Origin of the sequence: Diaphorobacter sp. MNS-0, from assembly GCF_019602835.1 — a bacterium.
Classification (GTDB): Bacteria; Pseudomonadota; Gammaproteobacteria; order Burkholderiales; family Burkholderiaceae_C; genus Diaphorobacter; species Diaphorobacter nitroreducens.
This window is the reverse complement of record NZ_CP080761.1, coordinates 1,172,607-1,228,073: the sequence shown is the minus strand read 5'-3', so window position 1 is coordinate 1,228,073 and position 55,467 is coordinate 1,172,607. Positions and strand designations below refer to the sequence as shown.

At 67.6% G+C, this 55,467-nt stretch carries 52 protein-coding genes, 1 tRNA gene, 4 pseudogenes and 1 riboswitch (2 of these 58 running past the window's edge); of the genes and pseudogenes, 27 read left to right on the top strand and 30 right to left on the bottom strand.

The window, feature by feature from the left end:
* The 3 genes and pseudogenes from K2L43_RS05880 to K2L43_RS05870 all read left to right on the top strand — a co-directional run.
* Positions 1-289 (top strand): annotated as a pseudogene (locus K2L43_RS05880) (sensor histidine kinase); it begins 818 nt to the left of the window's first position.
* Positions 286-984, top strand: coding sequence for a LytTR family DNA-binding domain-containing protein (locus K2L43_RS05875; RefSeq protein ID WP_220638695.1), 699 nt, complete (start codon positions 286-288; stop codon positions 982-984). Before K2L43_RS05880 ends, K2L43_RS05875 begins: the two are co-directional and overlap by 4 nt.
* A 59-nt stretch (positions 985-1,043) precedes the next feature.
* A complete protein-coding gene (locus tag K2L43_RS05870; protein WP_172206573.1) occupies positions 1,044-2,306 on the top strand; it encodes an MFS transporter in 1,263 nt (420 codons plus the stop codon).
* 87 nt (positions 2,307-2,393) lie between these two features.
* Here the strand turns inward: K2L43_RS05870 and K2L43_RS05865 are convergent, their stop codons facing one another.
* The 3 genes from K2L43_RS05865 to K2L43_RS05855 all read right to left on the bottom strand — a co-directional run bounded on the left by K2L43_RS05865 (position 2,394) and on the right by K2L43_RS05855 (position 7,375).
* A complete protein-coding gene (locus K2L43_RS05865) occupies positions 2,394-3,638 on the bottom strand; it encodes an FAD-dependent monooxygenase (protein ID WP_220638694.1) in 1,245 nt (414 codons plus the stop codon).
* Between the two features lie 126 nt (positions 3,639-3,764).
* The gene (locus K2L43_RS05860) at positions 3,765-6,689 is read right to left on the bottom strand and encodes an aconitate hydratase (protein ID WP_220638693.1); all 2,925 of its coding nucleotides are present in this window, start codon (positions 6,687-6,689) and stop codon (positions 3,765-3,767) included.
* Between the two features lie 389 nt (positions 6,690-7,078).
* Entirely contained in the window at positions 7,079-7,375 is a 297-nt protein-coding gene (locus tag K2L43_RS05855; protein WP_220638692.1) for an H-NS histone family protein, read from the bottom strand.
* Between the two features lie 339 nt (positions 7,376-7,714).
* Between K2L43_RS05855 and K2L43_RS05850 the strand changes: the two genes are divergently transcribed.
* From K2L43_RS05850 to K2L43_RS19190, 7 genes and pseudogenes are all read left to right on the top strand, one after another.
* Positions 7,715-8,560, top strand: a complete 846-nt coding sequence (locus K2L43_RS05850; RefSeq protein ID WP_220638691.1) for a symmetrical bis(5'-nucleosyl)-tetraphosphatase — start codon at positions 7,715-7,717, stop codon at positions 8,558-8,560.
* 13 nt (positions 8,561-8,573) lie between these two features.
* Positions 8,574-9,194 (top strand): annotated as a pseudogene (locus K2L43_RS05845) (NosD domain-containing protein); the annotation flags it as partial.
* Positions 9,169-10,101 carry an ABC transporter ATP-binding protein gene (locus K2L43_RS05840; protein ID WP_220638690.1) on the top strand — a complete coding sequence of 311 codons (933 nt, stop codon included), beginning with the start codon at positions 9,169-9,171 and terminating at the stop codon, positions 10,099-10,101. The pseudogene K2L43_RS05845 and the gene K2L43_RS05840, both read left to right, overlap by 26 nt.
* Positions 10,102-10,121: 20 nt before the next feature.
* Positions 10,122-10,937, top strand: a complete 816-nt coding sequence (locus K2L43_RS05835) for an ABC transporter permease (protein WP_011804568.1) — start codon at positions 10,122-10,124, stop codon at positions 10,935-10,937.
* Entirely contained in the window at positions 10,934-11,482 is a 549-nt protein-coding gene (locus K2L43_RS05830) for a nitrous oxide reductase accessory protein NosL (protein ID WP_135149101.1), read from the top strand. Before K2L43_RS05835 ends, K2L43_RS05830 begins: the two co-directional genes overlap by 4 nt.
* Positions 11,483-11,495: 13 nt before the next feature.
* A pseudogene (locus K2L43_RS19195) lies at positions 11,496-11,873 on the top strand (hypothetical protein); the annotation flags it as partial.
* A 113-nt stretch (positions 11,874-11,986) separates the two neighbouring features.
* On the top strand, positions 11,987-12,163 hold the full coding sequence (locus K2L43_RS19190) for a nitrous oxide reductase accessory protein NosL (protein WP_370633104.1): 177 nt from the start codon (positions 11,987-11,989) through the stop codon (positions 12,161-12,163).
* A 93-nt stretch (positions 12,164-12,256) separates the two neighbouring features.
* Here the strand turns inward: K2L43_RS19190 and K2L43_RS05820 are convergent, their stop codons facing one another.
* The 7 genes from K2L43_RS05820 to K2L43_RS05790 form a co-directional block, all read right to left on the bottom strand.
* Entirely contained in the window at positions 12,257-13,711 is a 1,455-nt protein-coding gene (locus K2L43_RS05820; RefSeq protein WP_047350813.1) for a DEAD/DEAH box helicase, read from the bottom strand.
* Between the two features lie 115 nt (positions 13,712-13,826).
* The gene (locus tag K2L43_RS05815; protein WP_047350812.1) at positions 13,827-14,690 is read right to left on the bottom strand and encodes a neutral zinc metallopeptidase; all 864 of its coding nucleotides are present in this window, start codon (positions 14,688-14,690) and stop codon (positions 13,827-13,829) included.
* A gap of 79 nt (positions 14,691-14,769) precedes the next feature.
* Entirely contained in the window at positions 14,770-15,018 is a 249-nt protein-coding gene (locus tag K2L43_RS05810) for a hypothetical protein (protein ID WP_220638689.1), read from the bottom strand.
* A 153-nt stretch (positions 15,019-15,171) separates the two neighbouring features.
* Positions 15,172-15,738 (bottom strand): dCTP deaminase, encoded by a 567-nt coding sequence (dcd, locus tag K2L43_RS05805; RefSeq protein WP_011804563.1) that lies wholly within the window; start codon positions 15,736-15,738, stop codon positions 15,172-15,174.
* A 90-nt stretch (positions 15,739-15,828) separates the two neighbouring features.
* Positions 15,829-17,112, bottom strand: a complete 1,284-nt coding sequence (gene guaD / locus K2L43_RS05800) for a guanine deaminase (protein WP_220638688.1) — start codon at positions 17,110-17,112, stop codon at positions 15,829-15,831.
* Between the two features lie 33 nt (positions 17,113-17,145).
* Positions 17,146-18,351 (bottom strand): urate hydroxylase PuuD, encoded by a 1,206-nt coding sequence (locus K2L43_RS05795; protein ID WP_135149572.1) that lies wholly within the window; start codon positions 18,349-18,351, stop codon positions 17,146-17,148.
* Positions 18,352-18,539: 188 nt separating this feature from the next.
* The gene (locus K2L43_RS05790) at positions 18,540-19,232 is read right to left on the bottom strand and encodes a GntR family transcriptional regulator (protein ID WP_220638687.1); all 693 of its coding nucleotides are present in this window, start codon (positions 19,230-19,232) and stop codon (positions 18,540-18,542) included.
* Positions 19,233-19,349: 117 nt separating this feature from the next.
* On the opposite strand from K2L43_RS05790, the gene K2L43_RS05785 reads away from it, so the two are divergent.
* Positions 19,350-20,807, top strand: coding sequence for an aldehyde dehydrogenase family protein (locus K2L43_RS05785; RefSeq protein ID WP_220638686.1), 1,458 nt, complete (start codon positions 19,350-19,352; stop codon positions 20,805-20,807).
* A gap of 73 nt (positions 20,808-20,880) precedes the next feature.
* Here the strand turns inward: K2L43_RS05785 and xdhC are convergent, their stop codons facing one another.
* On the bottom strand, positions 20,881-21,705 hold the full coding sequence (gene xdhC, locus K2L43_RS05780) for a xanthine dehydrogenase accessory protein XdhC (protein ID WP_220638685.1): 825 nt from the start codon (positions 21,703-21,705) through the stop codon (positions 20,881-20,883).
* Between the two features lie 161 nt (positions 21,706-21,866).
* Here xdhC and K2L43_RS05775 point away from each other — a divergent pair, with 161 nt between their 5' ends.
* The gene (locus tag K2L43_RS05775; RefSeq protein WP_220638684.1) at positions 21,867-22,340 is read left to right on the top strand and encodes a hypothetical protein; all 474 of its coding nucleotides are present in this window, start codon (positions 21,867-21,869) and stop codon (positions 22,338-22,340) included.
* 185 nt (positions 22,341-22,525) lie between these two features.
* Here the strand turns inward: K2L43_RS05775 and uraH are convergent, their stop codons facing one another.
* The 4 genes from uraH to K2L43_RS05755 all read right to left on the bottom strand — a co-directional run bounded on the left by uraH (position 22,526) and on the right by K2L43_RS05755 (position 26,712).
* Complete coding sequence (uraH, locus tag K2L43_RS05770; protein ID WP_011804556.1) at positions 22,526-22,876, bottom strand: hydroxyisourate hydrolase; 351 nt, start codon at positions 22,874-22,876, stop codon at positions 22,526-22,528.
* 321 nt (positions 22,877-23,197) lie between these two features.
* Positions 23,198-24,520, bottom strand: coding sequence for a glycerate kinase (locus K2L43_RS05765; RefSeq protein WP_220638683.1), 1,323 nt, complete (start codon positions 24,518-24,520; stop codon positions 23,198-23,200).
* A gap of 57 nt (positions 24,521-24,577) precedes the next feature.
* Entirely contained in the window at positions 24,578-25,555 is a 978-nt protein-coding gene (locus tag K2L43_RS05760) for a tripartite tricarboxylate transporter substrate binding protein (protein ID WP_220638682.1), read from the bottom strand.
* Between the two features lie 59 nt (positions 25,556-25,614).
* A complete protein-coding gene (locus K2L43_RS05755; protein ID WP_220638681.1) occupies positions 25,615-26,712 on the bottom strand; it encodes a tartrate dehydrogenase in 1,098 nt (365 codons plus the stop codon).
* 122 nt (positions 26,713-26,834) lie between these two features.
* Between K2L43_RS05755 and K2L43_RS05750 the strand changes: the two genes are divergently transcribed.
* The 9 genes from K2L43_RS05750 to K2L43_RS05710 all read left to right on the top strand — a co-directional run bounded on the left by K2L43_RS05750 (position 26,835) and on the right by K2L43_RS05710 (position 38,577).
* Positions 26,835-27,749 carry a LysR family transcriptional regulator gene (locus K2L43_RS05750; RefSeq protein WP_196995117.1) on the top strand — a complete coding sequence of 305 codons (915 nt, stop codon included), beginning with the start codon at positions 26,835-26,837 and terminating at the stop codon, positions 27,747-27,749.
* 52 nt (positions 27,750-27,801) lie between these two features.
* The gene (locus K2L43_RS05745; protein ID WP_220638680.1) at positions 27,802-28,479 is read left to right on the top strand and encodes a GntR family transcriptional regulator; all 678 of its coding nucleotides are present in this window, start codon (positions 27,802-27,804) and stop codon (positions 28,477-28,479) included.
* The gene (gene puuE, locus K2L43_RS05740) at positions 28,476-29,435 is read left to right on the top strand and encodes an allantoinase PuuE (protein ID WP_220638679.1); all 960 of its coding nucleotides are present in this window, start codon (positions 28,476-28,478) and stop codon (positions 29,433-29,435) included. The genes K2L43_RS05745 and puuE overlap by 4 nt, the downstream gene beginning before the upstream one ends.
* A 70-nt stretch (positions 29,436-29,505) precedes the next feature.
* Positions 29,506-31,275 carry a 2-oxo-4-hydroxy-4-carboxy-5-ureidoimidazoline decarboxylase gene (uraD, locus tag K2L43_RS05735; RefSeq protein WP_220638678.1) on the top strand — a complete coding sequence of 590 codons (1,770 nt, stop codon included), beginning with the start codon at positions 29,506-29,508 and terminating at the stop codon, positions 31,273-31,275.
* A 7-nt stretch (positions 31,276-31,282) separates the two neighbouring features.
* Complete coding sequence (locus tag K2L43_RS05730) at positions 31,283-32,572, top strand: M20/M25/M40 family metallo-hydrolase (protein WP_255580539.1); 1,290 nt, start codon at positions 31,283-31,285, stop codon at positions 32,570-32,572.
* A gap of 301 nt (positions 32,573-32,873) precedes the next feature.
* Positions 32,874-34,361 carry a nucleobase:cation symporter-2 family protein gene (locus K2L43_RS05725; RefSeq protein ID WP_015912744.1) on the top strand — a complete coding sequence of 496 codons (1,488 nt, stop codon included), beginning with the start codon at positions 32,874-32,876 and terminating at the stop codon, positions 34,359-34,361.
* 189 nt (positions 34,362-34,550) lie between these two features.
* Positions 34,551-36,860, top strand: a complete 2,310-nt coding sequence (locus K2L43_RS05720; RefSeq protein ID WP_220638677.1) for an NADP-dependent malic enzyme — start codon at positions 34,551-34,553, stop codon at positions 36,858-36,860.
* A 96-nt stretch (positions 36,861-36,956) separates the two neighbouring features.
* Complete coding sequence (locus K2L43_RS05715; protein WP_220638676.1) at positions 36,957-37,433, top strand: MarR family winged helix-turn-helix transcriptional regulator; 477 nt, start codon at positions 36,957-36,959, stop codon at positions 37,431-37,433.
* A gap of 4 nt (positions 37,434-37,437) precedes the next feature.
* Entirely contained in the window at positions 37,438-38,577 is a 1,140-nt protein-coding gene (locus K2L43_RS05710; protein WP_220638675.1) for an FUSC family protein, read from the top strand.
* A gap of 74 nt (positions 38,578-38,651) precedes the next feature.
* Here K2L43_RS05710 and K2L43_RS05705 read toward each other — a convergent pair whose 3' ends face one another.
* The gene (locus K2L43_RS05705; protein ID WP_220638674.1) at positions 38,652-39,887 is read right to left on the bottom strand and encodes an MFS transporter; all 1,236 of its coding nucleotides are present in this window, start codon (positions 39,885-39,887) and stop codon (positions 38,652-38,654) included.
* Between the two features lie 143 nt (positions 39,888-40,030).
* On the opposite strand from K2L43_RS05705, the gene K2L43_RS05700 reads away from it, so the two are divergent.
* Positions 40,031-40,756: a haloacid dehalogenase type II gene (locus K2L43_RS05700; protein ID WP_220638673.1), complete on the top strand. Its 726-nt coding sequence runs from the start codon at positions 40,031-40,033 to the stop codon at positions 40,754-40,756.
* Between the two features lie 103 nt (positions 40,757-40,859).
* Here the strand turns inward: K2L43_RS05700 and K2L43_RS05695 are convergent, their stop codons facing one another.
* The 3 genes from K2L43_RS05695 to K2L43_RS05685 are packed head-to-tail and all read right to left on the bottom strand — an operon-like array spanning position 40,860 to position 42,673.
* On the bottom strand, positions 40,860-41,435 hold the full coding sequence (locus K2L43_RS05695; protein WP_088887402.1) for a YceI family protein: 576 nt from the start codon (positions 41,433-41,435) through the stop codon (positions 40,860-40,862).
* Positions 41,436-41,480: 45 nt separating this feature from the next.
* Positions 41,481-42,059, bottom strand: a complete 579-nt coding sequence (locus K2L43_RS05690; protein ID WP_041838970.1) for a YceI family protein — start codon at positions 42,057-42,059, stop codon at positions 41,481-41,483.
* A gap of 47 nt (positions 42,060-42,106) precedes the next feature.
* Positions 42,107-42,673, bottom strand: coding sequence for a cytochrome b (locus K2L43_RS05685; protein WP_220638672.1), 567 nt, complete (start codon positions 42,671-42,673; stop codon positions 42,107-42,109).
* A gap of 277 nt (positions 42,674-42,950) precedes the next feature.
* Here K2L43_RS05685 and K2L43_RS05680 point away from each other — a divergent pair, with 277 nt between their 5' ends.
* From K2L43_RS05680 to K2L43_RS05670, 3 genes are all read left to right on the top strand, one after another.
* On the top strand, positions 42,951-43,637 hold the full coding sequence (locus tag K2L43_RS05680; protein ID WP_011804539.1) for a DUF3334 family protein: 687 nt from the start codon (positions 42,951-42,953) through the stop codon (positions 43,635-43,637).
* Positions 43,638-43,804: 167 nt separating this feature from the next.
* Positions 43,805-44,131: a plasmid stabilization protein gene (locus K2L43_RS05675; RefSeq protein ID WP_103737269.1), complete on the top strand. Its 327-nt coding sequence runs from the start codon at positions 43,805-43,807 to the stop codon at positions 44,129-44,131.
* Between the two features lie 72 nt (positions 44,132-44,203).
* Positions 44,204-44,291: transfer RNA gene (locus K2L43_RS05670), tRNA-Ser, on the top strand.
* Positions 44,292-44,575: 284 nt separating this feature from the next.
* On the opposite strand, the gene K2L43_RS05665 is transcribed toward K2L43_RS05670, so the two are convergent.
* The 10 genes and pseudogenes from K2L43_RS05665 to K2L43_RS05620 form a co-directional block, all read right to left on the bottom strand.
* Positions 44,576-44,977: an MAPEG family protein gene (locus K2L43_RS05665; protein ID WP_103737270.1), complete on the bottom strand. Its 402-nt coding sequence runs from the start codon at positions 44,975-44,977 to the stop codon at positions 44,576-44,578.
* Positions 44,978-45,377: 400 nt separating this feature from the next.
* Positions 45,378-45,890 (bottom strand): methylated-DNA--[protein]-cysteine S-methyltransferase, encoded by a 513-nt coding sequence (locus tag K2L43_RS05660; protein ID WP_255580538.1) that lies wholly within the window; start codon positions 45,888-45,890, stop codon positions 45,378-45,380.
* 32 nt (positions 45,891-45,922) lie between these two features.
* Complete coding sequence (gene cobO, locus K2L43_RS05655; RefSeq protein WP_220638671.1) at positions 45,923-46,492, bottom strand: cob(I)yrinic acid a,c-diamide adenosyltransferase; 570 nt, start codon at positions 46,490-46,492, stop codon at positions 45,923-45,925.
* Positions 46,493-46,529: 37 nt separating this feature from the next.
* Positions 46,530-46,781: a hypothetical protein gene (locus K2L43_RS05650; protein ID WP_157497435.1), complete on the bottom strand. Its 252-nt coding sequence runs from the start codon at positions 46,779-46,781 to the stop codon at positions 46,530-46,532.
* A gap of 72 nt (positions 46,782-46,853) precedes the next feature.
* A complete protein-coding gene (locus tag K2L43_RS05645; protein ID WP_220638670.1) occupies positions 46,854-47,636 on the bottom strand; it encodes an ABC transporter ATP-binding protein in 783 nt (260 codons plus the stop codon).
* Positions 47,633-48,667 carry an iron ABC transporter permease gene (locus K2L43_RS05640; protein ID WP_187148609.1) on the bottom strand — a complete coding sequence of 345 codons (1,035 nt, stop codon included), beginning with the start codon at positions 48,665-48,667 and terminating at the stop codon, positions 47,633-47,635. The genes K2L43_RS05645 and K2L43_RS05640 overlap by 4 nt, the downstream gene beginning before the upstream one ends.
* A 44-nt stretch (positions 48,668-48,711) precedes the next feature.
* A pseudogene (locus tag K2L43_RS05635) lies at positions 48,712-49,602 on the bottom strand (ABC transporter substrate-binding protein).
* The gene (locus K2L43_RS05630; RefSeq protein WP_172206545.1) at positions 49,599-50,198 is read right to left on the bottom strand and encodes a bifunctional adenosylcobinamide kinase/adenosylcobinamide-phosphate guanylyltransferase; all 600 of its coding nucleotides are present in this window, start codon (positions 50,196-50,198) and stop codon (positions 49,599-49,601) included. Before K2L43_RS05630 ends, K2L43_RS05635 begins: the two are co-directional and overlap by 4 nt.
* Positions 50,195-51,553 carry a cobyrinate a,c-diamide synthase gene (locus tag K2L43_RS05625; protein WP_220638669.1) on the bottom strand — a complete coding sequence of 453 codons (1,359 nt, stop codon included), beginning with the start codon at positions 51,551-51,553 and terminating at the stop codon, positions 50,195-50,197. The genes K2L43_RS05630 and K2L43_RS05625 overlap by 4 nt, the downstream gene beginning before the upstream one ends.
* Positions 51,554-51,575: 22 nt before the next feature.
* Positions 51,576-53,456, bottom strand: coding sequence for a TonB-dependent receptor domain-containing protein (locus K2L43_RS05620; RefSeq protein ID WP_220638668.1), 1,881 nt, complete (start codon positions 53,454-53,456; stop codon positions 51,576-51,578).
* Positions 53,457-53,535: 79 nt separating this feature from the next.
* Positions 53,536-53,780: riboswitch (cobalamin riboswitch) on the bottom strand.
* Positions 53,781-53,814: 34 nt separating this feature from the next.
* Between K2L43_RS05620 and K2L43_RS05615 the strand changes: the two genes are divergently transcribed.
* Both K2L43_RS05615 and K2L43_RS05610 read left to right on the top strand, forming a co-directional pair.
* Entirely contained in the window at positions 53,815-54,054 is a 240-nt protein-coding gene (locus K2L43_RS05615) for a hypothetical protein (protein ID WP_015912724.1), read from the top strand.
* Positions 54,051-54,395, top strand: a complete 345-nt coding sequence (locus K2L43_RS05610) for a cell division protein ZapA (protein ID WP_011804529.1) — start codon at positions 54,051-54,053, stop codon at positions 54,393-54,395. Before K2L43_RS05615 ends, K2L43_RS05610 begins: the two co-directional genes overlap by 4 nt.
* A gap of 640 nt (positions 54,396-55,035) precedes the next feature.
* On the opposite strand, the gene K2L43_RS05605 is transcribed toward K2L43_RS05610, so the two are convergent.
* Positions 55,036-55,467, bottom strand: the 3' portion of a protein-coding gene (locus K2L43_RS05605) for a sulfite exporter TauE/SafE family protein (RefSeq protein WP_220638667.1). Its footprint extends 288 nt past the window's final position; the window shows 432 of its 720 coding nt (coding positions 289-720); its start codon lies beyond the right edge, outside the window — the gene reads right to left on this strand; its stop codon occupies positions 55,036-55,038.

The following is a 55,467-nucleotide window of genomic DNA, read 5'->3' as shown; positions in this document are numbered from 1 at the left end:
CCACGTACAGGCCGCGCTGCTGCAGGGCGGCACCCCGGCGGCGCGCGTGCAGCTGGCCGTGCGTGACACCGGCGCGGGCCTGCGCGACACACCACCCGCGGGCACCGCGGGCACGACCACCGCGCGCTTTGGCCTGCAGTAGGTGCGCGAGCGCCTCGCCACCCTGTACGGCGACGCTGGCACTCTCGAATTGATAGCTGCTAGCGCACAGGGCACGGCCTGCATCATCACTTTTCCCTTGAAGCACCATGCACTCGACATTCCCCCGAGCCCTGATTGCCGAGGATGAGCCGCTGCTGGCCGCTGCGCCCCGACGTGCTGCTGCTGGACATCCGCATGCCCGGCCAGAGCGGCCTGGAGGCGGCAGCAGAGCTGGCCGATGCCTGGCCCGATACCGCAGCCTTTCCCGCGCTGGTCTTCGTCACCGCCTACGACCAATACGCCGTACAGGCCTTTGAAGCCCAGGCGGTGGGCTACCTCCTCAAACCCGTGCAGCCCGCGCGGCTGCGCCAGACGGTGCAGCGGCTGCAGCAACTGCTGGCACAGCGCGCCGCCCCTGGCGCGCTGCCGGCGCTGGAGCAAGCGCTGACCCAGTTGCGCGCTTTGGCGCAGGCCCCAGGGCTGGGCGGATCGGTGCGGCCCCCAGCGGGCGGCGGCGCGCCACTGCGCATGATCCAGGCCAGCAGCGGCACGCAGATCCACCTCGTGCCTGTGCAGGAGGTCGTGTACTTTGAGGCGGCCGACAAGTACGTGCGTGTGCTCACCGCCGAGCGTGAATACCTGATCCGCACGCCACTCAAGGAACTGGCCGGGCAGCTCGATCCGGCCGACTTCTGGCAGGTGCACCGGGGCACGCTGGTGCGTGCCGCCGCCATCGCCAGTGCCGTGCGCGACGAAGCGGGCCGGATGCATCTGCAGTTGCGGGGCCGGCCTGAGCGGCTGGCGGTGAGCCGACTGTATGCGCCGCTGTTCAAGGCCATGTAAGCGCGGGCCGGTGCGCACGCGCCTGCACGCGCGCCGCGTCCGGTGTAGCCTCGGGCCCCATGCCCAACGCCCCCTCCGCCGCGCCGCTTCCACCCGCCCCCATCGCCATGGCGCCGCGCGCCGCCCTGCTGATGCTGGTGGCGCTGACCTCGGGCTTCGCATTGAGCTCGGCCTTTCGCACCGTGGCCGCCATCATGGCCGCGCCGCTGCAGGCGGACTTCGGGCTGTCGCCGCAAGCGCTGGGGGTATTCGCGGGCGCCTTCCATTTCGCCTTTGGCGCCATGCAGCTCTTCATGGGCATCGGCATCGACCTGTATGGCGTGCGCCGCACGATCCTGGCGGCGTTTCCGCTGTGTATCGCGGGGGCGCTGCTGTCGGCGCTGGCGCCGGGCTACGGCGCGCTGCTGCTGGGCCAGGCGCTGATCGGCGTGGGCTGCGCGCCGGCCTTCCTGGTGTGCACGGTGTTCATTGCACGGCATTTCGCGCCGCAGCGCTTCGCGGCGATGTCGGGCATGGCGATGGCGCTGGGTACGCTGGGCATGCTGTTCACCGGCACGCCGCTGGCCTGGCTGGTGCAGCAGTGGTCCTGGCGCGCGGGCTTCGTGGTGCTGGCGGCGCTGGCGCTGGCGGCTTGGCTGTGGATCTGGCGCAGCGTGCATGAGCCCGTCGCCGCGCCGGCGCAGCAGGAGGCCCCGCGCGAGTCCGTGCGCGAGGCGGTGCTGCGCTTCGCCGCGCTGTTCGCCGTGCCGCACACCTGGGGCATCGTGGTGCTGGGCGCGGTGACCTATGCGGCGCTCATCTCCCTGCGCGGCCTGTGGCTGGGGCCCATGCTGATCGAGCGCCACGGTTTCTCGCTGGTGCAAAGCGGCAACGTGGCGTTGGCCCTGTCGGTGGTGGCGCTGTGCGGGCCGATGCTGTTCGGCCGCATCGACCCCGGCCCCGCCCGGCGCCGCCGCTGGATCGTGACCTGCACCCTGGCCATGGCGGTCCTGTTCGCGGCCATGGTACTGCCGCACTCCGCCCTGCTGGACGTCGCCTGCATGCTGGCCGTGGGGCTGCTGTCGGGCTTCATCGTGCTGCAGTACGCGGACGTGCGCGCGGCCTACCCGGCGGCGCTCACCGGGCGGGCCATGGCGGTGTTCACCATGGCCATGTTCCTGGGTGTGGCGGCCATGCAGTGGCTCACGGGGCTGGTCGCGTCCCTTGCCAAGCGCGGGGGGACGGACCCTTACCTGGCAGTGATGGCCAGCATCGCCGTGCTGCTCGCGTTGGCGGCGCTGGCGTTTCGGCTGCTGCCGCATCCGCCGCAGGGTGAAAGATAGCAGTCAAATCTGCCGTTATCGCTTACAGGATAAGCGCAAACAGCTATCAATTAAATAGCGTCACATGCCAACTGCCCCAGCGCACGTTCACAGCGAGCTGGCGCTGGAGCCGTCGCCCCGGTAGAGCCAGGGCACGTCCAGCAGCCGCTCTCCCAGCAGCCGCAACGCCGTGTCGCGCCCCCAGCGCACGAGGCCCGTGGCATGGAAGATGCGCCCGTTGCGCCGCGAGCGCTCCTGCACGCGCGCGTTGCGCTGCCAGCGGTTGAGCGCGTAACGGCGCAGGCGCAGCGGCACTTCCAGGTCGTGCATGGCCAGGGCGCGCTGCAGCTCGGCTGCGTCCTCGATGGCCATGCCGGCGCCTTGCGCCAGGTAGGGCCGCATGGGGTGCGCCGCGTCGCCCAGCAACGCCACCACCCCCTGCACCATCTCTTGCGGGCCGGCGACGGGCGGGCGGTCCAGCAGCGGCCACAGGCGCCAGCCACTGCCCGCCTGGGGCACGGCGCGAATCAAGTCCTGCAGCGGCGTGCAGGTGCGGGCCAGCGCGGCCTCCAGATCGGCCGCGTTGGCGCCATGGTCCCAGGAATCGAGGTCGGCCGGCGGCTGCCCGTGGCGGATGGCCACCACGTTCAGCAATTCGCCACGGCGCAGCGGGTACTGCACCACGTGCAGGCGCGGCCCCAGCCAGGCGGTCACCTGCTGGCTGCGCAGCGCCTGGGGCAGCGCGTCCTGGCGCACCACGGCGCGGTAGGCCAGGTGGCCGGAGACTCGCGTGGGCGTCTCACCCAGCAAACGCATGCGCGTGCCGCTGCGCAGGCCGTCGGCGCCGATGAGCGCATCGCCTTCGATCAGCAGATCTTGCGCACCGCCCTCGCTGGCGCTTGCCGGGCCGTGGCGCGTTACGCGCACGGTGACCACGCCACCGTCTTGCGCATGGTGCACGATGGAATGGCCCAGGTTCAGGTGCACACCAGTGCGCTCGCGCAATGCATCGAGCAGCAGGCCGTGCAGGTCCGCACGGTGGATGGTGGCGTAGGCGGCGCCGTAGCGCTCGATGGCGGTGTTGCCCAGGCGCAGCGCCGCCAACTCAGCGCCGGTGAGCGCACTGCGCACCTGCAGACGCTCGGGGAAGGCGGCCACGGCCTGCAGCGCGCTCTGCAGGCCGCAGGCCTGCAGCCGGCGCACCACGTTCGGGCCGATCTGCACGCCGGCGCCCACCTCGGTGAACTCCGCGGCACGCTCGAAGAGGCGCACTTCCCACCCGGCACGCGAGCTACCCAGGGCGGCAGCCAATCCTCCGATGCCACCGCCTGCGATCAAGACTTGTTTCTGCATGGACCGATTGTCCGCCCACCGGCAGCCACCCTGCTATCAGCGGTGCACCAGGCATGGCGCAATCCCACGGCGCGCAGACCAGATCGCACCGCCTGGGACCGCAGCACCGCGTCCTAAGAGATGGGATCACGCGCTCAGCAACTGCCGCAGTACATACGGCAGGATGCCGCCCGCACGGTAATAGTCCACCTCGATGGGTGTATCGATGCGCAGGGTGACGGCCACTTCCTGGCAGGAACCATCCGCACGGCGGATGACCAGGCGCGCCTCGCTTTGCGGTGTGAGCGCGGGGTCTGGAATCACGTCGATCACCTCGTCGCCTTGCAGGCCCAGGCTCTGCCACGAGTCGTTGCCGCGCAGCTGCAGCGGCAGCACCCCCATGCCCACGAGGTTGGAGCGGTGGATGCGCTCGAAGCTGCGCGCCACCACCGCCTTGATGCCCAGCAACTGGGTGCCCTTGGCCGCCCAGTCCCGGCTGGAGCCGGTACCGTATTCCTCCCCCGCGAAGATCACCGTGGGCGTCTTGTTGGCGATGTAGTGCATCGCGGCGTCGAAGATGAACATCTTCTGGCCCTGCATCGGTCCCTCGCCCTGAAAGATGGTGACGCCCCCCTCCTCGCGCGAGCCGTCGGCCAGCGGCGGGATCATGAGGTTCTTGATGCGCACGTTGGCAAAGGTGCCGCGCATCATCACTTCGTGGTTGCCGCGGCGCGCGCCGTAGCTGTTGAAGTCGGGCTTGGCCACCCCGTGCTGCAGCAGCCACTGGCCGGCGGGAGAGGTTTCCGGGATGGAGCCTGCGGGAGAGATGTGGTCCGTGGTGATGGAGTCACCGAACAGCGCCATGATGCGGGCACCCATCACGGATTCCGAGGTTTTTTGGCCTGCAGCGCCCTGTTTACCATCGCTGGCAGCTACTGAATCGAGAGCAAAATCCGCAAAGAATGGCGGCTCCGCGATGTAGGTGCTGCCGGGCCACACATAGACGTCTCCGTCCACCCCGCGGATCTTGTTCCACAGGGCTCCGGGGTCGGTCTTGACCTTGGCGTAGTTCTCCTTGAAGGCCTTGCCGTTCATGGCGTACTTCATGAGCGCATGGATCTCGTCGCTGCTGGGCCAGATGTCGCCCAAGTACACGTCGCGCCCGCCCTTGCCCTTGCCGACCGGTTCGGTCATGAGGTCCTTGAGCACCGTGCCCGCGATCGCATAGGCCACCACCAGCGGCGGGCTGGCCAGGAAGTTGGCTTTGAGGTTGGGGTGGATGCGCGCCTCGAAATTGCGGTTGCCCGAGAGCACGGCCGCGCAGACCAGGTCGTTGGCGGTGATGGCCTCGTTGAGCTCGGGCGTGAGGTCGCCCGCGTTGCCGATGCAGGTCGTGCAGCCATAGCCCGCCACGGCAAAGCCCAGCTTTTCGAGGTAGGGCAGCAGGCCGGTCTCGCTGAGGTACTCGGTCACGATGCGCGAGCCCGGCGCCAGCGAGGTCTTGATGTGCGGCTGCACCTTGAGCCCGGCCTGCACCGCCTTCTGGGCCAGCAGGCCCGCGGCAAGCAGCACGCTGGGGTTGGAGGTGTTGGTGCAGCTCGTGATGGCGGCGATCAGCACGTCGCCGTGGCCCACGGTGAGCGCCTGTGCAGCGTCTTCGGGCACGGCGCACACCTGCGGGGCCGGGTGCGGCGCCTGCGCGGCGGCGCGCGCGGGGCGGTTGCCTACCATCTCGACCACATTGCGCGCCGCGCCGGGCTGGGGCTGCTGCGCCTCGGCGGCCGCATCGCCCACGCCGCAGCCCACGCGGTAGCGCTGGCCCAGGCGCTCGGCCGGCTGGTTGAAGCCGTTGGCGGCCACGGGCTGGCTGAACAGGGTGGTGAACTGCTGCTTGACCTGCCCCAGCTCGATGCGGTCCTGCGGGCGCTTGGGGCCGGCCAGGCTGGGCGTGACGGTGGACAGGTCCAGCGTGACAACCTCGGAGTAATCGATCTCGCCCGCCCGGGGCACGCCGAACATGTTCTGCGCCTTGAAGTAGGCCTCGAAGGCCTCGATCTCGGCCGCCGTGCGGCCCGTGCCGCGCAGGTAATCGACGGTCTTCTCGTCGACCGGGAAAAAGCCCATGGTCGCGCCGTACTCGGGCGCCATATTGCCGATGGTGGCGCGGTCGGGCACGGAGAGCGTGCGCGTGCCCTCGCCGAAGAACTCCACGAACTTGCCCACCACCTTGTGGCGGCGCAGCAGCTCGGTCACGGTGAGCACCAGGTCGGTGGCCGTGACGCCCTCGCGCAGCCGCCCGGTGAGCTCCATGCCCACCACGTCGGGCGTGAGGAAGTACAGCGGCTGGCCCAGCATGGCGGCTTCGGCCTCGATGCCGCCCACGCCCCAGCCCACGACGCCGATGCCGTTGATCATGGTGGTGTGGCTGTCGGTGCCGACCAGGGTGTCGGGGTAGTACACGCCGTCGGCCGTGCGGTGCACGCCGCGCGCCAGGTATTCCAGGTTCACCTGGTGCACGATGCCAAAGCCCGGAGGCACCACACCAAAAGTGCTGAAGGCCTGCATGCCCCACTTCATGAACTCATAGCGCTCGCGGTTGCGCTGGAATTCCAGCTTCATGTTCAGGTCGAGGGCCTTCTTCGTGCCGTAGTAGTCCACCATGATGGAGTGGTCCACTACCAGGTCCACAGGCACCAGCGGCTCGATCTTGCGGGGGTTGTGGCCCAGGCGCTGGGCCACGCTGCGCATCGCGGCCAAATCGGCCAGCAGCGGCACGCCCGTGAAATCCTGCAGCACGACGCGCGACACCACGAACGGAATCTCGTCCTTGCGCGGCGCATTGGGCGCCCAGCGAGCCAACTGCTCCACATGCTCTGCAGTGATGCGGCGGCCATCGCAATTGCGCAGTACGGATTCCAGCACGATGCGCAGGGACACCGGCAGCCGGTTCACTCCCGGAAACTGGCGCGCCAGCGCAGGCAGCGAAAAGAACTTGCCGCTCTTTCCCGCTGCCGTGGCAAACGTAGCGAGCGTGGAAGCAAAAGCGTGACCGGGGTTGCGGGAGGCTGCCATACAAGAACTCCTGTGGGTAACGACAGAGCCCATTTTGGCAGCGCCGCACTGCAGAGCCAACGCATCGCGAAATACCTTGACCCCACGCTGGGGCAATCGGGTTTAAATGAATACGCGTCCTGCGGTCGCCGCGCGGCCAGGAAGCACCGGTACACCGCTCCTGCACCGTATCCGTTAATCGGTGCGTGGGCCACTTTGCCGAGTGTCTGTCATCAGCGGGGCCCTTTGACGCGCCCACCATATTGCCGCGCACCGCGCCACGAATACTGCACCCTTCATAAGCGACAAAACCCGCCAAGGCCACGCCCCAGCGGGTTCTTCAAATCACACGCAAAACAGCGGTTAGGTCGGCCCGGAGAATTGCGCCGAGCCGCGCCGCCACGTGGTGTTCAAATAGCGAACTTCTCGCGGTCTTCGTTTTGAATCCATTTCGGCGCCTTGCCGCGGCCCGTCCAGGTCTGGCCCGTGGCGGGGTCGCGGTATTTGGGCGCGACCTTGGTTCCACTGGTTGCAGAAACGCGGCCCGTGCGGCCTGCAGGGAACACATCCTGCTGCGCCAGGCCATATTCCGCCACCAGTTCGCGCACCTGCGAGATAGCAGCCGTCAATTCACGGCGTCGCGCCTCGGTGATTTGCTGCTCAAGGGCTTCACGCTGTTTCAACAGTTCTTTGTAGCTGACGGTCATGGAGGTATGGAGCGTTAAGGATTAATGGGCACGCGGATTATAAAGTCCTAAACCCAATCCCGTTACAAGTTCATGGCAATTGGCCGCATAAAAAAGCAACAAACAACCCCAGCCCAGATCACTACCTCCCATGGACACACTCAAGGAACCTTTTCTCGCGCAGGTACACCAATGCACCCGTATCATTGCTTGCACCAAAATGGTGATTTGATTCAACTAGTTACCAACGTTTCTGGTTTGCGCAGCACTTTGCCAGCGTCGCATAGCCCTTCAAATAACCACCGATTCCACCCAGTTGGCGAGCACAATCGCCGCTTCTCCTGACTCTGTTCTAAGAATATGGCTCTATATTGTGTGGGCGACATCCAGGGTTGCGACGACGCCTTTGAACGCCTGCTCGCCACCATTGGTTTCTCGCCCAGCCGGGACACGTTGTACGTGCTGGGTGATCTGGTGAACCGCGGCCCGGACTCCGCCGCGGTGCTGCGCCGATGCATCACCCTCGGGGACAGCGTGCGGCCCCTACTGGGCAACCATGATTTGCACCTGCTCGCTGCCGCCTACGGCACGCGCCGACCGTCGCGGCGTGACACGCTGCAGGGCATCCTGCTGGCGCCGGATCGGGACGAGATGCTCGAATGGCTGAGGCACCAGCCGCTGGCGCGGCGTGTGCACCATGGCGGCGGCGACCTGCTGATGGTGCATGCCGGCGTGTTGCCACAATGGACGGCAGAGGAGACGTTGGCATATGCCGGCGAAGTCGAAGCCGTCCTGCAAAGCCGGGAGTTCGCCGGTTTTCTGCAGCAGATGTACGGGAATTCTCCCGACCTGTGGAGCCCGGAGCTTCAGGGAACGGACCGCCTGCGCGTGATCGTGAATGCGCTCACGCGCATGCGCTTTTGCTCACCCGAGGGCCGTATGGATTTCGAGAGCACCGAAAGCGCCTCCGAGGCGCCTCCAGGGCTGGTGCCGTGGTTTGACGCACCCGGACGTCGCACGCTGAACACACTGATCGCCTTTGGCCACTGGTCCACGTTGGGCTGGCTGGACCGGGCTGACGTCCTCGGGCTGGACACCGGGTGCGTGTGGGGCGGCTGCCTGAGCGCGGTGCGTTTCGGCACGACACTGGCCGACCGCGAGCGCTGCCACGTGGAATGCCCGCAGGCGCAAATGCCCGGTGCCTAGGCACGCTATCAACAAGGACAACGACACCTACTACAACCGTGGCGGCTTGGCCCTGATGGAAGTGCGCGAGCAGACCGTGCGCAACAACCGCGCCTGGGGCAACTCCGACCACGGCATCATGCTGCGCACGCTGCAGGATTCGGTGATCGAAGGCAACGTCGTGGCCGGCAACAGCCGGGGCTTCTTCATCTACGACGTGGAGTACATCAAGCTCAACAACAACCTGGTGGTGGACAACACCGTCGGCGTGCACCTGGCCGCGGGCTCGAAGAACAACGAAGTCGAAGGCAACGACTTCATCTCCAACCGCGAGCAGGTACGCTACGTGGGTGCGCGCGACGAGCGCTGGGGCGCCAAGAGCGGCAACCACTGGAGCAACTACCTGGGCTGGGACCGCGATGGCGACGGTGTCGGCGATGTGCCCTACGAGGCCAACGACATGGTGGACCGCCTGACCTGGCGCCACCCTAGCGTCAAGCTGCTGCTGGCCAGCCCGGCCGTGCAGGCCCTGCGCCTGGTGGGCCGGCAGTTCCCTGTGCTGCGCGTGCCATCGGTCGTGGACCCGAAGCCGCGCATGCAGCCCAGCAATCAACAATGGAGTGAATGGCGTGGCAAGCATTTCCCCGGCCAGTGACAACGTGGCCATCTCGCTGCGCGGCGTCGGCAAGCACTACGGCGCGCTGCACGCCGTGGACGGCGTGGACCTGGACATCCCCAAGGGCGAGATCTTCGGCCTGATCGGGCACAACGGCGCAGGCAAGAGCACGCTGTTCAAGATGATGCTGGGCCTGGTGAAACCCACGCAGGGCACGCTTTTGATCGCAGGCGCCCAGGTGGGTGGGCGGGGGTTCCGCGCCGCCCGCCGCCAACTGGGCTACCTGCCTGAAAACGTGGTGCTCTACGACAACCTGGACGGGTTGGAGACGCTGCGCTTTTTCGCGCGGCTGAAATCCGCCCCGCTGGCGCAGTGCGCGGACATTCTGGAGCGCGTGGGCCTGGCACACGCCGGCAAGCGCCCGGTGCGCGAGTATTCCAAGGGCATGCGCCAGCGCCTGGGCTTCGCGCAGGCATTGCTGGGCAGCCCGCGCGTGTTGTTCCTGGACGAACCCACCAACGGCCTGGACCCGCAGGCGATCCGCGACTTCTACGCCACGCTGCGGGGCCTGCAGGCCGAGGGCGTGACCATGGTCATCACCTCGCACATCCTCGCCGAACTGCAAGAACGCGTGGACCGGCTCGCCATTCTCTCGGCCGGCCGCATCCAGGCGCTGGGCAGCGTGCAGCAGCTGCGCGAGCAAACCCGCATGCCGCTGTCGTTCGAACTGGACATCGCACCCGCCGACCGGCCCGCCGCCGCACAGGCGCTGGAGCAAGCGACGGGCATCGTCCCCGAGCACACGCCCGAAGGCTTGCGCCTGCACTGCCCGCGCGAGCAGAAGATGGCCGTGCTGGCCGCCCTCGCGCCACTGGGCGCGCGCGTGCGCGACCTCAAGCTGCTGGAGCCCTCGCTCGAAGACGTGTTCTTCGGCTTCGCCGACTGACACACTGCCTACGACGTCCCATGGAACTGACCCAGATCTTCACCATCGCCGCCAAGGAATTCCGCGATCGCATGCGCAATCGCTGGGTGCTTGCGGTGGCCCTCGTCTTCACCGTGTTCTCACTCGTCATCGCCTACTTCGGCGGCGCGCAGCAGGGCACGGTGGGCTTTCGCTCCATCGAGTTCACCATCGCCAGCCTCGTCAGCCTGGTCATCTACCTCATCCCGCTGATTGCGCTGTTGCTGGGGTTCGATGCCATCGTGGGCGAGCGCGAGCGCGGCTCGCTTGATCTGCTGCTGGCCCTGCCCATTACCCGGCTGGAATTGCTGCTGGGCAAATACCTGGGCTTGGCGGCTGCGCTGGCGCTCTCCACCCTGGCGGGCTTCGGGCTGGTGGCGGTGCTGCTGTGGCGCCACATGAGCGCCAATGCCCTGTTCCACTACGGCGGCTTCATGATCAGCTCGGTATTGCTGGGCCTCGCATTCCTGAGCCTGGCAGTGATGCTATCGGTGCTGGCACGCGACCGCACGCGCGCCTCGGGTCTGGCCATCGCTACCTGGTTCTTCTTCGTGCTGGTGTTCGATTTGCTGCTGCTGGGCCTGCTGGTGGCCACGGGCGGGCAGTTCGCGGGCGATGCGTTCGCCTGGCTGCTGCTGCTGAACCCGGCCGACGTGTTCCGCATCCTCAACGTGTTCTCGCTCGAAGACGTGCGCACGCTCTACGGGCTCGCCAGCGTCGTTCCCTCGTCGCTGGGTAGCCCCGCAATCATGGGTGGCGTGATGCTGGCGTGGATCGCCCTGCCGCTCGCCATCGCCAACTGGAGATTCAAGCCATGACCTGTTCCTGCATCACCCGTCGCCGTGCACTGGGCATGGCAGCCTTCACGGCGCTGGCCACCAGCAGCCTGCTGGCTGGCTGCGGCGACAAGGCAACCGAACAGCAGTCCCTTGCGCCCGTGGAGATCGACCGTTCCACAAGTTGCGAGCTCGACGGCATGCTGCTTGCAGACTACCCCGGCCCCAAGGCGCAGATCCACTACGCGGGCCAGGAAAAGCCCTCCTTCTTCTGCGACACCATCGAACTGTTCAACACCCTGCTCGCCGGCGAACAAGTGCGTGCAGTGCGCGCCGTGTACGTGCAGGACATGGGCAAGGCCGACTGGAACGAACCCAAGGGCCACTGGATCGACGCCAAGACCGCCGTCTACGTGCTGGGCAGCAAGCGGCATGGCTCCATGGGCCCCACCATCGCCAGCTTCGCGCAGGAGGCCGATGCAGCCAAGTTCGCCGGTGAACATGGCGGCAAGGTGCTGCGCTTTGCGGACATCAAGCTCGACATGGTGGACCTGAGCGGCGGTGCGCTGCACGACACCCGCATGTAACAGTCCTTGCACCATGTCTGCATCCACCCTGAGTCCTCCGCCGCACCAGCCACGCCGCAGGCGCATGCTGGTTGCGGGCACGCTGGCGTTTGCAGCCGCGGCGGGCGGGCTCTGGGGCGTGCCGAGCCTGCGCAGCGCGCTGCGGCCCCAGCCGGCTCCCGCCCTGGAGCCGGACGTGTGCATCGTCGCACCCCCAACGCCGTACGACCCCGCGTCGGGCCTGCCGCCCACGGCAGCGCGCCCCATTCCGGTGGATGCGCGCTGTCCCGTGTGCGGCATGTTCCCCGCCCGTTCGCCCGACTGGGCGGCGCAGGTCATCTTTCGCAATGGCGACGCACAGTTTTTCGACTCGCCCCTGTCGCTGTTCATGTACCTGCAGGACGTGGCCCGCTACAGCCCCGGCCGCAGTGCACGGGACATCATGGCGCACTACGTCACCGACACCACGCGGCCAGAGCGGCCGCGGGCGGTGCCCGCTGGACGGACGCGCTGTCTGCCTATTACGTGCACGGCTCGTCGGCGCGGGGGCCGATGCGCGCCGGCAATCTGCCCGCGTTCTCGACACGGGAGGCCGCACAGGCCTTTGCCGCACAGCGCGGCGGCACAGTGCTCGCCTTTGGCGCCGTGGACGCCCCCCTGATCGCGCAGTTGGCGGGCCCTGGCGGGCACCATCATCCCTAGCATTCGCTATTAAAAATATAGCTATTAGCGCTTATTCCGCAAGCGCTAGGGGCATTTTTTATCGAAAAGGCCGCTGAACGGCGGCCTGTGTTTTCAGTGGGTTGATGGCTCGGCCGTAGAGGCCTGCGGTGCCTTGAACAAGGCGGGTAATTTGCGCTTGGGCTTGATGTTGGCGGAGATGCCGCCACGCGCGGGCGATGCCTTGGGGGCCACCTCCCAGCTCGCCGACGCACCGGCCGAGGTGCCGGCCTCGTAGGGCTTGTCGAAGAACGGATCGCGAGACGCTGCAGGCGCAGAGCGGTACGCGCTGCGCTCGCGGCTGCGGGGGGCGGCTGGAGCGCCCTCGCCCGAATCGTCACCGCCCCAGGCGCGGCGGCCGTCGTTGTAGCGGCCCCGCTGACGATCTTCCTGCAATTCCAGCGGTTCCAGCTCGATCTTCTTCTTGATGAGCTTCTCGATATCCGCCACCAGGCGGGTATCGCTGCTGGCCACCAGCGTGACGGCCAGACCCGATGCGCCGGCGCGGCCCGTACGGCCGATACGGTGCACATAGTCCTCTGCATTGAAGGGCACGTCGTAGTTGAACACCGCGGGCACGTCTTTGATATCCAAGCCCCGCGCCGCCACGTCGGTGCAGACCAGCAGGTCCACCTCGCCGCTCTTGAAGGCTTCCAGCGCCTTCAGTCGCTCGTCCTGGCTCTTGTCGCCATGCAACGCGGCGGTCTTGAGACCGTCGCGCTCCAGGCTGCGGGCCAGGCGCGCGCAGCCCAGCTTGCTGTTCACGAAGATGAAGGCCTGCTTGAGGCCGCGCTCGTTCAGCACATGGCGGATGGCGCGGCGCTTGTCGTCGCCGTCTACCGCGAAGAAGCGCTGCTCCACGGTGGAGGCGGTCTCGTTGGGGCGCGCGACCTCGATGGTGATCGGGTCCTGCAGATAGCTGCCGGCCAGGCGCTTGATCTCGGGCGAGAAGGTGGCGGAGAACAGCAGCGTGGTGCGCTGCTTGGGCAGGTAGGAGAGGATGCGCTGCAGGTCGGGCAGGAAGCCAATGTCCAGCATGCGGTCGGCCTCGTCCAGCACCACGTACTCGACCTGATTGAGCACTGCGTTCTTGGCCTCGATATGGTCCAGCAGACGGCCGGGCGTGGCCACCAGCACCTCGACGCCCTTTTTCAGCTCGATGGTCTGCGGCTTCATGTCCATGCCGCCAAACACCACCGTGCTGCGCAGCTTGGTGTACTTGGCGTACAGCGCGATCTGCTGCGCCACCTGGTCCGCCAGCTCGCGCGTGGGCAGCAGCACGAGCGCGCGCACAGGGTGGCGCGCGGGAGAGGCTGAACTGTTCTCGTGCTTGAGCAGGCGCTGCAGCAACGGCAGCGAAAAAGCCGCCGTCTTGCCGGTGCCGGTTTGCGCCGCACCCATCACGTCCTTGCCGGTCAGCACGACAGGGATCGCCTGCGCCTGGATCGGCGTCATGTTCTCGTAGCCCATCTCGGCTACGGCGCGCTTGAGCGGCTCGGCCAGCGCAAGAGTGGAATAGGGTTGTGTCATGAAGCCGCTATTGTCGCATTGCAGCAGCGGCGAAGGCCAACAAGGCCGTTAACGGCCTGTACCGGGGCGTCTCCTGCTTGGCGCGAAAACGACGGCTTAGCGCGCGTTCACGGTGTCAAAGCGACTGTGCATTGAAAGTGTTGCAGCCTTGCACACTGCCGGTCTTGAACCCCTGCGTGAACCACCGCACGCGCTGCGCGCTGGAGCCGTGGGTGAAGGCATCGGGCCGCACGGTGCCGGTCTGCTGGCGCTGCAGCGCGTCGTCACCGATCTGCTCGGCGGCGTTCACCGCGGATTCGATGTCGCCCTGCTCCAGCCAGTTCTTGGCCTGTTGCGAATGGTGGGCCCAAATGCCGGCGTAACAGTCGGCCTGCAGTTCCAGCCGAACCGACAGCGCGTTCTGCTCGCGCTGGCTCACGCGCCCGCGCATGCCGTCCACCTTGCCGGTGGTGCCCAGCAGGGTCTGCACATGGTGGCCGACCTCGTGCGCGATCACGTAGGCGCGGGCAAATTCGCCTGGCGCACCCAACTGGCGACTCATGGTGTCGAAGAAATCCATGTCCAGGTACACCTTTTGGTCCCCAGGGCAGTAAAACGGCCCCATCGCGCTCTGCCCCGTGCCACAGGCCGTGGGCGTGGCGCCGCGGTAGAGCACCAACTTGGGCTGGCGGTACTGCGCCCCACCTTGCTGGAACACCTGCGTCCACACATCCTCCGTGGACGCCAGGACGGTGGAGACGAAGGCGGCCTCACGGTCGCCCTGCGGCGGACGCTGGGCCGGCCCCTGTTGGACCTGCGGCGCGCCCCCGCCCGACAGTACGCCGATGGTGGTCAGCGGGTTGATGCCAAACACACCCCAGCCGATGAGCGCCACAACGATGGTGCCAATGCCGATCGAGCGTCCGCCGATGAAGCCGCCCCCGCCGCCGCTGCGCCGGTCTTCCACGTTGTCCGATTCGCGATTGCCTTCCCATCTCATGGGTGATCTCCTGCGTGTACGACGCACCAGCCGCCGATGTTACGCCCGCGGCGGCACCCTCGGGATTTCGCGCCGCGCACTACTGCGCGGCCAGCAACATGTCCGGCGACGGGCGCGGCTGCAGCGTGTGGTTGACGTACTTCGCCATCCGTTCGTGGGCTTGGTGCGTGTGGCGTTCCACCACCGCCTGCAGCACCCACAACTGCGCAAGGATGACGATGGCGGCACCCAGCCACATCCAGAGGCTGGGCGTGGGCGCAGATTTCAAGGGCGGATCCCATGGCCGTGGCGCAGCGGGGGAGGCGGGATCATGGATGGTGTGGGACATGCAGTACTCCTGAAACACTGCAGCCATCCTAGGCAGCGCCACGCAGCCGTACCACCGGCGCAGGGCCAGCCTGCGTGTAGGACGGCGGCAAGCGCCGGCGCAGGAGTCGGCGCGCACCCCACGGTCCAGGCCGCGGTCCTTCAGACAGGTCCTTCAGGCCTTGGGCAGCGTCACCCCGTGCTGGCCCTGGTATTTGCCGTTGCGGTCCTTGTAGCTCACGGCACATTCCTCGTCACCCTGGAAGAAAAGCACCTGCGCGCAGCCCTCACCCGCGTAGATCTTGGCGGGCAGCGGCGTGGTGTTGGAGAACTCCAGCGTCACGTAGCCTTCCCACTCGGGCTCGAACGGCGTGACGTTGACGATGATGCCGCAGCGCGCATAGGTGCTCTTGCCCAGGCAGACGGTGAGCACATCGCGCGGGATGCGGAAGTACTCCACGGTGCGCGCGAGCGCGAAGCTGTTGGGCGGGATGATGCAGTAGTCGCCCTCGAAGTCCACGAAGCTCTTTTCGTCGAAGTTCTTCGGGTCCACCACGGTGCTGTGAATGTTGGTAAAGACCTTGAATTCACGCGCGCAGCGGATGTCGTAGCCGTAGCTGCTGGTGCCGTAGCTGATGATCTTGCGCCCGTCCTGCTGCCGGATCTGGCCGGGCTCGAACGGCTCGATCATGCCGTGCTGCTCGGCCATGCGGCGGATCCATTTGTCGCTCTTGATGCTCATGGGGTACTCCTGGCGCGTATTCTAGGCGAATGAAAGCTACTTAAATGATAGCTGCTGGCGCTTGATACATAAGCGTCAGAGGCAAATATTTCATGCAATGACTGTGCGCTCGATCAAACGGTCGTCGCCGAGCACGATCATCGCGAACAGCAGTTCGTCCAGGTGGGCGGCGCCCGCCGTGCGCCGCGCCAGCAGCGGGGTCGCTGCAGGATTCAGCACCACGAAGTCGGCTTCGCAACCCGGCTGCAGGTTGCCCACCACGCCATCCAGCCCCAACGCCCGCGCGGCACCGGCGGTATGCAGCCACCACAGCCGTTGCGGCGCCAGGCTCAGTCCCGTCTTGGTCTGCCCCTCCCGGCCTACGTAGTACGCGGCCAGCATCGTGTGAAAAGGGCTGAAGCTGGTGCCGCCGCCCACGTCGCTGGCCAAGCCGTAGCCGAAGCCCATGCGGTCCGCGCCCGCAAAGTCAAACTGGCCACTGCCCAGGAACAGGTTGCTCGTGGGGCATACGGCAGCCACCGCGCCGCTCTCGCGCATGGCGGCGCGGTCCTCGTCGTCGAAATGGATGCAATGCGCGTACACCGCGCGCTCACGCAGCAGGCCGGCACGGGCATACACATCCAGGTAGCTGCGCGTGCCGGGGAACAGCTCCTGCGCCCAGCGGATCTCCTGCTGGTTCTCCGCCACATGGGACTGCACCCATACGTCGGGGTAGCGCGCGGCCAGAGCACCCGCGCCGCTCAGCTGCTGCGGCGTGCTGGTGGGGGCAAAACGCGGCGTGATCGCATAGCCCAGCCGGCCCTGGCCGTGCCAGCGCTGGATCAGCGCCTCGGTGTCGATCAGCGACTGCTCGGTCGCGTCGCGCACGCCGTCGGGCGAGTGGCGGTCTTGCAGCACCTTGCCGGCAATCAGGCGCAGCCGCCGCGCATGTGCCTGCGCCATCAGCGCATCCACCGAGCCCGGATGCGAGGTGGCGAAGGTGAGCGCCGTGGTCACGCCGTTGCGCTGCAGCTCATCCAGGAAGAAGCCCGCCACCCCCGCGGCGTAGTCCGCATCGACAAAGCGCGACTCGTGCGGGAAGGTGTAGTTCTCCAGCCAGGGCAGCAGGCCTTCGGCGGGTGATCCGATCACGTCCAGCTGCGGGTAGTGCACATGCATGTCCACGAAGCCCGGTGCAATGATGCGGCCGGGCCAGTGGGTCACCGGCTGCGAGGCCTGAGGAAGATAGAGGGGCGCCAGCGCGCGCCACGCGCCGGCGGCGTGCACGCGCTGCACGCCCCGGTCATCGGGCGCGGTGGCCAACAGGCCGTCTTCTTCGTACAGGGCCGTGCCGTCGTCGGCAAAGCGCAGGAGCGCAGATCGGTAAAGGTGCATGGCCCCGGATGATGCCCGCAATACCGGGGGGCGTCAGGGCGCGATGCTGGCGCCGTTTTCGTACCAGCGTTTGAAGGTTTCGCGCTCTTCGTCGGACAGTGCGCCCGGGTTGCCAAACGGCATCTTGCGCAGCTGCACCACCTGTTGGTAGATCTGCTGCGCGTGGCTCTTCACGTCCTGCGGGGTGTCGAACTTCACGTTCTTCTGCGCGACGGTATTGGCGCTGTGGCACACCACGCAGTGTTTTTGTATGACGGCGTGCAGTTGTTCGTAGCCTGCGGCGGCCGGCGCGGCGGCGGACACGGCTGGCGCAGCCGGCTTGAGCCATACCACCACGCCCAGCAGCACCACCACGCCGACGGCCGCATAAGGCCAGGGATGGCCGTTGCGGCCCAGCTTGTAGCCGTGGCGCATCACGAAGAACTGGCGAATGGCCGCGCCTGCGAACATCATGAGGATCAGTACCAGCCAGTTCTGCCCATGGTTGTAGAGCCAGCCGTAGTGGTTGGAGAGCATGGCGAACAGCACCGGCAGCGTGAAGTACGTGTTGTGCACGCTGCGCTGCTTGCCGCGCTTGCCATGCACCGGGTCCACCGGCTGGCCGGCCTTCAGTGCCGCCACCACCTTGCGCTGGCCGGGAATGATCCAGAAGAACACGTTGGCGCTCATCGAGGTGGCGAGCATTGCGCCCATCAGCAGGAAAGCCGCCTGGCCGGGGAAGATGCGGCAGGCCAGCCACGCGGCGATGCACACCAGGACCAGCACCAGCGCCCCCACGATGGCATCGCCGTTGGTCTTCTGGCCGAACACGCGGCAGATGCCGTCGTACAGCAGCCAGAACACCACTAGGAAGGCCAGTGCCGCCGCGATGGCCATGGCGGGCGACATGAGCGGGTCGGCCGGATGCACCAGGTAGATGCCCGCGTTCCACAGATACGAAACCGTAAGCAGCGCAAAGCCGCTGAGCCAGGTGGTGTAGCTCTCCCAGAAGAACCAGTGCAGATGGTCCGGCAGCTTCGGGGGCGCCACGTTGAACTTGACCGGGTGGTAGAAGCCCCCGCCGTGCACAGCCCAAAGCTCGCCGTTCACGCCCTGGCGCTTCAGGTCCTCGTCTACCGGCGGCGTGAGGCTGCTGTCCAGAAAGACGAAGTAGAACGAGGAGCCCACCCAGGCGATGGCAGTGATGACGTGCAGCCAGCGCAGCAGCAGATTGGCCCAGTCGAGGAAGTAGCTTTCCATCGTGTTTCAACCTTGGCGGCCCGGCGGGCCGCCTGCAAGCTGCTCACCACTGCGGGCGCTCTGAGCAGAAAAAGAGGGGCCGCGCACCGTGGCAGGAAGCTGCCGGGGCACCGCTGCGACCCGTTTTGTGAACAGGAAGTGTATGCACTTTTCTGGCAACGGCCGCTGGAATGGCCCAGGGATTGTCCCTAACCCTGCAGGATGTAATCCGGATGCTGGGCGCATACGTCATCCACCGCGCTGAGCGTGCCCGACAGGTGCTCGCGCAACGCCTCCTGGGCCGCGGGAGCGTTCTGCCGGTCAATGGCATCGAGGATGGCCCGGTGCTGGCGCATGATGACGCCCGTCTTGCCTGCGGTGGGCAGGTGCAGGCGGCGCAGGCGATCCACATGGCCGGAGTAGCGGCGCACCAGCGCCCACAGGCCCATGACGCCGGCCGCCTCATACATCAGGCGGTGAAAGCCGTGGTCCGCTCCCAGAAAGTCGTCATAGCGCTGCGCGGCCGCCAGCGATTCCTGCAGTGCGCACTGCGCCTGCAATTGCACTACCAGGCCGGGGGGCGGCTGCAGCGCCAGCGTGCGCACGATCTCCAGCTCGATGGAGCGGCGCAGGAAGTGCGCTTCACGCGCGGCCGCCACGTCGATGCGGCTGACCAGCGTGGCGTGCTGGGGAAAGACTTCCACCAGGCCCTCCTCTTCCAGGCGCAGCAGCGCCTCGCGGATGGGCGTCTGGCTCACGCCAAATTGCCCGGCCAGCTCGCTGCGCACCAGCATCGCGCCGGGCACCAGCTCCAGCGTCAGAATGGCCTCGCGCAGGCTTTCGAAGACCTGCGGGGCGGCCAGGCGCGCACGGTCAAGGCGGAACTTGGTCAGTATGGGCATACGTGGATTCTCGCATTCGTGCACTAATATATTAGTGTTCCAATATTTCAAATGGCACGCCTTCACGGCCGTGCCCGCCTCTCCTTTTCTCTGTCCACACACTTCCCAAGGATTCCCATGTCTGCTTCCTCCCCCCACGGCCTGCTCATCAACGGCGAATGGGTTTCCACGTCCCAGGCCGCGCCCAACACCAATCCCAGCAACCTGGCCGATGTGGTGGGCGAATACGCCCAGGGCGACGCCTCGCACGTGGACGCCGCCGTAGCGGCCGCCACCGCTGCCTTCCCCGCATGGAGCACGTCGGGCATCCAGGCGCGCCACGATGCGCTGGACAAGATCGGCAATGAAACCCTCGCGCGGCGCGAGGAGCTGGGCGCGCTGCTGGCGCGCGAGGAAGGCAAGACCCGCGCAGAAGGCATCGGCGAAGTCGCCCGCGCCGGGCAGATCTTCAAGTTCTTCGCCGGCGAATGCCTGCGCCTGGCGGGCGAGACCGTGCCCTCGGTGCGCCCCGGCATCGGCGTGGAGGTCACGCGCGAGCCCATCGGCGTCGTGGGTCTGATCACGCCGTGGAACTTCCCCATGGCCATCCCCGCCTGGAAGATCGCGCCAGCCCTGGCGTTCGGCAACTGCGTGGTGTTGAAGCCCGCCGACCTGGTGCCCGGCAGTGCGTGGGCGCTGGCCGAGATCATCCACCGCTCGGGCATCCCCGCCGGCGTGTTCAACCTGGTGATGGGCCGCGGGCGCGTGATCGGCGAGGCGCTGGTGCAGCACCCCGGCGTGGCCGCCATCAGCTTCACCGGATCGGTCGGCGTGGGCCGCGGCATCGCCCAGGCGTGCGTGCAGAACGGCAAGAAGGTGCAGTTGGAGATGGGCGGCAAGAATCCGCAGGTGGTGCTGGACGATGCCGACCTCGCGCAGGCGGTGGAGCTGTCCGCACAGAGCGCGTTCTATTCCACGGGCCAGCGCTGCACGGCGTCCAGCCGCCTGATCGTCACCCAGGGCATCTACCCGAAGTTCATCGAGGCGCTGCAGGCACGCATGGCGAAAATCAAAGTGGGCGATGCGCTGGCCACGGGCACCGACGTGGGCCCTGTGGTGAGCCAGGCGCAGCTGGAGCAAGACCTGTCGTACGTAGAGATCGCCAAGGCCGAGGGCGGCGTGCTGGCGGCCGGCGGCCTGCGCGTGGCCTGCCACACGGGCAGCGGCAACGAAGGCTTCTTCATGGCGCCCGCGCTGTTCGTGGACACGGCGCCGGCGATGCGCATCAACCGCGAAGAGGTGTTCGGCCCCGTGGCCAGCGTGATCCGCGTGCGCGGCTACGACGAAGCCCTGGCCGTGGCGAATGACACCGAATTCGGCCTGTCCGCCGGCATTGCCACCACCAGCCTGAAATACGCCACGCACTTCAAACGCCATGCACAGGCGGGCATGGTGATGGTGAACCTGCCCACGGCCGGGGTGGACTACCACGTGCCCTTCGGCGGGCGCAAGGGCTCCAGCTACGGCCCGCGGGAACAAGGCCGTTACGCGCAGGAGTTCTTCACGACGGTGAAGACGGCCTATACGCTGGCGTGACCCACGCAACTCCTGTATTAATAGCTGCTGGCGCTCGCTCCATAAGCGCCAGCGGCCATTTTTATACGCAATCTCAGGCCAGCCGCTGCAGCAACTGCGCGGCCACGGCCACGGCGATCACCTCGGGCTGCTTGCCGGCGATTCCGGGCACGCCGATCGGGCAGGTCACCTGCGCCAGCTCGGTATCCGAGAACCCCCGCGCCGTCAGCCGGTGGCGGAAGGTGGCCCACTTGGTGCGGCTGCCGATCAGGCCGATGAACGGCAGATCGCCGCGCGCACGCTGCCGTGCGAGGCACGCCGCCACGATGTCCAGATCCTCCGCGTGGCTGAAGCTCATGATGAGCACGAAGGACTGCGGCGCCAGGCCCGGCACGGCCGCCTGTACCGGGTCGGACTGCTCACAGACCACGGACGCGCCGTCCCCCTGCGGCGGGAACACGCCATCGCGGCTGTCGATCCAGTGCAGCGCAAACGGCAGCGGCGCCAGCACCCGCGCCAGCGCATGCCCCACATGGCCGCCGCCGAACAGCGCCACCGGCCGCAGCCGCGGTGCCAGGCGCTCGCGCAAGGCCGGCGCGTCAGCAGCCCCCACGCATTCAAACCGCAGCTGCACCACGCCGCCGCAGCACTGCCCCAGGCTGGGGCCCAGCGCATGTCGCACGAGCGGCATGCGCGAAGGGTTGCCAGCCAGGTGCTCCGCCAGGCGTTCACGCGCTTCGCGCAGCGCCTGCAGTTCCAGGTGGCCGCCGCCGATGGTGCCGACGAAGTCGTCGCCCGCCGCGAACACCGCGAGCCATGCCCCGGCTTCCCGCGGCGCCGAGCCTTGGGTAGACTCCACCGTCACCAGGCAGGCGGGTGCGGTCTTGATACGCTCCAGCAGGCAGTCCAATGCCTTCACTCGCTGATTCCTCCAGCTTGATTCATGCGCGCCACCGCCTTGGTCGTGGCCCGCGGTACAGCATAGCGACAAACACCATGCCACAGCTGCCTTCCGCCCCGCCCTCTTCGGCCCAGCGTGCATCCCGTGCGCGGCGAACGTGGTGGCTGCCCGCCGGGGTGATGGCATTGGTCGCGGCGATCGTCTCGGCCTGCAAGTCGGGGCCCGAGGGGCCCTCCGCCCAGGACTCGCGCCTACCGGGCAGCGACGCGCGCGTCACCGGCCCGGTGCCGGCCGCCCAGGGCTCGGCACGCGCGTCCTCCGCGGCCACCCCGCGCGCCTACCGGCAGGATGCCGCCAGCCACATTTATGGCCTGAATGCAGCGCGCATCTACAAGGGCAAGCTGCCGCCGCTGCTGCACGCCATTGGCGTGCTGGAGGTGGACATCGACCGCGCGGGCCGCGTGACTTCGCTGCGCTGGATGCGTGCGCCCCGCCATGCGCCCGACGTGGTGGCCGAGATCGAACGCACGGTGCGCGCGGCAGCGCCCTTCCCCGTGCCCACGCGCATGGCGCGCGTGACCTACACCGACACCTGGCTGTGGGACAAGTCCGGGAATTTTCAGCTCGACACGCTGACCGAGGGCCAGCTCTAAGACGCCGCCGCACAGGCCTCCGCGATGGCGCGCGCCCTGGTTTGCAAGGCGCGAATCACAGCAATAGCCGTAGCGACTGCGGGCATCTGCACCGCCGCAGCCCGCCCAAAGCAGGCATGCGCGACTCGCAAGAATTGGATCCGCGTTGCCCTGCGCCGCGCGGCACACGGCGCGGGCTTGCAGCATCAGGACCCGCGGTAGGTGGAATAGCTCCAGGGGCTGACCAGCAACGGCACGTGGTAATGCTGGTCGGCGTGGGCGATGCCGAAGTCCAGGCTCACGCGGTCCAGGAATGAGGGCTCGGGCAGCATCACGCCCTTCGCCTTGAAATACGCCCCCACATCAAACGTCAGCCGGTAGGTGCCGGTGCGCAGGCTGGCGTTGTCGAACAGCGGCGCATCGGTGCGCCCATCGGGGTTGAGTACCAGGCGCTTGACCAGCGTGGCCTGGTCACCCTGCGTGGCATACAGCGCCACTACCATGCCCGCCGCGGGGCAACCGTGCATGGTGTCAAGAACGTGGGTGCTGAGGCCCATGGTGAAGTCTCCTGATGGCAAGCCGCGGCCCGCCGATGGTGATGAGGAATGCGCTGGCGAATGGGCAGGCAAGTGATACGCTTCCCGTCCCCACGAACAAAGTGTATACAACTTTTGTACGCGATAAACACCACGTCCTGTGGTGCGCCATCCAGGACAGTTCCCGCGCGGATCGCCTGATGGGGAACAGCCGGCAGGCCGCGCGTACTCAGACAGGGCGCGTCCGCGCCAGCAGATCAAAAAAGTGAGCTGCCAGCGCTGGCTAGAAGCCACGTTCAGATGAATTCGTATCTGAAGTCCAGCAACAGCAGGCGCGGCAAGCTACAAAACAAGTAGCGCGCGGAAGTCGTTCACATTGGTGTGCGTGGGCCCGGTGACGACCAGATCGCCCAGCCGCTCGAAGTAGCCGTAGGCGTCGTTGCGGTCCAGATGGTCGCCGATGCGTACGCCCCGCGCCGCCGCGCGCGCCAGCGTGTCGGGTGCCACGCGTGCGCCGGCGTTGTCTTCCACGCCGTCGATGCCGTCGGTATCGGCCGCCAGCGCCCACACCCCTTCCTGCCCCTGCAGCGCCTGCGCCAGGCCCATGCAGAACTCGCCAGCGCGGCCGCCGCGCCCCTTCGGCGCGCCCGGGGCGCGCGGGCGCACGGTGACAGTGGTCTCGCCGCCCGAAAGGATCACGCACGGCCGCGCAAACGGCTGGCCGTGGCGCGCCACCGCACGCGCCAGCGCGGCGTGCACCTTGCCCACCTCGCGGGACTCGCCCTCCATCTCGTCGGACAGGATGTACGCCGCCACCCCCGCCGCGCGCGCCGCATCCGCCGCTGCCTGCAGCGACTGCTGGGGTGTCGCGATCATGTGCACCGCATGGCCGGCAAAGCGGACATCGCCGGGCTTGGGGGTTTCCAGTGCACCGGCCTGCAGCGCTGTGTGCACGGCGGCGGGAATGTCGATGCGGTAGCGCGCCAGGATGTCCAGCGCGTCAGCGCAGGTGCTGGCGTCGGGGACCGTGGGGCCGCTGGCGATCACGGAGGGGTCGTCCCCCGGCACATCGCTGATGGTCAGCGTGACGACGCGCGCCGGCGCGCAGGCTGCCGCCAGGCGACCGCCCTTGATGCGCGAGAGGTGCTTGCGCACGCAGTTCATCTCGCCGATGGCGGCGCCGCTTTCCAGCAGTGCGCGGTTGATGCGTTGCTTCTCCTCCAGCGTGATGCCTTCGGCCGGCAGCGTGAGCAGCGCCGAGCCACCGCCCGAGATGAGACACAGCACCAGGTCGTCTTCGGTCAGCCCGCGGGTCAGCGCCAGGATGCGCTCGGCCGCAGCCAGGCCCGCCGCGTCGGGCACGGGGTGCGCGGCCTCGACGACTTCCAGGCGCTGCGCCAGCCCCTCGGGCCGCGGCGGTATGTGGCCGTAGCGCGTGACCACCAGCCCCGACAGCGGCGCATCCTGCGGCCACAGCGCCTCCAGCGCCTGCGCCATGGAGGCACCCGCCTTGCCCGCGCCCAGCACCACGGTGCGCCCCTTGGGTGGCGGCGGCAGATGCTGCGCCATGCTGTGCAAGGGCTGGGCGCGCTGCACCGCCACGCGGTAGAGGTGCAGCAGGAAGGCCTGAGGGTCGCGCAAGGGGTCTGGGGCAGTCATGGTCATGGGTCGTTGTCTCCGCCGCGCATTATCCAAAGCACGCGGCCGGCACAAGCCCTACCGTCAATCCAGCGAAACCTTGGCTTCCTTGACCAGTCGCGCAAAGCGCGCCGTATCGTCCTTGATCTGACGCGCCATCTGCTCGGGCGTGTTGGCGATGGGATCTGCGCCGATGTCGTCCATCTTCTTACGGAACTCGGGCGACTGGATGATCTTCACCATGTCGGCGTTCGGCCGCGCCACGATGTCCTTGGGCGTGCCCGCTGGCGCCAGCATGCCGAACCACGTCCCCATGTCGAAGCCCGGGAGGCCCGCCTCCTCCAGCGTGGGCACGTCGGGCAGTGCCACCGAGCGCTTGGCCGTGGTCACGGCCAGCGCGCGCAGCTTGCCGGCCTTGATGTGCGGCAGCACCGGCGTGACGGTGTCGAACGACATGCTGATCTGCCCGCCCAGCAGGTCGGTGGTCAGCGGGCCGCTGCCCTTGTAGGGCACGTGCAGCAGCTGCACGCCGCCCATGCCTTCGAATTGCGCGCCGATCAGGTGTTGTCCCGTGCCCGTGCCGTTAGAGCCGTGGGTGAGCTTGCCGGGCTGCGCCTTGGCCTGTGCCAGCAGTTCCTGCACCGTCTTGGCAGGTACCTGCGGATTCACCACCAGCACATTGGGCACCAGGGCCACGGTAGTGATGGGAGCGAAGTCCTTTTCAAAGTCGTAGCCCAGCTTGCGGTACACGCTGGTGGCGATGGTGTGGTGCACAGCACCCATGAGCAGCGTGTAGCCGTCCGCCTTGGCCTTGGCCACATAGTCAGCGCCCAGCGTGGCGCCGGCGCCGGGCTTGTTCTCCACCACCACGGGCTGGCCTAGGGTTTTGGAGAGCTCCTGCCCCAGCGCCCGTGCCAGCACGTCGGTAGTTCCGCCCGCGGGGAACGGCACGATGATGCTCACGCTGCGGCTGGGCCAGGTCTGGGCCCAGGCGCCGGGCAACGCGAGCGCCGCGGCGGCGGCCAAAGCACCCAGCAGGGCGCGTTTGCGAAGGTTCCTCATCTCTTGTCTCCTGTGTTGTCGTGATGAAAACGCATGGGCGGTGCGTGCCGCCCACCGGCTCAGGCCAGCGCTGCCTGCTGTCCCACCGGCTGCGCCAGTTGGGCGCACACCGCATCGGTGACCTGCTGCGTGGTGGCCTGGCCGCCCAGGTCGCCCGTGTGCAGCGCAGGGTTGGCGGTGACATGCTCCACGGCACGCATCAGGCGCTGCGCGGCGGCGTGTTCGCCCAGGTGCTCCAGCAGCATCACGCAGCTCCAGAACGTGCCCACCGGGTTGGCCAGGCCCTTGCCCATGATGTCGAAGGCCGAGCCGTGGATGGGCTCAAACATACTGGGGTAGCGGCGCTCGGGATCGATGTTGCCGGTGGGCGCTATCCCCAGGCTGCCCGCCAGCGCGGCGGCCAGGTCGCTCAGGATGTCGGCATGCAGGTTGGTGGCGACGATGGTGTCCAGCGATGCGGGGCGGTTCACCATGCGCGCGGTGGCCGCGTCCACCAGTTCCTTATCCCACCGCACATCGGGAAATTCGCGGCTGATCTGCACCGCGATTTCGTCCCACATCACCATGGCGTGGCGCTGGGCGTTGCTCTTGGTGACCACCGTGAGCAGCTTACGCGGACGCGACTGCGCCAGTTTGAACGCAAAGCGCATGATGCGCTCCACACCGGCGCGGGTCATCATGCTCACGTCGGTCGCGGCCTCCAGCGGATGGCCCTGGTGCACACGGCCGCCCACGCCGGCGTATTCGCCTTCGGAGTTTTCACGCACGATGACCCAGTCCAGGTCCTGGGGCGCGCAACGCTTGAGCGGCGCATCGATGCCCGGCAGGATGCGGGTGGGGCGCACGTTGGCGTACTGGTCGAACCCCTGGCAGATCTTCAGGCGCAAGCCCCACAGCGTGATGTGATCGGGGATATGCGGGTCGCCGGCCGAGCCGAACAGGATGGCGTCCTTGTCCCTGAGCGCCTGCAGGCCGTCGGCCGGCATCATCTCGCCGTGCGCGCGATACCAGTCTCCGCCCCACCCATAGCTGGTGAACGCAAAGCTCAGGCCCGGCTGGGATGCCGCTAATGCCTCCAGCACGGCCTGGCCGGCGGGGATCACCTCCTTGCCGATGCCGTCGCCGGGGATGCAGGCAATGCGATAGGTCTTGCTCATGGAAATGCTCGCTCCTCAAATCAGAAGGCCGCGCAACATGCGTGGCATGGCCCTGAATCTAGCGATGCCATGCCCACATATCACCGCGTTAAAGTGATGCCATTGTTTACTTTCATTCAACAATGAGCACCCCCTCCACCGCCCCGTCAGAGATGGCTTTCTTCAGCCTGCTGGCGCGCTGGGCCAGCCTGTCGGCCACCGCGCGAGAGCTGGGCATCAGCACGGCGGCGGCCAGCAAGCGCCTGGCGCAGATGGAATCGCGCCTGGGCGTGCAGCTGGTCAGCCGCACCACGCGGCGACTGCACCTGACGGCCGAGGGCAATACCTACCTGCAGCACGCGCGCCGCATCCTGGCGGAGATCGACGCCATGGAGCAACTGGTGAGCGACATGCAGGCCGAGCCCCAGGGCCTGCTGCGTGTGAACGCCACCCTGGGCTTCGGGCGCAGCCACATCGCGCCACTGGTGCCTGCCTTCGTGCGCCGCCATCCGCAGATCCAACTGCAGCTGCAGTTGTCGGTGCAGCCACCGCCGCTGGCGGACGATGGGTTCGACGTGTGCATCCGCTTCGGCGAGCCGCCCGATGCGCGCGTGATTGCGCGGCGCCTCGCCCCAAATCGGCGGCTGCTGTGCGCCGCACCCGCCTACCTGGCGCGCCGCGGAACGCCCACGCGGCCGGCCGAGCTGACGCAACACGACTGCATCGACATCCGCCAGGGCGACGACGCCCACGGCGTGTGGCGCTTCAACGGCCACCGCAAGCAGGAGACGGTGCGGCTGCGCAACCACCTGAGCACCAACGACGGCGAGATTGCTGTGAACTGGGCACTGGCGGGCATGGGCATCGTCATGCGCGCGGAATGGGACATCGCTCGCTACCTGCGCAGCGGGAGGCTGGTGCAGGTGCTGCGGGACTACGACACGCCGCCGGCGGATATCCACGCCGTGTACCCGCAGCGGCATGCAGCCACCGCGCGGGTCAAGGCCTTCGTTGATTTCGTGGCACAGCACTTCAACGGCAGCGCACCAGGCATTTAACAGTCCACAGAAACTGTATACAAAAATTGTCTTTCACGACTATGATGGCCGCATGGAAACCTCCACCACCGGCTTCATCGTCGAAAGCCTCACGCGCGCCATCGTCGAGCACCGCCTGCTGCCCGGCACCAAGCTGGCCGAGCAGAAGCTGGCCGACCATTTCGGCGTGTCGCGCACGCTGGTGCGCCAGGCGCTGTTCCAGCTGTCGCAGAACCGCCTGATCCGTCTGGAGCCCGCGCGCGGCGCCTTCGTGGCCGCGCCCTCGGTCCAGGAAGCGCGCCAGGTGTTCGCCGTGCGCCGCATGCTGGAGGCCGAGATGGTACGTGCCTTCCTGGCGCAGAGCACGCCCGCGAAAATCCGCGCGCTGAAGGCCCATGTGGCGGCCGAGAAGAAGGCCATGGAGGGCAACGACGTGGGCCAGCGCACCGAACTGCTGGGCGACTTCCACGTGCGCATGGCCGAGCTCATGGGCAACGACGTGCTGGCCCAGCTGCTGGGCGAGCTGATCTCGCGCTGCGCCCTCATCACGCTGATGTACCAGTCCACCACCGCCGCCGAGCATTCGCACGAGGAGCACGCCGCCATCGTCGCGGCGCTGGCCGCGGGCGACGCGGCGCTGGCCGTGCGGCTGATGCAGCAGCACCTGGACAACGTGGAGGCGGGCCTGACCTTCGACCGCGACCTGCCGACCAACGACCTTTCGATGGCCCTTTCCTCCGTATCGCCATGACCTACGACACGACGGCGCCCTACCCCCGCGACCTGATCGGCTACGGCCGCACGCCCCCGCACCCGCACTGGCCGGGCAACGCCCGCGTGGCCGTGCAGTTCGTGCTGAACTACGAGGAGGGCGGCGAGAACTGCGTGCTCCACGGCGACCCCGCCAGCGAGCAGTTCCTGTCCGAGATGTTCAACCCGGCCGCCTACCCCGAGCGCCACATGAGCATGGAAGGCATCTACGAATACGGCTCGCGCGCCGGCGTGTGGCGCATCCTGCGCGAATTCGAAAGGCGCGGCCTGCCGCTCACGGTGTTCGGCGTGGCCACTGCGCTGCAGCGCCACCGCGAGCTGGCCCAGGCCTTCGCCGAGCTGGGCCACGAGGTGGCCTGCCACGGCCTGAAGTGGATCCACTACCAGAACGTGCCCGAGGAGGTGGAGCGCGCCCACATGGCGCAGTGCCTGGAGATCTTCGACACGCTCTACGGCCGGGACGGCGACCACGGCCAGGGCTGGTACACCGGGCGCGACAGCCCCCGCACCCACCGCCTGGTGGCCGACGACGGGCGCTTTGCCTATGACAGCGACTACTACGGCGACGATCTGCCGTTCTGGATGAAGATGGCCAAGAGCGACGGCAGCGCGCACCACCAGCTCGTCGTGCCCTATACGCTGGATTGCAACGACATGCGCTTTGCGCTGCCGCAGGGCTACTCGCACGCCGACCCATTCTTTCAGTACCTGAAGGACACGTTCGATGCGCTCTACGCCGAGGGCGACCCGGCCGGCGACAACGCGCCCAAGATGATGAGCATCGGCATGCACTGCCGCCTGCTCGGCCGTCCCGGCCGCATCAGGGCGCTGCAGCGCTTCCTGGACCACATCCAGCACCACGACCAGGTCTGGGTGTGCCGCCGCATCGACCTCGCGCGCCACTGGGCGCAGCGCTTTCCCGTACCCGCCATTTAAGCCAAATCGGGCTGCAACGCTTATCCAATAAGCGCGAGCAGCTCTTTTTTTGATAGCTATAGGAACCGCCATGGCCTGGACCCTGGAACAACTCAACGCCGCCTCCCCCGCCGAGGCCCTGCAGATGCTCGACGGCCTGTACGAGCATTCGCCCTGGATCGCCGAGGCGGCGCTGCAGCAGCGCCCCTTCCGCTCGCTGGCGCAGCTCAAGTACGCCATGGTGCAGGTACTGAACGGCGCCGGCGTGGAAAGGCAGTTGGAGCTGATCCGCGCCCACCCCGAGCTGGCGGGCAAGGCCATGGTGGCGCAGGCGCTCACGGCCGAGTCCACGAACGAGCAAAGCCAGGCGGGACTGACCCACTGCACGCCCGAGGAGTTCGCGCGCATCCAGCAACTGAATGCCGACTACAACGCCCGCTTCGGCTTTCCCTTCATCCTGGCGGTGCGCGGGCCGCGCGGCACGGGACTGTCGAGGCAGGAGATCATCGCCACCTTCGCACGTCGCCTGTCCAACCACCCCGACTTCGAGCGCGCCGAGGCACTGCGCAACATCCACCGCATTGCCGAGATCCGCCTGAACGACAAGTTCGGCGCTGAGCCGGTGCTGGGCAACGACGTCTGGGACTGGCACGAGCGCCTGGCCCAGCACAGCGACCCGGGCTATGCCGAGAAAGGCCAGCTCACCGTCACCTACCTCACCGATGCGCACCGCGCCTGCGCCCAGCGCATCAGCCATTGGATGCGCGACTGCGGCTTTGACGAGGTCGAGATCGACGCCGTGGGCAACGTGGTCGGCCGCTACAAGCCGGCCACACCCGACGGCAAGTATTTGATGACCGGCAGCCACTACGACACCGTGCGCAACGGCGGCAAGTACGACGGGCGTCTGGGCATCTTCGTGCCCATGGCCTGCGTGCGCGAGCTGCACCGCCAAGCCAGGCGCCTGCCGTTCGGCATCGAGGTGGTGGCGTTTGCCGAGGAGGAAGGCCAGCGCTACAAGGCCACCTTCCTGGGCTCGGGCGCGCTCATCGGCGACTTCCGCAACGAATGGCTGGACCAGAAGGACGCCGACGGCATCACCATGCGCGAGGCCATGCAGCACGCCGGTCTGTGCATTGGCGACATCCCCAAGCTGCGGCGCGATGCCGCCCGCTACCTGGGCTTCATCGAGGTGCACATCGAGCAGGGCCCGGTGCTCAACGAGCTGGACATCCCGCTGGGCGTGGTCACGTCCATCAACGGCGGCGTGCGCTACGTCTGCGAGATGCTGGGCATGGCCAGCCACGCGGGCACCACGCCCATGGACCGCCGCCGCGACGCCGCCCTGGGCGTGGCCGAGCTGGCGCTGTACATGGAGCAGCGCGCCGCGCGCGATGGCGACAGCGTGGCCACCATCGGCATGCTGCAGGTGCCAGGCGGCTCCATCAACGTGGTGCCGGGCAAGTGCAGTTTCAGCATGGACATGCGCGCGCCCACCGATGCGCAGCGCGATGCCATGGTGGCCGACGTGCTGGCCCAGCTGGAGGAAATCGCCCAACGCCGCGGCCTGCAGTACAAGGCCGAGCTGGCCATGAAGGTCGCCGCAGCCCCTAGCGCCCCGGCCTGGCAGCACCGCTGGGAGAAGGCCGTCGACGCCCTGGGCGTCCCCGTCTACCGCATGCCCAGCGGCGCCGGCCATGACGCCATGAAACTGCACGAAATCATGCCGCAGGCCATGCTGTTCGTGCGCGGCCTGCACGGCGGCATCAGCCACAACCCGCTGGAATCCAGCACGGCCGACGACATCCAGTTGGCGGTGGATGCCTTCAGCCATGTGCTGCAGCAGTTGGCCGCCGAATAACCCCTCCATGGAACGCTCCGCCATGAACCAAGACCGCCAAGCCACCTACGCCGCACTGGATGCGTGGATCGACCAGCACTTCGACGAGCAGGTGCGCTTTCTGCAAGCACTGGTGCAGGTGCCCACCGACACGCCGCCCGGCAACAATGCACCGCATGCCGAGCGCACCGCGGAACTGATCCAGGCCTTCGGCTTCGAGGCCGAGAAGCACGCCGTTCCCGCGCAGGAGGTCAAGGATTACGGCATGGAGTCCATCACCAACCTGATCGTGCGCCGGCCCTATGGGCCCGCGGGTTCTGGCCGCACCATCGCCCTCAACGCCCACGGCGACGTGGTGCCGCCGGGCGAAGGCTGGACCAGGGACCCGTACGGCGCCCAGATCGAGGGCGGCGCCATGTATGGCCGCGCCACTGCGGTGAGCAAGAGCGACTTCTCCACCTTCACCTTCGCCGTGCGCGCGCTGGAGGCGGTGGCCAAGCCCACGCAGGGCGCGGTCGAGCTGCACTTCACCTACGACGAGGAGTTCGGCGGCCTGCTCGGCCCCGGCTGGCTGCTGGCGCAGGGGCTGACCCGGCCCGACCTGATGATCGCCGCGGGCTTCAGCTACGAGGTGGTCACCGCCCACAACGGCTGCCTGCAAATGGAGGTCACCGTGCAGGGCAAGATGGCCCATGCCGCCGTGCCGCACACGGGCGTGGACGCACTGCAGGGCGCGGTGGCCATCATGAACGCGCTGTATGCCGAGAATGTGCAGTACAGGCAGGTGACGTCGAAGGTGCCGGGCATCCGGCACCCGTACCTGAACATCGGCCGCATCGAGGGTGGCACCAACACCAACGTGGTGCCCGGCAAGGTGGTGCTGAAGCTCGACCGCCGCATGATCCCGGAGGAGAACCCCGCCGAGGTCGAGGCGCGCATCCGCGCCGTGATCACCCAGGCGGTGGAAGGCTTCAATACCGAGCGCGGCTACGGGAGCGCAGACGCCCTACGCGTGGACATCAAACGCCTGCTACTGGCCAACGCCATGACGCCGCTGCCCGGCAATCAGCCGCTGGTGGAGGCCATCCAGCAACACGGCGAGGCAGTCTTTGGCGAGAGGCCTCCCGCCGTGGGCACGCCGCTGTACACCGATGTGCGCCTCTATGTGGAGCGCGGCATCCCCGGCGTGATTTACGGCGCGGGCCCGCGCACGGTGCTTGAATCGCACGCCAAACGCGCCGACGAGCGCGTGGTGCTGCAAGACCTGCGCCGCGCCACCAAGGTCATAGCGCGCAGCCTGGCAGACCTGATGGCCTGACGCAGCCGCACCAATGCTCCAGCCCGGCCCATGCCGGGCTTTTTTACGCCCTGCGCCGATCCCATCGCGCCGACTTTGGCGAGCCCCCCAGGCGCAGCTGCGCCGTTGGCTGCCGACACCGCCGCTTGGCAAGCAGCAAGGGCAAACCCCTAGCAATTCGACCTTGATCGGGGTCGCCTTACGACAGGCAATTCCGCATATTTTGTATACAGTTTTTGTATGGATTGCTGTGCGCAATGGCAGCCCTGTCCGGCACGGCAGAAGCCCCTTGAACAGCAAGCCAGGATTCCAAGGAACACCCATGTCCACGAACGTTCATCCGGTTGACGAAAAGCTGCCCTGGGGCCGCGCAGCCACGCTGGGTCTGCAACATGTGCTGGTGATGTACGCAGGCGCGGTGGCGGTGCCGCTCATCGTGGGGCGCGCGCTCAACCTGCCGCCCGAGCAGGTAGCGCACCTGATCTCTGCCGACCTCTTCGTCTGCGGGCTGGTCACGCTCATCCAGGCCTGGGGTGCCACGCAGTGGTTTGGCATCAAGCTGCCGGTGATGATGGGCGTGACCTTCGCGGCCGTGGCGCCCATGGTGTCCATGGCGCAAGCCACGGGCGGTCAGGCGGGCGCGGGGCTGATCTTTGGCGCGGTGATCGGGGCGGGCGTGGTCTCGATGCTCATCGCGCCGGTCATCAGCGGCCTGCTGCGGTTCTTTCCGCCGGTGGTCACGGGCACCATCATCGCGGTGATCGGCATCAGCCTGATGCGCGTGGGCATCAACTGGATCTTCGGCAACCCCGTGGGGCCCACGGCCCCGGCCGTTCCCAACCCGGAGCACCTCAAGTGGCTGGCCGAGGCCCAGGCCGCCGCCGGCGCGCCCGGCTCCTCGCTGCCGCCAGTGCCCAAGGGCTTCGCCGTGGTGCCCACGCTGCCCAACCCTCGCTATGCCGACCTGACAGGCGTGGGCATCTCGGGCGTCGTGCTGCTCACCATCTTGCTGGTGGCGCGCTTTGGCAAGGGCTTCTGGGCCAACATCTCGGTGCTGCTGGGCATCATCGTGGGCGGGGTGGTCACTGCGTCCATGGGGCTGATGGACTTTCACAAGGTGGCCCAGGCCCAGTGGTTCGACATGGTGCTGCCATTCGAGATCGCGCTGCCGGTGTTCGACCCCATCCTGATCCTGACCATGACGCTGGTGATGATCGTCGTGATGATCGAGTCCACCGGCATGTTCCTGGCCCTGGGCGAGATGACGGGGCGCGAGATCTCGCGCGACGACCTCACGCGCGGCCTGCGCACCGACGGCCTGGGCACGCTGATCGGCGGCCTCTTCAACACCTTCCCCTACACCAGCTTCTCGCAGAACGTGGGGCTGGTGGCCGTCACCGGCGTCAAGAGCCGCTGGGTGTGCGTGGCCGGCGGCATGATCCTGATCGTGCTGGGCGTGCTGCCCAAGATGGCGGCGCTGATCGAGTCGCTGCCCACCGTGGTGCTGGGCGGCGCGGGGCTGGTGATGTTCGGCATGGTGGCGGCCACGGGCATCCGCATCCTGTCGAACGTGGACTTTCAGAAGAACCGCAACAACGCGATGATCGTGGCGGTGTCCATCGGGGTGGGCATGATCCCGCTGATCGCACCCAACTTCCGCCAGTGGATGCCCCATGCCATCCATCCGCTGATCGAATCCGGTATTCTGCTGGCCTCGATCACTGCCGTGGTCCTGAACATCTTCTTCAATGGAGCCAGCCGCGACACCTCTGCGGCCGTGCTCGCCGCCCGGCAGGCCGACGCCCACTGAACGTCGCCCTGCCCCGCGCCTTCCACCCGAAGGATCGCGCCCCGCGTGCCGTATGGCGCACGGGGCGCGGAAGGTTTGTTGACGTCCACGCAGGCTGCCGTGCAGGCCCTCTGTTTGCGTCAGCATGCAGTAAGCTTGTCCGGCCCGTGTTGGCCTGTTTTTTCGTGCACCGCACCATTCGTATTTCGTATGACCCAGCCCCTGTCTGCCGCTGAAGCGGCACTGCGCGAAGCCGCGCTCGAATACCACCGCAACATGACGCGCGGCAAGATCGCCGTCACGCCCACCAAGCCCCTGTCCAACCAGCGCGACCTGTCGCTGGCCTACTCGCCTGGCGTGGCCTATCCCTGCCTGGACATCCAGGCCGACCCGACCAAGGCGTTCGACTACACCTCGCGCGGCAACCTGGTCGGTGTGATCACCAACGGCACGGCCGTGCTGGGCCTGGGTGACATTGGCCCGCTGGCCGGCAAGCCGGTGATGGAGGGCAAAGGGTGCCTGTTCAAGAAGTTCGCCGGCGTGGACGTGTTCGACATCGAACTGGACGCACGCGACCCCGACAAGATCATCGAGATCGTGGCAGCACTCGAGCCCACCTTGGGCGGCATCAACCTCGAAGACATCCAGGCGCCCGAGTGCTTCTACATCGAGCGCGAGCTGTCCAAGCGCATGAACATTCCGGTGTTCCACGACGATCAGCACGGCACGGCCATCATCTCCAGCGCCGCGCTGCTCAATGGCCTGGAACTGGTGGGCAAGCAGATCGACCAGGTCAAGGTCGCCGTCTCGGGCGCGGGTGCCGCCGCCATTGCCTGCGTGGGCGTGATGGTGGGCCTGGGCGTGAAGGTGGAGAACATCTTCATGTGCGACTCCAAGGGCGTGATCTACGAAGGCCGGCCCGGCGGCTTCGATGAATCCAAGGCACGCTATGCGCAGAAGACCGACGCGCGCACGCTGGCCGACGCGGTCAACGGCGCCGACGTATTCCTGGGCTGCTCGGCACCCGGCGTGCTCACGGCCGAGATGGTCAAGACCATGGCGGACAAGCCCATCATCCTGGCGCTGGCCAACCCCGAGCCCGAGATCCGCCCCGAACTGGCCAAGGCCGTGCGCCCGGACTGCATCATCGCCACCGGCCGCTCGGACTACCCCAACCAGGTCAACAACGTCCTGTGCTTCCCCTACATCTTCCGCGGCGCGCTGGACTGCGGCGCGACCAAGATCACCGAGGCCATGAAGCTGGCCTGCGTGCGCCAGATCGCCGCGCTGGCCAAGGAAAACATCAGCGAGGAAGTGGCTGCCGCCTATGCCGGCCAGGAGCTGACCTTCGGCCCCGATTACCTGATCCCCACGCCGTTCGATTCGCGCCTGATCCTCAAGATCGCCCCCGCCGTGGCGCAGGCCGCGCTGGAGTCGGGCGTGGCCAGCCGTCCCATCGAGGACATGGAGGCGTACAAGGAGAGCCTGTCGCGCTTCGTGTACCAGACCGGCATCCTGATGCGCCCGGTGATCAACGCCGCCAAGACGCTGCCCAACGCGCAAAAACGCGTGGCCTATGCCGACGGCGAGGACGAGCGTGCGCTGCGCGCCGCGCAGTTTGCGATCGACGACCGTATCGCCCACCCGATCCTCATCGGACGCCCGGCGGTGATTGCCGCACGCATCGCCAAGGCCGGCCTGCGCATGCAGCCGGGCAAGGACGTGGAGATCTGCGACCCCTCGGACGACCCGCGGTTCCGCCAGTACTGGGAGGCCTACCACCAGCTCATGAAGCGTGACGGCGCCACGCCCGAGGTGGCCAAGGCAGCCGTGCGCCGCTCCAACACCATCATCGCCGCGCTGATGGTGAAGCTGGGCGATGCCGACGCAATGATCTGCGGCCTGGTGGGCACCTACGAGACGCACCTGGAACGCATCCACAGCATCCTGGGCCATGCACCCGGCGTGCAGCAATACGCGGCGCTGAACGCGCTGATGACGACCAACAACGGCACGCTGTTCATCGCCGACACCTACGTCAACGAAGACCCCACGGCAGAGCAACTGGCCGACATCGCCTGGTCCTCGGTGCAGGAAGTGCAGCGCTTTGGCATTCCGCCGAAGGTGGCGTTCCTGTCGCACTCCAGCTTCGGCTCGTCCAAGCGCGCCTCGGCGCGCAAGATGCGCGCAGCACGCGACCTGTTCGTGGCCCGCCATCCCGAGATCGAATGCGATGGCGAGCTGCATGGCGACGCCGCGCTGGAGCCCAAGATCCGCAACAACTACCTGCCGGACTCCACGCTCACCGGCTCGGCCAACCTGCTGATCTGCCCGAACATCGACTCGGCCAACATCCTCTACAACGTGCTCAAGACCACGACCAGCGGCGGTGTCACCGTGGGCCCGATCCTCATGGGTACCTCGGCCACGGCGTACATCCTCACGCCCGCAGCCACCGTACGCCGGGTGTTGAACATGACCGCACTGGCCGTCGCCAGCAGCGCCGCGCGCCGCAAGTAAGCGCAGCGCACAGCAGGGCCGCCCGCCAGGCCATGGTGCGCGGCCCTTATTTTTTGACAAATCATTTGAATTCAAATGATTTTTTAGAATAACAAAATGTCTGCTGCCTCATCGTCCGATGCCGCCCGCCCCGCCAACCCCAAGCGCCTGCTGGGCGTGCGGCTCGTGGGCCTGGGCCGGCGTTGGCGCAAGACGCTGGACGCACAACTGGCCGCCGAAGGCCTGAGCGACGCCGTCTGGACACCGCTGGTGCACCTGCACCGCCTGGGCGACGGCATCTCGCAGACCGAGCTGGCAGCCGCCGTGGGGCTGGACGGCTCCAGCCTGGTACGGCTACTGGACGCATTGGCTGCACAGGGACTGGTCGAGCGCCAGGCGCACGCGAGCGACCGCCGCATCAAGCTCGTGCATCTCACTGCCGCTGGCAAGCGCACGGCCAACGACATCCGCAAGCGCCTTGCCGCCATCGAGGATGAGTTGCTGGCCGATCTGGACGAGGCCACCGCCCGCACCCTGCTGCAGGCCTTCGAGCAGATCGAGGCGCGCATTGCCAGCGCCCAGCACGAGGACTGATGCGATGGCGTTGCAAACCCGCCCTCTTCTTCCAAGCTCCCACGGCCACGCTCTGCGCCAGGCGTTGGCATCCGCACGGCTGCGGGAGAGCCTGTCGCTGCAGCGCCCTGCCTCGGTGCGCAACGCCACGATCGCCGGTGTGCAGGTGGCGTTGGCGGTGATCCTGGTTGCCGGGCTGCTGCATGTCTCGCCCTGGGCCCAGGTGGCGGGCTTCGGCGGCCTGGGCGCTCTGGCGGCACTGTTCGGGCGCTTCGCGCCGCTGGCCCGCCGCCGCGGCGTCGTCCTCAAGGCCGGGGCGCTGCTGGTCATGCCCGTGGCGCTGCTGTCGCTGCTGGCCTGGTCGGGGCTGGGACCGGTAGCCATGCTGCTGGCCCTGTCGGCCATGGCAGGGCTGCTGGCATCACTGGCCCACCGCATGCAGATGGGCGCGCCGGGAGCGGTGATTTTCATCTTCGCGGCCAGCGCCGCGATCAGTCCGGTTGACAGCGCGCTGGCACTGGCCGGGCGCGCCGGCGCCACCGCCCTGGGCGTGGCCGCCGCCTGGCTGTTGTGCCTGCTGACCGACCGCCTGCGCGACCTGGAAGTAGCACCGCCTGCCGCAACACCCGTCCAGGCAGCGGAGGGGGCACGCGCCCCGAAGCCCCTCACGCCGGGTTACGCACCCGTGCAGTCGGCACGCGTGGCGCTGTGCGCCGCGCTGGCCGCCCTGCTGGCACACGCCGCGGGCTGGGCGCACCCGGCCTGGGCGTCGATTGGCGCGGTGGCCGTGCTGCAAGGTGCGCACCTGCCGGGCACGGTGCACCGCGGCTGGCAGCGCACGCTGGGCACTGTGGTGGGCGCCGGCATCGCCTGGGCGATCCTCTCGTCCGAGCCATCGTTCTGGACGCTGCTGCTGGCCGTGGCCGTGCTGCAGGTGCTGACCGAGGCGGTGATCGGGTTCAACTACGCACTGGGCCAGATTTTCGTGACGCCGATGGCTCTGCTGATGACGAACATGGCGCACCATGGCGAAGCCGCGGAAATGGCACTGTCACGCATCTTCGATACCACTCTGGGCGCGGCGGTAGGGATTGTGTTGGCGCTGGTGCTGTCGTCGCTGGACGAGAGGGTGTACCTTGCGCGCCACCATGGCCGCGCGCAGTGACTTAAGGTAAAAAAGGCCCCTAGCGCCCGTCCAACAAGCGCCAGCAGCTTCTTTTTTGATAGCAAAACAACAGATCAACGAGCCCGTGTCCGCCGCTCGCTGGCCAGCGCCGCTGTGAACACAGCCAGGCCGCCCAGGCCCAGCAGCGCCCCCACCCAGCCGGTGGAAGTCCAGCCGCCGCCCGCTGCGATGGCCACACCGCCCAGCCAGGCCCCCAGCGCATTCGCAGCGTTGAAGGCCGAATGGTTGAGCGCGGCCGCCAGGGTCTGCGCATCGCCCGCCACGTCCATCAGACGGATCTGCAGCGCGGGACCGATGGCCACCACCGTACCCAGCAGGAAGACGGACAGCGCCGCCGTCAGCGGGTGGTGCGCCGCCGCGACGAACACCACCATCACCGCCACCGACCACCACAGCAGCTTGCCCACGGTGGGCATCAGTGCGCGGTCCGCCATGCGCGAGCCCACCAGGTTGCCCGCCACCATGCCCAGGCCAAACAGCGACAGCGTGAACGGCACCAGCGCCGCCGGCATGCCGGCCACTTCCAGCAGCGTGGGCTTGATGTAGCTGAACACCGCGAACATGCCGCCGAAGCCGATGGCGCCGATGCCCAGCGTGAACCACACCTGGCCCCGCGCCAGCGCGCCCAGTTCGCGCCAGGGGCTGGCGCCCTGCGGCGCGGGCATGTCGGGCACCCAGCGCCGCACCATGAACACCGCCGCCAGCGCGATGGCCCCCACAAACACGAAGGCCGCACGCCAGCCCAGCAGACTGCCCAGCGCCGCCGCGATGGGCACGCCCACCAGCGTCGCGCTGGTCAGCCCCAGCATCACCCAGCCCACGGCCCGGGCGCGCTGGCCCGGCCGTGACAGTGCCGCGGCCACCAGCGCCGCCACGCCGAAGTAGGTGCCGTGCGGCAGGCCGCTGACCAGCCGCAGCAGCCCCAGCGACGCATAGCCTGGCGCCAGCGCCGACGCAAAGTTGCCCAGGGCGTAGACCGCCATCAGCGCCATGAGCAGCGCCCGCCGGCCCCAGTGCGCCGCCAGCACGGCCAGCACCGGCGCGCCCACCACCACGCCCAGCGCGTAGGCGCTGATCACGTGCCCGGCCTGCGGAATGCTCACCCCCAGGTCGAGTGCCACCTCGGGCAGCAGGCCCATGATGACGAATTCGCCGGTGCCGATGGCAAAGCCTCCCACGCCCATGGCCAGCACGGCGCGCACCAGCGTGCGCTCGTCCGCGGGGCTGGCGGCATCGGCATCGGCGGGGCGTGTGACAGTGGTGGAAGTGGGCGTGGCAGAAACAGTCATGGAAAGATCGAAAACCAGGGTTAACCCCAGGGCGCGCGACCATAGCACGCATGGCCCTTCCCCGCCGGCGCACGGGCTTGGGGCGGCTGCACGTACGCGATACAGGTGCTACGCTGCGGCGCAATGCCATCACAGGGCCGACCATGAACGCTGATTCAGCTCTTCAGGAGATCGCCCGCACCGTGCAGGTGCTGGCCTTTGACACCTTTGGCACGGTGGTGGACTGGCACGGCAGCATCGTGCACGAAATGCGGCAGCACCACCCCCGCGTGGACGCCGACGCCTTCGCCCGGGCCTGGCGCGCGGGCTACCAGCCAGCGATGGCGCGGGTGATGAGCGGCGCGCAGGGCTGGACGCTGATCGACGCCCTGCACCGCCAGATCCTCGACGAAATCCTGCCGCGCTTTGGCCTGGCGCACCTGGGCGAGGAAGAGCGCGTGCACCTGAACCGCGTGTGGCACCGGCTCTCCCCGTGGCCCGACTGCGTGACGGGGCTGACGCGGCTCAAACGCCGCTACACCATCACCACCCTCTCCAACGGCAACATCGGGTTGCTCACCCACATGGCCAAGCGCGCCGGCCTGCCCTGGGACTGCATCCTGAGCGCCGAGGTCTTTCGCGCCTACAAGCCCGATCCCGCCACCTACCTGGGCGTGGCCCGCGTGTTCGAGCTGCCACCGCAGCAGGTGATGCTGGTGGCCGCCCACCACGACGATCTAGCGGGCGCGCGCGCCTGCGGCCTGCCCACGGCTTATATCGAGCGGCCGCTGGAGTTCGGCGCGGGCCACGCCAAGGATGTCTCGCCACGCCCAGGCAACGACCTGCACGCGCGCGATTTGCTGGACTTGGCGGACCAGTTGGGGGCGTAAAGGCTGTTTTGCGTGCGCAATGAAAAAAGGGCTGGCACCTGACGGCACCAGCCCTTGAGGCAGGAGGACGGACCTGGACAGCCGGGCCCGTGTTTTTGCCGGCTTACTGCTTGACGGCTTCGATCTGCGCCACGATGCGCACGTTCTTGGGGAAGCCGTACTGCACGCCGTAATCCACGCCGAAGGCCGTGCGGTCGATCGTGGTCTCGAAGTCGCCGCCGCACACTTCACGCTTGAGCATCGGGCTGTCGTAGCAGGCGAACTGGTTGGCCTTCAGGGTGACGGGCTGCGTCTTGCCCTTGATGGTCAGGTTGCCCGACACGGCCGTGAGCTTGTCGCCCTCGAAGGTGAACTTGTCACCCACGAACTTGGCGGTGGGGAATTTGGCGGCGTCAAAGATGTCCGCGCTCTGCAGGTGCTTGTCGAACGGCGCGGTACCGGTATTGACGGAGTCGATGTGCAGCGTCAGCTCCACCTTGCCGGTCTTGCCGGCCTTGTCGAACTGCACGGTGCCTTCCTTCTTGTCGAAGCGGCCGCGGTTCACGCTGGCGCCAAAGTGGCTGATCTCGAACGTGGCGAAAGTGTGCGTGGGGTCCACGGCGTACGTGGCGGGCTGGGCGTGCACGGCACCCGCGGTCAGGGCAGCGGCGGCAGCGATGGTCAGGAAGGTGGAACGCATGTCGGTTTCTCCGTAGTAGAGGTTGGTGATTAAAAAGGGGAAGCGTTAAAGCTTGGGCACGCCGGTCAGGGCCAGCTTGAACTTGACCTGCACCTCGTCGGCCACCATGGACGTGTCGGCCCATTCGTTCTCGCCGATCTTGAACGCCAGGCGCTTGATGGCGAAGCTGCCCGCCGCGGTGGTGATGGCGCCGCTTTGGGTCAGGGTGACGGGCACCACGACGTCATGCGCCGCGCCCTTGATGCTGAGCTTGCCGGCCACTTCGTATTTGCCTGCGCCCACGGCCTTGATGGCGCTGGACTGGAACGTGGCCTGCGGGAACTTGGGCACGTTGAACCACACGGGCTTGGGCAACTCGGCATCGGTTTCCTTCACGCCCAGCGTGGCACTGCCGGTATCCACGGTGAACGCCACCTTGCTGGTGGCGGGCTTGGCGGGGTCGAAAGCGACCTGGGCATCAAACTTCTTGAAGCGACCCTCGACGGGCACGCCCATCTGCTTGCTCACGAAGACGATCTCGCTCTGCTCGGGCACGAGCTTTTGCTGCGCGAAGGCGCTGCCTGCGGCCAGCAGCGCGGCGCCGGCCAGTGCCATGCCAGCAAGACGGGGAAGGGACGACTGCATCATGGTGAATGCTCCATTCATGGATCAGGACAGGAAGAGAAACGGGCTCAGCCACGCGCCGGCAGCATGCGGCCTACCAGGCCGTCACGGTCGATAAGCTGGTGCTTGACTGCTGCCGCCACGTGCAGCACGACCAGGGCGGTCAAGGCGTAGGCGCTGATGGCGTGCAGGGGCTTGATGGCCTCCGCCAGGGCAGGACTGACCGGCACAAAGTCAGGCAGCGGCACCAGGCCGAGAAAAACGATGGGAAAGCCCGCGGCCGAGCTGTAGGCCCAACCCACCAGCGGCACGATGAGGAACAGCGCATACATCAGGTAATGCACGCCATGATGCGCGGCCTGCTGCCAGCGCGGCATGGCTGCCAGCACCGCCGCAGGCAATGCGGGCGGACGGTGGGTCAGGCGCCACAGCAGCCGCAGCACCGACAGCGCCAGGATGGCCACGCCCGCCCACTTGTGCCAGTTGTAGAGCTTCAGGCGCTGGGGCGAAAACGGCAGCCCCGTCATGTACCAGCCGACACAAATCACGGCCACGATGGACAGGCCCAGGATCCAGTGCAGGGCGATGGCGGTGGCGCCGTAGCGCGCGGGGCGTGGTGCGGAAGCGGTGGTCATACGGAATGGTGGCGGTAGAGGAACAGTGCGCGGCGATTGCCCGGATGGGACCCGCAGCAGAGACGGCGCTCTGTTGAAGTGACGCAGTCTAGAGTGCACTCCGTGCGGTAAGTTTCAACCGTATTGATGTTTCGATTCAAAATTTATGAACGACAGCGGTTAACCACGTTGGACAGGGGCCCTCGCGCACCCGCGTGCGCAGCAGGGCATGTCATGATTCGCGCATTGGCCTTCGCCACCTTTGCGTTCGCCGTCGCCGCACTTTCACCGCATCCCCATGACTCCTCCCTCCACTTCCGTCGTCTACGGCACCGAAGACGTGCTGGTCTCGCTGTGCAACTCCGTGACCCGTGTGCTGTCGGTCGCCACCCAGGGCCCCGTGCACTACTCAGGCATGGTGCAGCGCATCACCAAGACCTGCCTGAAGCCCGACATTGGCTGCTTCGTGCTGTTCGACGGCGGCTTCTCGGGGCTGGTGATCATCAATTTCTCGGCCGCCGCAGCCATGGAAATCTACGAGCGCTACATGCTCAGCATGGGCATGTCGGCGCAGGAACTGGCCAGTTCTTTCACCTCTGACGAAGTCAGCAACGTCATGGGCGAACTGATGAACCAGGTGGTGGGTGACTTCACCGGCAAGGTGCGCCGCGAACTGCAGACCCACATCACGCAGAACCAGCCCAAGATGCTGGTGCTGAACCAACAGGTGGTGCTGAGCGTGGACGCCAACCTCGACCAGCCCGAGGCCCGCCGCGTGACCTTCTACACGGGCAGCAACAACATCTTCTATCTGGAACTGGCGATCGACCGCACACAGTTCATCAAGCTCTACGACTTCGAACCCCAGGACGCGCCCGACCCCGACGCACTCATGGCGCAGGCGGCAGCACCCGCGCCAGCGGCAGCCCCTGCCAGCGCAACGGATGCCGACACCGAGGCGCTGCTCCGGTCACTCGGCATGTAGCATCTTTTTGCTATTAAAAATATAGCTGTTAGCGCTTATCCGTAAAGCGCTAACAGCCATTTTCACTCATAGTCCGCCTGCGTCCTACGACAAAGGAGGCCTGGTGCCGACGGCGCGCCCGCACACGCCTTCTAGGCTGGAAGCCATTTCCACAGCGGAGTGCCACCATGCCCCAACGCACCTGGAGCGCCAAACGCGAGCGCCAATACGAGCACATCAAGGACAGCCTGCTGGAGCGCGGCGAAAAGCGGGACACCGCCGAAGAAATCGCCGCACGCACCGTGAACAAGGAACGTGCCCAGCACGGCGAGGCCAAGCAGGCCGTTCCCCACACACTGCAGGACACGCCTGCCCCGGTACGCGGAGGCCAGCGGTCGCACCAGGGCCCGCAAGGCCGCACGCGCGAGCAACTCTACGAGGACGCCCGCCGACGCGGCATCCCCGGGCGTTCCAAGATGAACAAAGCCCAACTGGCGGCTGCGCTAAAGCGCTGACGACGAGCCCCCACAGCGCCAAACCACAAGCACCGCGCCGCCCCGCCACCCGCTTACAATAGGCGGCTTCGCGGAGACTTGGGTGAGTGGTTTAAACCAGCAGTCTTGAAAACTGCCGACGGGCAACCGTCCGTGAGTTCGAATCTCACAGTCTCCGCCACCGCCAGAAAAATCAGCGCCTCGCGAGGGCGCTTTTTTTATGTCCATTCGGGGGCGGATGAAGCGGGTTTTCAGGTTCACATGCCAATCCGTGACGGGCCAATCGCCTCTGGCATTGCGTTCACAGCATGGTGCGCAATGACTCGCCGGTAGCGCCTCCAGCAGCTTCAGGCGCGTGTGTGCCGAGTGACATGGTTCGCGTGCGCCTGGCACCACTTCTTTCATGGCTGGTGCGTGGTGCCCCCTCCCGAAACACAACGGCCCCAAGACCGTTGCGCACCACATCTATGCCGCTGCAAAAAGCAACGCCAATGCGAGTACGGTACCGCCAACATAGGTGCCCAGCGCCCCCACGGCACGGAAAGGGTTGGGACGCGCCAGCGTGGCAGAAGCCAACACGCCCATCACCAACAGATAGCGCGACGCGGTAACGCCCACCATCACCCAGCTGGCCCATTCCGCCGAACTCCGCTGACCCAGCAGGTAGATCAGAAGCGCCAGCATGGCTGCATATTCGGCAGTGTTGCCGTGGGCACGCACCGCCTTGGTCAGCACATGGGCTGGATCGTCTGCCCCTGCGCACAGAATCCGAAACCGAGCGCGGGTCGCACTGACGTACAGGCCGCTCAGAAACAAAAGCAGCGCCAGCGCAGCAATGCAGAAAACAGCCACAGTCGAAGGTTGCATGGTGACTCCCCAAAGGTAGATAGAAACCCCGCCCACCGGCAACGTACGCCAGCCCGGTTACAGGCCTGTTGCGGAGTACCGTTCCAGTGCAGCGTCTTGTACGCAATGCCCGAACGTCCTGGCACCTCATGGAAGTACCGCCGCTCGACAGGAAGCGTTGCGGCGCCTTTCTACCATCGACACCTGTGGTGCCACGCGGCGAGCGCATTCCGCGGCGCTCACTGCTCCATCAACGCCACCGGTCGCCGGGCACCCCCCATTCGCCGTCATGGACCAACCGGTGCCAGCGGCACGCGGCCGCGCTCGCGCTGCAGACAGAGGTTCTGGACGGCGCTGGCGGTGCGCGCCAACGGCGCGATAAAAGGCCGCGCGTTCGGCGGCGGTGTGGGCGTGGGGGCCGTTATGGCGTCTCGTTCAGCCAATCGCGCTGCGCGGAAGTATCTTCCAACGCCAGCAGCGCACGCTTGCGCGGCAGGCCGCCGCCAAAGCCGGTCAAGCTGCCGTTGCTGCCGATCACCCGGTGGCAGGGCACGACGATGGAGACCTTGTTCTGCCCGTTGGCCCCAGCGACGGCGCGCGTGGCCGTGGGCTGGCCGATGGTCCGCGCCTGCTGTGCATAGCTGCGCGTCTCGCCGTAAGGGATGGCCAGCAGCGCCTGCCACGCGGCGATCTGGAATGGCGTGCCCACCAGGTCCAGCGGCACACCGAACACGCGGCGGCGGCGCCCGAAGTATTCCGCCAACTCACTGGCCAGCAGCACGGTGACCGCATTGCCCTTCTCCTGTAGGGCCTTACCGCGAGCAGCCTGCACCTGGGCCAACTCACGCTCCACACCCGGCTGCCCCACGAACTCCAGCAGACACAGCCCCCGGTCTGAAGCCACGGCCAGCATCTCGCCCAGCGGGGTAGGCATGGTCTGCGCATACAGCATGGCGCGGCGCCCCCTCAGTCCTCGATGCCGCGCTGCGCGGGAATGCCCGCCTGGAACGCATGCTTGATGAGCTTCATCTCCGTCACCGTGTCGGCGATGGCGATGATTTCCTCGGGGCAGCGGCGGCCCGTCAGGCACACGTGCACGTCCTTGGGCCGCGCCGCCAGGGTGTCCAGCACCTCTTGCAGTGGCAGCCAGCCATAGATCAGGGGATAGGTGATTTCGTCGAGCACAACGAGGAAGTTCTCGCCCGACAGGATGGCCGCACGGGCCTTGGCCCAGCCGTCGCGCGCCAGTTGGGCGGAGTGGTCCAAGTCCTTGCTCTTCCAGCTGAAGCCGTCCCCCAGGCCTTCGATGGGCAGGCCGATCTGCTCGAACATGCGGTGCTCGCCAAAGCGGGCGCCGGGCACCTTCATGAACTGGAAGACCTTCACGGCTTTGCCCCGGCCATGCGCGCGCAGCGCCAGGCCGAAGGCCGCCGTGCTCTTGCCCTTACCGTCGCCGGTGTTGACGATGACCAGGCCCCGGCGCTCGCCTTCGGCCTTGTCGTAGCGTTTCTCGGTGGGGGGAGTTTCAATCTGCATGCAGTGCCTCAAGAAGAAGTCTGGGGAAAACAAGCCGTCACGGGAAACGATGGAGCACGCCGCGCCTGGAAGGCCGCATGTGGCGCACCAACTGCAGCGCCAGCTCCTCCATCGGCAGCCCCGGCGCCACGCGCAGCGAACGGTGATGCGGCAGGCGCCAGCGCTGCCAGGCTTGCATGCGCATGGCGCCGCGCATCCACAGGGCACGGAGAAAGGCCAGTGCCACCCGCACGGGCACGGGCCACAGCAGCACCTGCGCGATCTGGGCAAAACCGGCGTCCAAATTCATGCGTTCACACTCCACGCCCTCTGCGGCCGGCCGCCGGCCGCAAGGGGTTCAAGGGAAAGGGGAGCAGCGCGTTCACCGCTCCATGCGGGGCAGCGCCATCCACAGGCCGTCGATCTCGCGCACCTGGATGCGCCGCTCGAACACCTGCTCCAGCGCGGCGTGCGTGGTCGTGCTCTGGCATGGCCCGTGGTGCACCACGCCGCCGGCGGCCATGATGAGCATGTCGTCGGCCTGCAGCGCGATGGATACCTCGTGCAGCACGCTGACCACGGTACCGCCCTGCCCCACCAGGTCGCGCACGGTGTGCAGCCAATCGGTCTGGTGCGGCGGGTCCAGGTTGGCCAGGGGTTCGTCCATGAGCAGCACCGGCGCCTGCACGGCCAGCGCGCGCGCCAGCAGCACGCGCTGGCGCTCGCCTCCCGACAGTTCCGACAGCGGACGGTCGCGCCAGTCCCCCGCCTGGGTAGTGTGCAGCGCCTGCTGCACGGCGGCATGGTCGGCATCGCTGGCCGGCGCCATCCAGGCACGGTGCGGCAGGCGGCCGAGCATGGCCACGTCGTAGGCGGGCAGGTCTTCGGCGGCGGACTCGTTCTGGCCCAGCCAGGCCAGTTGGCGGGCGCGCTCGCGCGGGGGAATGTCGGCCAGCGCGCGGCCCAGCAACTGCACCCGTCCTTGCACACGCGCATGGCGCAGCAGGCCTGCCAGCACCTTGAGCAGCGTGGACTTGCCCGCACCATTGGGGCCGACCACGCTGGTCCAGCGGCCAGCGGGCAGGTCCAGGTCAACGCCGCGCAATATGGAGGCATTTGCGATGCTGGCGCTTATCTGGCGTGCGCTAACAGCTATGTTCTTCATAGCGAGCTTCCCAGCACCCGGCGGTGCATGAGCCACAGCAGGTAGCTGCCGCCCAGCGCGGCGGTGAGCACGCCCACGGGCAGTTCCTGCGGCGCCACCACCCAACGCGCCAGGATGTCGGCGGCCAGCAGCAGTACCGCGCCCATCAGGCTGGACAGCCACACATGCCACTGGTGGGTGACGCGCGCAATCGATCGCACGAGGTGCGGCGCCGCCAGCCCGACGAAGGCAATCAGCCCGGTGTGCGCCACGGCCGTGCCGGTGGCCAGGGCCAGCGCCAGCACCAGCCCCGCGCGCATGGGCACGATGGGCAGGCCCAGGCTGGCGGCCGTGGCTTCGCCCAGCATCAGCCCGTCCAGCAGGCGCGACAACGCCCAGGCCGTGGCGGCGCACAGCAGCCAGCCGCCAGCCATGATGGCGCAGGCCTGCCAGCCCACGAAGGCCGAACTGCCCATGGTGAAGACCTGCATCGGCTCCAGAATGGCGGGCTGCGCCACCTGGATCAGGTCGCGCGCAGCGCCCAGCACCACGCCCACGATCACGCCTGCCAGCAGCAGGCGCAGCGTGTGCTGCACACCACGCGCCAACACCAGCGTCAGCAGCACGGCGCCCGCAGCACCCGCGAAGGCCAAGCCCGTCACGCCCAGTCGCGCCAGCCAGCTCGCCGTGCTGGGCGACACACCCAGAACGGCCATGGCCACGGCGCCGCCCAGCGCCGCGCCCGACGCGCTGCCCAGCAGGTACGGGTCGGCCAGCGGGTTGCGAAAGAGCCCCTGGGCAATGGCGCCCGCCAGCCCCAGCAGCGCTCCGGCCAGCCATGCGCCCAGTGTGCGCGGCAGGCGGATGTCCCACACGATCTGCTGCGCCAGCGGGTCGCCGCGCAGGTTCAGCAAGCTGCCAAAGCCCGTGCTGCCGACGCTGGCGCCGAGCAGCAGCAGGGCCACGCTGGCGGCCAGCAGCCACAGGCCCAGCCAGCGCGCGCGGCGGCCGCTGGCGTCGGGGTGCAAGGAGGTGGCATAGGTGGCTGGCATGGCGGTGGTCGCCACCATGGTAGAGGGCTGCGGAAGGCGCGCGCTCATTCGTACTTCTCCGCCAGGCAGCGGGCCATGATGCGCGCGGCCTCGGCCATGCGCGGGCCGGGGCGCACCACCACGTCTGACAGTTCGGGGCCGAAGTCGCACACGCGGCCCGCCTTGACCGCGGCCAGGTGGTTCCACCCCGGGTATTGGGTCATGGGCTGCATGCTGCGGTTGGCCACCATCAGTACGTCGGGCTGTGCGCGCAGGACGAACTCGGGATTGAGGCGCGGAAAGGGCCCCAGCTCGGGCGGGACCACGTTGCGCGCGCCCAGGCGCACCAGCGTCTCGCCGATGAACGAACTGGCCCCCGCCGCATAGGGGCCGCGGCTGACCTCGAAGAACACCCGCGCCCCGCGCGCGCGCTGCGGCAGCGACTGCGCGGCGGCCTGCACGGCGGCATCGATCACGCGCCACACGCGCTCCGCGCCGTGCTCCGGCGGAACGGCCAGCAGTTCACCCAGCACCCCCAGCACGCGGCGCACGTCCGCATGGGTCTTGTGGTCCAGCGCCAGCACCTTCACGCCCAGCGCCTCCAGCCGCTCGCTGACGCGGCTGCTGACGGACAGCAGTACCACGTCCGGGCGCAGCGCGACGATGGCCTCGATGTTCGGGTCCAGCCCGCCGCCCACCTGGGGCAGGCGCCGCACGGACGCGGGCCAGTTGGAGTAGCGGTCCACCCCCACCAGGCGCTCACAGCGCTGCAGCTCGCACACGCTCTCGGTCAGCGACGGCAGCAGGCTCACGATGCGCTAGGGCGGCTGGTCGAATCGCAGCGCGCGGCCCCGGTCGTCGGTGATGGTTACTGCGTGGACGCTGGGCAAGGCCAGCAGCAGGCCCAGCAGCCAGCCGGCGGCAGCAAGCTGGCGGCGCCAGCGAAGAGGCATCATGGTGTGTCCTTCAGGGCAAGCGGCAGGCCCGCCGCCATCAGCGTGACGCGCTGGCAGGCTGCCGCCGCGCGCTGGTTCAGGGCGCCCAGCGCGTCCACGAAGGCGCGCACTTCGCGCCCCAGGGGGATCACGCCCAGGCCGATCTCGTTGCCCACCAGCACCACGGGGCCGGGCGCGTGCGTCAACGCTTCAAAAAAGTGAGCTGCCTGCGCTTGCCAATCGGGCGCTAGAGGCTGTTTTTGCTCTACATCTTGGGGGTCGGCCGGCATGAGCCAGTTGGTGAGCCACAGGGTGAGGCAGTCCACGACGATCAGGGTCTGTGGGGTGCTGTGGCACGCCAGGGCGTGGGCCAGATCGCGCGGCTCTTCCACGGTCTGCAGGCCGGGCACACGCTCGGCACGCTCGCGCTGGTGGCGGGCAATGCGCGCACGCATCTCGTCGTCCCACGGCTGGCCGGTGGCCAGCAGCAACGCGCGGTGTGCCGGCGCGGCCTGCAGCCACTGGCGCGCCAGCAGTTCGGCGCGGCGCGACTTGCCGCTCTTTTGTCCACCCAGGATGAGTTCACTGCGGGCGATGGTCTGCGGCGCCGCGTTCATGGCCCCGCCTCCGCGCCCAGCAAGGCTGCGGTCGCCTGCGGGCTGGATGCAAACCATGCGTGAAAGTAGCTCGCGCGGATGCTGCCGTGGCGGTACACGGCTTCACCGTCGTCCGGTGCCCCTGCATGGTCCGGACGCTGGGCGCGTGCGCACACGGCGGCCGGGCTGTCGGTGACCGAGTAGTGAAAGGTGTGGCCGCGCAACTCATGCGTGCCCATGCGCAGCGCGCGCGGCCCCAGCGCGGCCAGGCGCCGCTGCATGGTGGCATGACCCGGCAGCAGCCCCCACAGGGGCACGCGGCGCCCGTCGGCCAGGGTGATGGACTCCAGCAGCGCCATCATGCCGCCGCACTCCGCCCACACGGGCCGACCCGCCGCCACGTGCGCCTGCAGGCTGTCGCGCATGGCCGTATTGGCGGCCAGCGCATCGGCGTGCAGCTCGGGGTAGCCGCCGGGCAGCCACAGCGCGTCGCAGGCCGGCAGCGCAGCGTCGCGCAGCGGCGAAAAGCGCACCACGCGCGCGCCCAGCTGCTGCAGGGTGTCGATATTGGCTTCGTAGATGAAGCAGAAAGCCTCATCCGCCGCCACGGCCACGGTGCGGCCGGCCAGCAGCGGCGTGATGGCGGCACGGCCCTCGGGCGTGCCGCCGAAGTCCACCGCCCAGCGCTGCAGGTCCGCGGCGGACATGCGGCCCAGGGGCGTGCCGGTCAGCGCATCGGCCACGGCGTCCAGCCGCTGCAGGGCATCGGGCAGTTCGTGCGCTGCCACCAGTCCCAGGTGCCGCTCGGGCAGAAGGCCACCAGGCTCCCTGCCGCCCGCAGCGTCACCCACGACCCGTGGCAGCGCACCCAGCCAGTCCGCAGCGTCGGCCAAGCCGTCCCGCAGCATCTGCGCATGGCGGTCGCCCGCCACGCGGTTGGCCAAGACACCGGCCCATGGCAAGCCCGCACGGTAGTGCCGCAGCCCATGCACGATGGCGCCCAGCGTGCCCCCCATGGCAGAGGCATCCACCACCGCAAGCACCGGTATGCCGAAGCGCTGCGCCAGGTCGCCCACGCTGTGCTCGCCGTCGAACAATCCCATCACCCCTTCGATGAGCAGCAGGTCTGCTTCGGCCGCCGCGGCGCGCAGGCGCTGCGCGCAATCTGCCGCACCGGTCATCCACAGATCGAGCTGGTGCACGGGGGCGCCGCTGGCCAATTGGTGCCAGTGCGGGTCCAGGAAGTCGGGCCCACACTTGAACACCCGCACGCGCCGGCCTTGGCGTGTGTGCAGGCGCGCCAAAGCAGCGGTGACGGTGGTCTTGCCCTGCCCAGAGGCGGGCGCGGCGATGACCAGGGCGGGACAGCGGCTCATGGTGTGGCAGTCGGTGATAGCGTTACTGCGGCGCCCACTTCAGGCCCACGTAGAACGTGCGGCCGCCGGTGGCGTAGGTGCGCGCCAACTGGTAGTCCTTGTCGGCCAGGTTGTCGACGCGGGCCAGCAGCGTCACGTTGCGCGCCACGCGCTTGCTGGTGTAGAGGTTGAGCGTGGTGTAGCCGCCCAGTACGTTGGTGTTGGCCGCGTTGTCGTACCGGCGCGCGGATGCGTAGAGCTCTGCCCCCAGCGTCCAGCCTGCCACCAGGGTGTCGGCACCCAGCGTGGCGTAGCGCTTGGCACGGCGCGCCAGCAGTTTGCCGCTGTCCAGGTCACGCGGGTTCTGCCAGTCGATGGAGCCATGCACCGACACGCCCGCGATGCGGTGCGCGGCCGACAGCGTCACGCCCTTGTACTCGGCGCGGCCCACGTTCTCGTAGCAGCCGAAGCTGGAATCACAGCGGCCCGCGGCGCCGAAATTGATGAGGTTGCTGACGCGGTTGCGGTACGCCACGACACCCACGCTGCTCTCTCCTTGCGTCCACCGCGCGCCCAGCTCCACGTTGCGCCCCTTCTCGGGCTGCAGGTCGGGCGCGCCGTATTCGCTGAAGCGGTGGTAGAGCGTGGGTGCACGGAAGGACGTGCCGGCCGCTGCCGTGACGCGCCACTGCGGCGTAATGGCGTAGCCATAGGACAGGCTGCCCGTGCTTTTGCCGCCGAACTCGCTGTCGTCGTCATAGCGCAGGTTGGCCTGCAGCGTATGGGCGCCCTGGTTCAGGCCATAGCCCAGCGCGAGCGCGTTCTGTGAGCGGTCACGCTGGAGGTCGCCCACGAACTCGGTGGCGGGGTTGTGCAGTTCGTCCTCGCGGCGCTCCAGCGCGGCTGTGAACAGATGCGCGCCCAGGCGCCACTCGTTTTGCAGCAGGTAATTGTGCAGCGTGGTCTCGGTCATGTAGAAGTTGGGCCGGGTGCTGTATTCACTCTGCCCCTGCGTGACCTGCAAGCGCGTGCTGTACACGTCGCTCCACTTGGCCAGCCATGCCAGGCTGGCCGTGCGCAATTGGTGGTGATTGCGGTCGTCGGCCGTTTTGCTGCCGTCGTACTGCGAGTTGAGGTTGCTGGCCAGCAGCGTGCCCTCCAGGCGATGGGTCGTGTCGAACTGCACGCCCAGTCGGGCATTGGCAGAGGTGCGGCGGTAGCCGTCTTCGTCCGGGTTGTAGGCGGAGCCTACGCGGGCACTGAAGCCATCGGCGCGCTCATGCGACAGCCCCAGCGCATAGTCCACCTGCTCGGTGCCGCCACTCACGCCGGCCTGCACCGTCCGCGTGCCCTGGTTGCCCAGGCCCACGCCCACGTAGGGCGCCGGCGCACCCTCACCCCTTTTGGTGAAGAGCTGGATCACGCCTCCCATGGCATCCGAGCCGTACACAGCAGCCGCTGGCCCGCGCACGACCTCGATGCGGTCGATCTGCGACAACGGGATTTGCTCCCACACCACGCCGCCGGTGGATTGCGAGTCCAGGCGCACGCCGTCCAGGTACACGGCGGTAAAGCGCGACTCCGCGCCGCGCAGGTAGACGCTGCCATTGCTGCCCTGGCCGCCATTGCGCGTGATCTGCACGCCTGGCAGGCGCGAGATCACGTCAATGACGCCTACCGCGCCGCTGGCCTCGATAGTTTCACGGTCGATGACGGACACATCGGACACGATGTCGGCCAGCGGCCGGGCCACGCGGGTTGCCGTGATGACGGTTTCACGCAGTTGGGGTTCTGTGGCTGCCTGGGCCAGCAGGGTCTGGGACACGGCGGGGAAAGCGGCGGCCAGCGCCAGCGGCAGCACGGCGACGCGCGCGTGCACGGAAAGCGCACTCAAGCGCACATTGAACGGACGGGTGTTTGTCATGTGGGGCAAACAGAGAGATCGCCACGGCCGACCTCCCCGTCGGCACCTGGGCATAACGGCCCAGGTTTCACAAAAGGAAACGCGGAGCCACCTCGTTGGCCGGTATCCGGGCTGGCGGAACGCTCTGCATCGCCTTCCCAAACGCTTGTTCAAGGCGCTCAGTGGCTTGTCAATGAAGAGGGAGCCGAGGTACGGCTCATCCGCTGACCGTTGCGGGGGCAGCGCAGGCACAGGACGCACTCCATGGCGGAGGGCCCCTCCCTGCTTCCCGTTGAACTGCGGCATGTGAACCACGCCGCTAGCACCAACTGCGCAATTTTACGATGGTTCGCACGCCGATCCCTACAATCGGCAGCGTATGGCCTCCCCCTCTTCCATCGACCAGATCGCCGAGCGCGTTGAGCGGCTGCTGCTGCGCCATGCCGAGTTGCAGCGCACCAATGCCCTGTTGGCGCAACAGGTCGCGGCGCTCACCCAGGAGCGCGATTCCCTCCAATCCCGCCTGCAGGCGGCCCGTGCCCGCGTGAACGCATTGCTGGACCGCCTGCCTGCCGAGCCCGAACTCCCCGGCACTGCCGAGACGAAAGACGCGCCATGAAGCAGATCGAGGTACAGATCCTCCAGCAAAGCTATCTCCTGGCCTGCCCGGACGGCCAGGAGTCGCGCCTGCTGGAGGCGGTCGAGCGCGTGGATACCGCCATGACGCGCATCCGTGACGCGGGCAAGGTACGCGCGCGCGAGCGCATCGCCGTGCTGGCGGCCCTCAATCTGGCTTTCGAGATCGCCGACCGCGAAGCCGCCGATTTGGCAGCCGCCTCAGCCCCTGCGCGCATCGCCCCCACCCCGGTCGCGCCGCACGTGCACGACAGCGATGAGCGCGTGCAGCAGTTGCTCCTGCGCCTGGACGAGGCGCTGGGCGAGGATGGGCGCCTCCTATAACCACTACGGCGAAAGCCTGCCCCCTGGCTGCACACGGGCGGCCCACTACAATGAACATGTCTGCGGTGCTGCCGGGCTTTATATTTCCTTGAACCAATGCTCATTGAGCACGGGCTTGGTACATCGCCCGGTGAGCGTGATCATCTCGCGTCAGATGAACCCAACGCCTGGCTGCCCTCGCCCACCTGAACCCCCGGTTCAGGATGCCGGTCCGGTGGCATTCGCAGACACCTTTTCTCCGGTAATCGCTTGCGCCCTCGCTCCGGGTGAGTGCCAGCGACCTCAATACCTGCTCAGAAAATCCGGCGCTCCGCGGCCAGCGCGCGCAACCCACCCATCTGCAAGGCACAGAGCAGACCTTGGTAGTCGTCGCACCGATGCCAAATATCCTGGCGTGGTTCGGGCGTTCCCATTCCTTCGGCAACCTCACTGATACGCAGCGCGCGCCCCAGACGTACGGTGGCGCATCCAGTAAGGCAGCGATGGGTAGCTGGATTTCTCCACGTCGATGAGAACAGACTCGTCACTTCCGCTGGTAGAGATCTGACAGCGATACGTCACGCCTGAGCGTCTCAGTTTGCACCATTCGCTTGCCACGGCATGCTTCGCAGAGCCGCTGTGGTTCCACAAAACGCTGTTTTCAGGGCACGCACCACGGCGCCGGCTGCCCATGGACAACCTCCATCCATAGCGCCCATGCACCCAGGGAAAAAAGCACACCACCTGCCAGCCGAGACCCCCACGCCCCACCCTTCACGCCGATCCAAGCGCGAATGCGGCCAAATGTCCACGGCCCCAGCACCAGCCATACACCGCTTCCCACGCCAAACAGGACCATGCACAAGGCTCCGCGGAGCACGCTTCCGCTGAGAGCGGCGGTCAACAGTGCGGTATACAGCAGGCCGCATGGCAGGAGCGCCCAGGCCACACCCGCGGTCAGGAGCCCGCCAGGCCGAGAGACCAAGGGCTTGACCTTCGCCCAGACAGCACGCCCCGCCCGCTCAACCCACAAGGGCTGCTGCGCTTGCACCATCATCATCCCTCCCCACGCGAGGATGAGCACGTGCATCAG

Coding starts and splice junctions, on each gene's coding strand:
- K2L43_RS05710 (WP_220638675.1), top strand. CDS start 37,438: ATGGCGTTGCAAACCCGCCCTCTTCTTCCAAGCTCCCACGGCCACGCT.
- K2L43_RS05675 (WP_103737269.1), top strand. CDS start 43,805: ATGCCCCAACGCACCTGGAGCGCCAAACGCGAGCGCCAATACGAGCAC.
- K2L43_RS05620 (WP_220638668.1), bottom strand. CDS start 53,456: ATGACAAACACCCGTCCGTTCAATGTGCGCTTGAGTGCGCTTTCCGTG.
- K2L43_RS05630 (WP_172206545.1), bottom strand. CDS start 50,198: ATGAACGCGGCGCCGCAGACCATCGCCCGCAGTGAACTCATCCTGGGT.
- K2L43_RS05820 (WP_047350813.1), bottom strand. CDS start 13,711: ATGACACAACCCTATTCCACTCTTGCGCTGGCCGAGCCGCTCAAGCGC.
- cobO (WP_220638671.1), bottom strand. CDS start 46,492: ATGCAGATTGAAACTCCCCCCACCGAGAAACGCTACGACAAGGCCGAA.
- K2L43_RS05860 (WP_220638693.1), bottom strand. CDS start 6,689: ATGGCAGCCTCCCGCAACCCCGGTCACGCTTTTGCTTCCACGCTCGCT.
- K2L43_RS05810 (WP_220638689.1), bottom strand. CDS start 15,018: ATGTCCCACACCATCCATGATCCCGCCTCCCCCGCTGCGCCACGGCCA.
- uraD (WP_220638678.1), top strand. CDS start 29,506: ATGGCCTGGACCCTGGAACAACTCAACGCCGCCTCCCCCGCCGAGGCC.
- K2L43_RS05645 (WP_220638670.1), bottom strand. CDS start 47,636: ATGAAGAACATAGCTGTTAGCGCACGCCAGATAAGCGCCAGCATCGCA.
- K2L43_RS05720 (WP_220638677.1), top strand. CDS start 34,551: ATGACCCAGCCCCTGTCTGCCGCTGAAGCGGCACTGCGCGAAGCCGCG.
- K2L43_RS05795 (WP_135149572.1), bottom strand. CDS start 18,351: ATGGAAAGCTACTTCCTCGACTGGGCCAATCTGCTGCTGCGCTGGCTG.
- K2L43_RS05850 (WP_220638691.1), top strand. CDS start 7,715: ATGGCTCTATATTGTGTGGGCGACATCCAGGGTTGCGACGACGCCTTT.
- K2L43_RS05875 (WP_220638695.1), top strand. CDS start 286: ATGAGCCGCTGCTGGCCGCTGCGCCCCGACGTGCTGCTGCTGGACATC.
- K2L43_RS05745 (WP_220638680.1), top strand. CDS start 27,802: ATGGAAACCTCCACCACCGGCTTCATCGTCGAAAGCCTCACGCGCGCC.
- K2L43_RS05830 (WP_135149101.1), top strand. CDS start 10,934: ATGACCTGTTCCTGCATCACCCGTCGCCGTGCACTGGGCATGGCAGCC.
- K2L43_RS05835 (WP_011804568.1), top strand. CDS start 10,122: ATGGAACTGACCCAGATCTTCACCATCGCCGCCAAGGAATTCCGCGAT.
- K2L43_RS05730 (WP_255580539.1), top strand. CDS start 31,283: ATGGAACGCTCCGCCATGAACCAAGACCGCCAAGCCACCTACGCCGCA.
- puuE (WP_220638679.1), top strand. CDS start 28,476: ATGACCTACGACACGACGGCGCCCTACCCCCGCGACCTGATCGGCTAC.
- K2L43_RS05765 (WP_220638683.1), bottom strand. CDS start 24,520: ATGACCATGACTGCCCCAGACCCCTTGCGCGACCCTCAGGCCTTCCTG.
- K2L43_RS05660 (WP_255580538.1), bottom strand. CDS start 45,890: ATGCCTACCCCGCTGGGCGAGATGCTGGCCGTGGCTTCAGACCGGGGG.
- K2L43_RS05855 (WP_220638692.1), bottom strand. CDS start 7,375: ATGACCGTCAGCTACAAAGAACTGTTGAAACAGCGTGAAGCCCTTGAG.
- K2L43_RS05640 (WP_187148609.1), bottom strand. CDS start 48,667: ATGCCAGCCACCTATGCCACCTCCTTGCACCCCGACGCCAGCGGCCGC.
- K2L43_RS05700 (WP_220638673.1), top strand. CDS start 40,031: ATGAACGCTGATTCAGCTCTTCAGGAGATCGCCCGCACCGTGCAGGTG.
- K2L43_RS05815 (WP_047350812.1), bottom strand. CDS start 14,690: ATGAGATGGGAAGGCAATCGCGAATCGGACAACGTGGAAGACCGGCGC.
- K2L43_RS05790 (WP_220638687.1), bottom strand. CDS start 19,232: ATGCCCATACTGACCAAGTTCCGCCTTGACCGTGCGCGCCTGGCCGCC.
- K2L43_RS05625 (WP_220638669.1), bottom strand. CDS start 51,553: ATGAGCCGCTGTCCCGCCCTGGTCATCGCCGCGCCCGCCTCTGGGCAG.
- K2L43_RS05665 (WP_103737270.1), bottom strand. CDS start 44,977: ATGCAACCTTCGACTGTGGCTGTTTTCTGCATTGCTGCGCTGGCGCTG.
- K2L43_RS05775 (WP_220638684.1), top strand. CDS start 21,867: ATGGCATTGGTCGCGGCGATCGTCTCGGCCTGCAAGTCGGGGCCCGAG.
- K2L43_RS05615 (WP_015912724.1), top strand. CDS start 53,815: ATGGCCTCCCCCTCTTCCATCGACCAGATCGCCGAGCGCGTTGAGCGG.
- K2L43_RS05755 (WP_220638681.1), bottom strand. CDS start 26,712: ATGAGCAAGACCTATCGCATTGCCTGCATCCCCGGCGACGGCATCGGC.
- K2L43_RS05870 (WP_172206573.1), top strand. CDS start 1,044: ATGCCCAACGCCCCCTCCGCCGCGCCGCTTCCACCCGCCCCCATCGCC.
- K2L43_RS05685 (WP_220638672.1), bottom strand. CDS start 42,673: ATGACCACCGCTTCCGCACCACGCCCCGCGCGCTACGGCGCCACCGCC.
- guaD (WP_220638688.1), bottom strand. CDS start 17,112: ATGCACCTTTACCGATCTGCGCTCCTGCGCTTTGCCGACGACGGCACG.
- K2L43_RS05650 (WP_157497435.1), bottom strand. CDS start 46,781: ATGAATTTGGACGCCGGTTTTGCCCAGATCGCGCAGGTGCTGCTGTGG.
- K2L43_RS05750 (WP_196995117.1), top strand. CDS start 26,835: ATGAGCACCCCCTCCACCGCCCCGTCAGAGATGGCTTTCTTCAGCCTG.
- K2L43_RS05760 (WP_220638682.1), bottom strand. CDS start 25,555: ATGAGGAACCTTCGCAAACGCGCCCTGCTGGGTGCTTTGGCCGCCGCC.
- uraH (WP_011804556.1), bottom strand. CDS start 22,876: ATGGGCCTCAGCACCCACGTTCTTGACACCATGCACGGTTGCCCCGCG.
- K2L43_RS05690 (WP_041838970.1), bottom strand. CDS start 42,059: ATGCAGTCGTCCCTTCCCCGTCTTGCTGGCATGGCACTGGCCGGCGCC.
- K2L43_RS05705 (WP_220638674.1), bottom strand. CDS start 39,887: ATGACTGTTTCTGCCACGCCCACTTCCACCACTGTCACACGCCCCGCC.
- K2L43_RS05865 (WP_220638694.1), bottom strand. CDS start 3,638: ATGCAGAAACAAGTCTTGATCGCAGGCGGTGGCATCGGAGGATTGGCT.
- K2L43_RS05785 (WP_220638686.1), top strand. CDS start 19,350: ATGTCTGCTTCCTCCCCCCACGGCCTGCTCATCAACGGCGAATGGGTT.
- K2L43_RS05715 (WP_220638676.1), top strand. CDS start 36,957: ATGTCTGCTGCCTCATCGTCCGATGCCGCCCGCCCCGCCAACCCCAAG.
- K2L43_RS05610 (WP_011804529.1), top strand. CDS start 54,051: ATGAAGCAGATCGAGGTACAGATCCTCCAGCAAAGCTATCTCCTGGCC.
- K2L43_RS05695 (WP_088887402.1), bottom strand. CDS start 41,435: ATGCGTTCCACCTTCCTGACCATCGCTGCCGCCGCTGCCCTGACCGCG.
- dcd (WP_011804563.1), bottom strand. CDS start 15,738: ATGAGCATCAAGAGCGACAAATGGATCCGCCGCATGGCCGAGCAGCAC.
- K2L43_RS05680 (WP_011804539.1), top strand. CDS start 42,951: ATGACTCCTCCCTCCACTTCCGTCGTCTACGGCACCGAAGACGTGCTG.
- K2L43_RS05725 (WP_015912744.1), top strand. CDS start 32,874: ATGTCCACGAACGTTCATCCGGTTGACGAAAAGCTGCCCTGGGGCCGC.